The organism is Mucilaginibacter rigui (genome assembly GCF_014773275.1).
In the GTDB taxonomy this organism is placed as follows: domain Bacteria; phylum Bacteroidota; class Bacteroidia; order Sphingobacteriales; family Sphingobacteriaceae; genus Mucilaginibacter; species Mucilaginibacter rigui_A.
This window is the reverse complement of the sequence record NZ_JACWMW010000001.1, coordinates 461,373-518,436: the sequence shown is the minus strand read 5'-3', so window position 1 is coordinate 518,436 and position 57,064 is coordinate 461,373. Positions and strand designations below refer to the sequence as shown.

General features: G+C 43.2%; 62 protein-coding genes (2 of these 62 only partly in view). 38 read left to right on the top strand and 24 right to left on the bottom strand.

All coding sequences use genetic code 11. The features are described 5' to 3' along the window. Positions 1-1,970: the 5' portion of a PAS domain-containing protein gene (locus IDJ75_RS02420; protein WP_191174019.1), read on the bottom strand. Its footprint begins 664 nt before the window's first position; the window shows 1,970 of its 2,634 coding nt (coding positions 1-1,970); the start codon lies at positions 1,968-1,970; the stop codon falls past the left edge of the window. A gap of 380 nt (positions 1,971-2,350) precedes the next feature. On the opposite strand from IDJ75_RS02420, the gene kaiC reads away from it, so the two are divergent. The 5 genes from kaiC to IDJ75_RS02395 all read left to right on the top strand — a co-directional run bounded on the left by kaiC (position 2,351) and on the right by IDJ75_RS02395 (position 7,222). Beyond that, positions 2,351-4,114 carry a circadian clock protein KaiC gene (gene kaiC / locus IDJ75_RS02415; protein ID WP_191174018.1) on the top strand — a complete coding sequence of 588 codons (1,764 nt, stop codon included), beginning with the start codon at positions 2,351-2,353 and terminating at the stop codon, positions 4,112-4,114. Then, complete coding sequence (locus tag IDJ75_RS02410) at positions 4,092-4,385, top strand: circadian clock KaiB family protein (protein WP_224746454.1); 294 nt, start codon at positions 4,092-4,094, stop codon at positions 4,383-4,385. Before kaiC ends, IDJ75_RS02410 begins: the two co-directional genes overlap by 23 nt. Positions 4,386-4,402: 17 nt before the next feature. Next, positions 4,403-4,729: a circadian clock KaiB family protein gene (locus tag IDJ75_RS02405; RefSeq protein ID WP_191174017.1), complete on the top strand. Its 327-nt coding sequence runs from the start codon at positions 4,403-4,405 to the stop codon at positions 4,727-4,729. Between the two features lie 3 nt (positions 4,730-4,732). Further along, the gene (locus IDJ75_RS02400) at positions 4,733-6,385 is read left to right on the top strand and encodes a PAS domain-containing sensor histidine kinase (protein ID WP_191174016.1); all 1,653 of its coding nucleotides are present in this window, start codon (positions 4,733-4,735) and stop codon (positions 6,383-6,385) included. Positions 6,386-6,448: 63 nt separating this feature from the next. Continuing rightward, positions 6,449-7,222 (top strand): enoyl-CoA hydratase/isomerase family protein, encoded by a 774-nt coding sequence (locus IDJ75_RS02395; protein ID WP_191174015.1) that lies wholly within the window; start codon positions 6,449-6,451, stop codon positions 7,220-7,222. A gap of 140 nt (positions 7,223-7,362) precedes the next feature. Here IDJ75_RS02395 and IDJ75_RS02390 read toward each other — a convergent pair whose 3' ends face one another. The 3 genes from IDJ75_RS02390 to IDJ75_RS02380 form a co-directional block, all read right to left on the bottom strand. Beyond that, positions 7,363-7,671 carry a hypothetical protein gene (locus IDJ75_RS02390; protein ID WP_191174014.1) on the bottom strand — a complete coding sequence of 103 codons (309 nt, stop codon included), beginning with the start codon at positions 7,669-7,671 and terminating at the stop codon, positions 7,363-7,365. Positions 7,672-7,765: 94 nt separating this feature from the next. Beyond that, positions 7,766-8,059, bottom strand: a complete 294-nt coding sequence (locus tag IDJ75_RS02385) for a chaperone modulator CbpM (protein ID WP_191174013.1) — start codon at positions 8,057-8,059, stop codon at positions 7,766-7,768. A gap of 7 nt (positions 8,060-8,066) precedes the next feature. Continuing rightward, positions 8,067-8,987 carry a DnaJ C-terminal domain-containing protein gene (locus IDJ75_RS02380; protein ID WP_191174012.1) on the bottom strand — a complete coding sequence of 307 codons (921 nt, stop codon included), beginning with the start codon at positions 8,985-8,987 and terminating at the stop codon, positions 8,067-8,069. Between the two features lie 107 nt (positions 8,988-9,094). Here IDJ75_RS02380 and IDJ75_RS02375 point away from each other — a divergent pair, with 107 nt between their 5' ends. From IDJ75_RS02375 to IDJ75_RS02360, 4 genes are all read left to right on the top strand, one after another. Next, positions 9,095-10,183 carry an acyltransferase gene (locus tag IDJ75_RS02375; RefSeq protein WP_191174011.1) on the top strand — a complete coding sequence of 363 codons (1,089 nt, stop codon included), beginning with the start codon at positions 9,095-9,097 and terminating at the stop codon, positions 10,181-10,183. A gap of 91 nt (positions 10,184-10,274) precedes the next feature. Further along, positions 10,275-10,610, top strand: coding sequence for a cupin domain-containing protein (locus IDJ75_RS02370; protein ID WP_191174010.1), 336 nt, complete (start codon positions 10,275-10,277; stop codon positions 10,608-10,610). 118 nt (positions 10,611-10,728) lie between these two features. Beyond that, entirely contained in the window at positions 10,729-11,238 is a 510-nt protein-coding gene (locus IDJ75_RS02365) for a GNAT family N-acetyltransferase (RefSeq protein WP_191174009.1), read from the top strand. A gap of 165 nt (positions 11,239-11,403) precedes the next feature. Further along, positions 11,404-11,763 carry a DUF1493 family protein gene (locus IDJ75_RS02360; protein ID WP_191174008.1) on the top strand — a complete coding sequence of 120 codons (360 nt, stop codon included), beginning with the start codon at positions 11,404-11,406 and terminating at the stop codon, positions 11,761-11,763. Between the two features lie 159 nt (positions 11,764-11,922). On the opposite strand, the gene IDJ75_RS02355 is transcribed toward IDJ75_RS02360, so the two are convergent. Both IDJ75_RS02355 and IDJ75_RS02350 read right to left on the bottom strand, forming a co-directional pair. After that, entirely contained in the window at positions 11,923-12,477 is a 555-nt protein-coding gene (locus IDJ75_RS02355) for a YdeI/OmpD-associated family protein (protein WP_191174007.1), read from the bottom strand. A gap of 21 nt (positions 12,478-12,498) precedes the next feature. Next, complete coding sequence (locus IDJ75_RS02350) at positions 12,499-12,711, bottom strand: hypothetical protein (protein ID WP_191174006.1); 213 nt, start codon at positions 12,709-12,711, stop codon at positions 12,499-12,501. Between the two features lie 201 nt (positions 12,712-12,912). Between IDJ75_RS02350 and IDJ75_RS02345 the strand changes: the two genes are divergently transcribed. Beyond that, positions 12,913-13,926, top strand: a complete 1,014-nt coding sequence (locus tag IDJ75_RS02345; RefSeq protein ID WP_191174005.1) for an ABC transporter ATP-binding protein — start codon at positions 12,913-12,915, stop codon at positions 13,924-13,926. A gap of 68 nt (positions 13,927-13,994) precedes the next feature. Here the strand turns inward: IDJ75_RS02345 and IDJ75_RS02340 are convergent, their stop codons facing one another. Then, on the bottom strand, positions 13,995-15,224 hold the full coding sequence (locus IDJ75_RS02340; protein ID WP_224746453.1) for a metallophosphoesterase: 1,230 nt from the start codon (positions 15,222-15,224) through the stop codon (positions 13,995-13,997). Positions 15,225-15,369: 145 nt separating this feature from the next. Between IDJ75_RS02340 and IDJ75_RS02335 the strand changes: the two genes are divergently transcribed. Beyond that, a complete protein-coding gene (locus IDJ75_RS02335; protein ID WP_191174003.1) occupies positions 15,370-16,197 on the top strand; it encodes a glycoside hydrolase family 16 protein in 828 nt (275 codons plus the stop codon). A 49-nt stretch (positions 16,198-16,246) separates the two neighbouring features. Here IDJ75_RS02335 and IDJ75_RS02330 read toward each other — a convergent pair whose 3' ends face one another. Then, the gene (locus IDJ75_RS02330; protein WP_191174002.1) at positions 16,247-16,504 is read right to left on the bottom strand and encodes a hypothetical protein; all 258 of its coding nucleotides are present in this window, start codon (positions 16,502-16,504) and stop codon (positions 16,247-16,249) included. A 36-nt stretch (positions 16,505-16,540) separates the two neighbouring features. Further along, the gene (locus tag IDJ75_RS02325) at positions 16,541-16,714 is read right to left on the bottom strand and encodes a hypothetical protein (RefSeq protein WP_191174001.1); all 174 of its coding nucleotides are present in this window, start codon (positions 16,712-16,714) and stop codon (positions 16,541-16,543) included. A gap of 297 nt (positions 16,715-17,011) precedes the next feature. Here IDJ75_RS02325 and IDJ75_RS02320 point away from each other — a divergent pair, with 297 nt between their 5' ends. The 6 genes from IDJ75_RS02320 to IDJ75_RS02295 all read left to right on the top strand — a co-directional run bounded on the left by IDJ75_RS02320 (position 17,012) and on the right by IDJ75_RS02295 (position 20,628). After that, positions 17,012-17,494, top strand: coding sequence for a VOC family protein (locus tag IDJ75_RS02320; RefSeq protein WP_191174000.1), 483 nt, complete (start codon positions 17,012-17,014; stop codon positions 17,492-17,494). 76 nt (positions 17,495-17,570) lie between these two features. Next, positions 17,571-17,774 carry a hypothetical protein gene (locus tag IDJ75_RS02315; RefSeq protein WP_191173999.1) on the top strand — a complete coding sequence of 68 codons (204 nt, stop codon included), beginning with the start codon at positions 17,571-17,573 and terminating at the stop codon, positions 17,772-17,774. Positions 17,775-18,080: 306 nt separating this feature from the next. Further along, on the top strand, positions 18,081-18,233 hold the full coding sequence (locus IDJ75_RS02310; RefSeq protein WP_191173998.1) for a hypothetical protein: 153 nt from the start codon (positions 18,081-18,083) through the stop codon (positions 18,231-18,233). 136 nt (positions 18,234-18,369) lie between these two features. Continuing rightward, positions 18,370-19,014, top strand: a complete 645-nt coding sequence (locus IDJ75_RS02305) for an HAD family hydrolase (protein WP_191173997.1) — start codon at positions 18,370-18,372, stop codon at positions 19,012-19,014. Between the two features lie 51 nt (positions 19,015-19,065). Further along, positions 19,066-19,725, top strand: coding sequence for an MBL fold metallo-hydrolase (locus tag IDJ75_RS02300; RefSeq protein WP_191173996.1), 660 nt, complete (start codon positions 19,066-19,068; stop codon positions 19,723-19,725). A gap of 105 nt (positions 19,726-19,830) precedes the next feature. Continuing rightward, positions 19,831-20,628, top strand: a complete 798-nt coding sequence (locus IDJ75_RS02295; protein ID WP_191173995.1) for an alpha/beta hydrolase — start codon at positions 19,831-19,833, stop codon at positions 20,626-20,628. Positions 20,629-20,802: 174 nt separating this feature from the next. Here the strand turns inward: IDJ75_RS02295 and IDJ75_RS02290 are convergent, their stop codons facing one another. The 4 genes from IDJ75_RS02290 to IDJ75_RS02275 form a co-directional block, all read right to left on the bottom strand. Then, positions 20,803-22,005: an ROK family protein gene (locus IDJ75_RS02290; protein WP_191173994.1), complete on the bottom strand. Its 1,203-nt coding sequence runs from the start codon at positions 22,003-22,005 to the stop codon at positions 20,803-20,805. A 206-nt stretch (positions 22,006-22,211) separates the two neighbouring features. Then, on the bottom strand, positions 22,212-22,718 hold the full coding sequence (locus IDJ75_RS02285) for a GNAT family N-acetyltransferase (RefSeq protein WP_224746452.1): 507 nt from the start codon (positions 22,716-22,718) through the stop codon (positions 22,212-22,214). Positions 22,719-22,777: 59 nt separating this feature from the next. Further along, positions 22,778-25,174, bottom strand: coding sequence for a glycoside hydrolase family 3 C-terminal domain-containing protein (locus IDJ75_RS02280; protein WP_191173993.1), 2,397 nt, complete (start codon positions 25,172-25,174; stop codon positions 22,778-22,780). Positions 25,175-25,276: 102 nt separating this feature from the next. Beyond that, positions 25,277-25,996, bottom strand: coding sequence for a hypothetical protein (locus IDJ75_RS02275; RefSeq protein WP_191173992.1), 720 nt, complete (start codon positions 25,994-25,996; stop codon positions 25,277-25,279). 137 nt (positions 25,997-26,133) lie between these two features. Here IDJ75_RS02275 and IDJ75_RS02270 point away from each other — a divergent pair, with 137 nt between their 5' ends. Together IDJ75_RS02270 and IDJ75_RS02265 are read left to right on the top strand one after the other, a co-directional pair. Beyond that, positions 26,134-26,601, top strand: coding sequence for a DUF2147 domain-containing protein (locus IDJ75_RS02270; protein ID WP_191173991.1), 468 nt, complete (start codon positions 26,134-26,136; stop codon positions 26,599-26,601). A gap of 81 nt (positions 26,602-26,682) precedes the next feature. Beyond that, positions 26,683-27,144: a DUF2147 domain-containing protein gene (locus tag IDJ75_RS02265; protein ID WP_191173990.1), complete on the top strand. Its 462-nt coding sequence runs from the start codon at positions 26,683-26,685 to the stop codon at positions 27,142-27,144. 60 nt (positions 27,145-27,204) lie between these two features. Here the strand turns inward: IDJ75_RS02265 and IDJ75_RS02260 are convergent, their stop codons facing one another. Together IDJ75_RS02260 and IDJ75_RS02255 are read right to left on the bottom strand one after the other, a co-directional pair. Further along, a complete protein-coding gene (locus IDJ75_RS02260) occupies positions 27,205-27,780 on the bottom strand; it encodes a YceI family protein (protein ID WP_191173989.1) in 576 nt (191 codons plus the stop codon). Positions 27,781-28,079: 299 nt separating this feature from the next. Further along, on the bottom strand, positions 28,080-28,868 hold the full coding sequence (locus tag IDJ75_RS02255; protein ID WP_191173988.1) for an alpha/beta fold hydrolase: 789 nt from the start codon (positions 28,866-28,868) through the stop codon (positions 28,080-28,082). A gap of 18 nt (positions 28,869-28,886) precedes the next feature. Between IDJ75_RS02255 and IDJ75_RS21275 the strand changes: the two genes are divergently transcribed. Beyond that, entirely contained in the window at positions 28,887-29,018 is a 132-nt protein-coding gene (locus IDJ75_RS21275) for a hypothetical protein (RefSeq protein ID WP_262892085.1), read from the top strand. Between the two features lie 530 nt (positions 29,019-29,548). On the opposite strand, the gene IDJ75_RS02250 is transcribed toward IDJ75_RS21275, so the two are convergent. Beyond that, entirely contained in the window at positions 29,549-30,652 is a 1,104-nt protein-coding gene (locus IDJ75_RS02250; protein ID WP_191173987.1) for a Gfo/Idh/MocA family oxidoreductase, read from the bottom strand. A gap of 79 nt (positions 30,653-30,731) precedes the next feature. Further along, positions 30,732-31,526: an N-acetylmuramoyl-L-alanine amidase family protein gene (locus IDJ75_RS02245; protein ID WP_191173986.1), complete on the bottom strand. Its 795-nt coding sequence runs from the start codon at positions 31,524-31,526 to the stop codon at positions 30,732-30,734. 220 nt (positions 31,527-31,746) lie between these two features. On the opposite strand from IDJ75_RS02245, the gene IDJ75_RS02240 reads away from it, so the two are divergent. From IDJ75_RS02240 to IDJ75_RS02210, 7 genes are all read left to right on the top strand, one after another. Then, positions 31,747-32,079, top strand: a complete 333-nt coding sequence (locus IDJ75_RS02240) for a hypothetical protein (protein ID WP_191173985.1) — start codon at positions 31,747-31,749, stop codon at positions 32,077-32,079. 275 nt (positions 32,080-32,354) lie between these two features. Continuing rightward, a complete protein-coding gene (mnmD, locus tag IDJ75_RS02235; protein WP_191173984.1) occupies positions 32,355-33,056 on the top strand; it encodes a tRNA (5-methylaminomethyl-2-thiouridine)(34)-methyltransferase MnmD in 702 nt (233 codons plus the stop codon). A gap of 96 nt (positions 33,057-33,152) precedes the next feature. Further along, positions 33,153-33,956, top strand: coding sequence for a nucleoside triphosphate pyrophosphohydrolase (mazG, locus tag IDJ75_RS02230; protein ID WP_191173983.1), 804 nt, complete (start codon positions 33,153-33,155; stop codon positions 33,954-33,956). A 62-nt stretch (positions 33,957-34,018) separates the two neighbouring features. Next, positions 34,019-34,444, top strand: coding sequence for a hypothetical protein (locus IDJ75_RS02225; protein WP_191173982.1), 426 nt, complete (start codon positions 34,019-34,021; stop codon positions 34,442-34,444). A gap of 149 nt (positions 34,445-34,593) precedes the next feature. Continuing rightward, complete coding sequence (locus IDJ75_RS02220; RefSeq protein WP_191173981.1) at positions 34,594-35,148, top strand: RNA polymerase sigma factor; 555 nt, start codon at positions 34,594-34,596, stop codon at positions 35,146-35,148. Then, complete coding sequence (locus IDJ75_RS02215) at positions 35,141-36,544, top strand: hypothetical protein (protein ID WP_191173980.1); 1,404 nt, start codon at positions 35,141-35,143, stop codon at positions 36,542-36,544. The genes IDJ75_RS02220 and IDJ75_RS02215 overlap by 8 nt, the downstream gene beginning before the upstream one ends. 477 nt (positions 36,545-37,021) lie before the next feature. Continuing rightward, on the top strand, positions 37,022-38,182 hold the full coding sequence (locus tag IDJ75_RS02210) for a TlpA family protein disulfide reductase (protein WP_191173979.1): 1,161 nt from the start codon (positions 37,022-37,024) through the stop codon (positions 38,180-38,182). A gap of 168 nt (positions 38,183-38,350) precedes the next feature. On the opposite strand, the gene IDJ75_RS02205 is transcribed toward IDJ75_RS02210, so the two are convergent. Next, the gene (locus IDJ75_RS02205) at positions 38,351-39,622 is read right to left on the bottom strand and encodes an ABC transporter permease (RefSeq protein ID WP_224746451.1); all 1,272 of its coding nucleotides are present in this window, start codon (positions 39,620-39,622) and stop codon (positions 38,351-38,353) included. Between the two features lie 36 nt (positions 39,623-39,658). Here IDJ75_RS02205 and IDJ75_RS02200 point away from each other — a divergent pair, with 36 nt between their 5' ends. Genes IDJ75_RS02200 through tnpA form a run of 4 tightly spaced genes read left to right on the top strand, consistent with a single transcriptional unit; the run spans position 39,659 to position 43,099 of the window. Continuing rightward, positions 39,659-40,903: an exo-beta-N-acetylmuramidase NamZ family protein gene (locus IDJ75_RS02200; protein ID WP_191173978.1), complete on the top strand. Its 1,245-nt coding sequence runs from the start codon at positions 39,659-39,661 to the stop codon at positions 40,901-40,903. Positions 40,904-40,920: 17 nt separating this feature from the next. Beyond that, on the top strand, positions 40,921-41,838 hold the full coding sequence (gene fmt / locus IDJ75_RS02195) for a methionyl-tRNA formyltransferase (protein ID WP_224746450.1): 918 nt from the start codon (positions 40,921-40,923) through the stop codon (positions 41,836-41,838). 2 nt (positions 41,839-41,840) lie between these two features. Further along, positions 41,841-42,632 (top strand): DUF3050 domain-containing protein, encoded by a 792-nt coding sequence (locus tag IDJ75_RS02190; RefSeq protein ID WP_191173977.1) that lies wholly within the window; start codon positions 41,841-41,843, stop codon positions 42,630-42,632. Beyond that, complete coding sequence (gene tnpA / locus IDJ75_RS02185) at positions 42,584-43,099, top strand: IS200/IS605 family transposase (protein ID WP_317173727.1); 516 nt, start codon at positions 42,584-42,586, stop codon at positions 43,097-43,099. The genes IDJ75_RS02190 and tnpA overlap by 49 nt, the downstream gene beginning before the upstream one ends. 801 nt (positions 43,100-43,900) lie before the next feature. Here the strand turns inward: tnpA and IDJ75_RS02180 are convergent. Together IDJ75_RS02180 and IDJ75_RS02175 are read right to left on the bottom strand one after the other, a co-directional pair. Continuing rightward, a complete protein-coding gene (locus tag IDJ75_RS02180; protein ID WP_191173976.1) occupies positions 43,901-44,737 on the bottom strand; it encodes an aminotransferase class IV in 837 nt (278 codons plus the stop codon). A gap of 98 nt (positions 44,738-44,835) precedes the next feature. Then, positions 44,836-45,894 (bottom strand): RluA family pseudouridine synthase, encoded by a 1,059-nt coding sequence (locus IDJ75_RS02175; protein ID WP_191173975.1) that lies wholly within the window; start codon positions 45,892-45,894, stop codon positions 44,836-44,838. Positions 45,895-45,972: 78 nt separating this feature from the next. Between IDJ75_RS02175 and IDJ75_RS02170 the strand changes: the two genes are divergently transcribed. The 3 genes from IDJ75_RS02170 (at position 45,973) to IDJ75_RS02160 (ending at position 49,109) form a co-directional block, all read left to right on the top strand. After that, complete coding sequence (locus IDJ75_RS02170; protein ID WP_317173726.1) at positions 45,973-46,860, top strand: 1-aminocyclopropane-1-carboxylate deaminase/D-cysteine desulfhydrase; 888 nt, start codon at positions 45,973-45,975, stop codon at positions 46,858-46,860. A gap of 289 nt (positions 46,861-47,149) precedes the next feature. Beyond that, on the top strand, positions 47,150-48,481 hold the full coding sequence (gene lat / locus IDJ75_RS02165) for an L-lysine 6-transaminase (protein WP_191173974.1): 1,332 nt from the start codon (positions 47,150-47,152) through the stop codon (positions 48,479-48,481). A 190-nt stretch (positions 48,482-48,671) separates the two neighbouring features. Then, positions 48,672-49,109 (top strand): hypothetical protein, encoded by a 438-nt coding sequence (locus tag IDJ75_RS02160; RefSeq protein ID WP_191173973.1) that lies wholly within the window; start codon positions 48,672-48,674, stop codon positions 49,107-49,109. A 225-nt stretch (positions 49,110-49,334) separates the two neighbouring features. Here IDJ75_RS02160 and bshB1 read toward each other — a convergent pair whose 3' ends face one another. The 3 genes from bshB1 to IDJ75_RS02145 are packed head-to-tail and all read right to left on the bottom strand — an operon-like array spanning position 49,335 to position 51,196. After that, entirely contained in the window at positions 49,335-50,060 is a 726-nt protein-coding gene (gene bshB1, locus IDJ75_RS02155; protein ID WP_191173972.1) for a bacillithiol biosynthesis deacetylase BshB1, read from the bottom strand. Between the two features lie 14 nt (positions 50,061-50,074). Continuing rightward, positions 50,075-50,578 carry a glutathione peroxidase gene (locus tag IDJ75_RS02150; protein ID WP_191173971.1) on the bottom strand — a complete coding sequence of 168 codons (504 nt, stop codon included), beginning with the start codon at positions 50,576-50,578 and terminating at the stop codon, positions 50,075-50,077. Then, entirely contained in the window at positions 50,579-51,196 is a 618-nt protein-coding gene (locus IDJ75_RS02145) for a DUF4294 domain-containing protein (RefSeq protein ID WP_191173970.1), read from the bottom strand. Positions 51,197-51,304: 108 nt separating this feature from the next. Here IDJ75_RS02145 and IDJ75_RS02140 point away from each other — a divergent pair, with 108 nt between their 5' ends. The 4 genes from IDJ75_RS02140 to IDJ75_RS02125 all read left to right on the top strand — a co-directional run bounded on the left by IDJ75_RS02140 (position 51,305) and on the right by IDJ75_RS02125 (position 56,823). Beyond that, positions 51,305-53,527 carry a RelA/SpoT family protein gene (locus IDJ75_RS02140; protein ID WP_191173969.1) on the top strand — a complete coding sequence of 741 codons (2,223 nt, stop codon included), beginning with the start codon at positions 51,305-51,307 and terminating at the stop codon, positions 53,525-53,527. A 143-nt stretch (positions 53,528-53,670) separates the two neighbouring features. Further along, positions 53,671-54,141, top strand: a complete 471-nt coding sequence (locus IDJ75_RS02135) for a Fur family transcriptional regulator (protein WP_191173968.1) — start codon at positions 53,671-53,673, stop codon at positions 54,139-54,141. Between the two features lie 46 nt (positions 54,142-54,187). Then, complete coding sequence (locus IDJ75_RS02130; RefSeq protein ID WP_191173967.1) at positions 54,188-55,465, top strand: adenylosuccinate synthase; 1,278 nt, start codon at positions 54,188-54,190, stop codon at positions 55,463-55,465. A gap of 74 nt (positions 55,466-55,539) precedes the next feature. Next, on the top strand, positions 55,540-56,823 hold the full coding sequence (locus tag IDJ75_RS02125) for an anthranilate synthase component I family protein (protein WP_317173725.1): 1,284 nt from the start codon (positions 55,540-55,542) through the stop codon (positions 56,821-56,823). Here the strand turns inward: IDJ75_RS02125 and IDJ75_RS02120 are convergent. Then, positions 56,777-57,064 carry the 3' portion of a YqjF family protein gene (locus IDJ75_RS02120; protein ID WP_191173966.1) on the bottom strand. Its footprint extends 465 nt past the window's final position, so the window shows 288 of its 753 coding nt (coding positions 466-753); its start codon lies off the right edge, out of view; it ends in the stop codon at positions 56,777-56,779. The two genes, IDJ75_RS02125 and IDJ75_RS02120, sit on opposite strands and share 47 nt — an antisense overlap.

The following is a 57,064-nucleotide window of genomic DNA, read 5'->3' as shown; positions in this document are numbered from 1 at the left end:
TGACTGGCAATACCTAAAAAATCATCTTTTTGGCGCTGCATTTGTTTTTGCTCGTCAATATCGGTATTGGTACCAAACCACCTCACAATCTCACCATCGTTTATAAACGGCAGGGCGCGGGAAAGATGCCACTTATATTCACCGTTTTTGTCGCGCAGCCTAAACTCGTACTGGTACAAGCTATGGCTTTGTAAAGCCTCTGCCCACGCGGCTATGCAGCCCGGCCGGTCTTCGGGGTGCACATTATCTATCCATTTTTCGCCAATAATGGCTTCCATAGGCAGGCCAAAAAAATTAATGGTTTGCTTATTCACATAATCAAGCTCACCGCTCGTTTTGGCCGTCCAGAGCTGCACGGGCATAAAATCTGTCACAAATTCAAACTGTCTTATCTGGTCGTTAAGCTCGCCGTTTTTTAATTGTAGCTCAATATCGGTGATGGTTTTTTCGGTAACATCCGTACAGGCGCCAATATAGCCCATAAATTTACCCTCGTGATTGTATTGCGGATGGCCGGTGGCTATACACCAGCGGATCTCACCACTTTTCCGGCGGATCCTGAAATCAACCTCATAAGGTTTTTGCGCCTTAAGGTCTATCAAAAACTTTTCGGCTGCCCGGGCCCTGTCTTCAGGCAAAATACAATGCAGCCATCCGGTGCCTAATAAATCTTCAATGGGTTGTCCTGTCCAGTCTGTCCAGGTTTTATTGGCGTAGGTTATCATGCCGTTATCATCGGCCATCCAAAGTGCAGTTGGCGATGCACTGGTTATATTTTGCAGCAGGTGTTCGCTATCTATCAGTGCCTTTTTGCTTGCTATCTCGGCGCGCAGATCGCGGGCTATGGTGGCCCTGCCCTGTGGTTTACCTGCAGGGTCATATATCAGCATAGTAGTGCCAATAACCGGGATAGGCTCGCCCGTTTTAAAGTTACGGTACATCACCTCGCCGCTCCATTTCCCTAAAGTTTGCAGTGCCTTATTTATTTCATTTTTAAGTTTATCCTTCTCACCGGGCATAATAAATTCCGAATTATGCTGCAATTCGGCTTCATAGTCTATCCCCATCATTTTACGGCCGGCAGCGTTTACGTAAGTCACGTTACCGTCAAGGTCGCTCAGGCTTATAAAATCAGATGTATTATCAACCAGGGTTATCAGTTTTCGTTGTTCTTCTTTATCCCTTATCTCGGCAGTTATATCCTGTGTGGTGCCGGCAAAGCGTATACACCTGCCCTGCTCATTAAAATATGCCTTACCTTTGCTGCGCAGCCATCGTACTTTGGTACTGTTTGGGCATACAATACGAAATGTTTCATCATAATAACCATCGCCCCCGGGGTTAAGGGCAGCCTTTACATTTTGCGCTACATTTCCCCGGTCATCCGGGTGGATATGTTTTAAAATGTCGCTATAAACGGTTACCTCACCAGGCAAAAAACCGTGCAACCGGTTACAACGATCATCCCACGTAACGCGTCCGTTTTCGGGGTTCATGTCCCAGGCGCCCAATTCTGCCGAATCGAGCGCAAAACGTGAGCGCTCTTCTGCTTCGGCTAACTTTTTACGGGTAAGCACCAGCTCAGTAACATCGTCGGCTGTATTTAGTATTCCCCATACCTCGCCTTTTTCGTTTTTAAGCGGCTTGTATATAAAATTGAAGTAAAACGTTTGCATTTGCCCGCCTATCAGCAGGTCTACTTTCTCGGCATAGGCTTCGTATGCTATGCCTGTTGTAAAAACGGTATCAAGCAGTTCAAAAAAGGGCTGGCCTTCCAGCTCAGGCAGTGCCTGCCTGAATGTTTTACCTATAACACTTACATCCTTATCCCAAACTTTTAAAATGGCATCATTGGTAAGTGTTATCACCATATCGCGCCCCACATAAAGGCCAACCGGCGACGGCGACTGCTCTATAATGGTTTTAAATACGTTTTCGCTTTGGGCGTCCGGATAAATGTTGCTTTCCATTATTCAGGTAGAAAAACATTAATATATATTGCAAATAAGTATCGGCTAAATATATTCTGTTGGATAGATTGTAGTACAATATTAAATCATCTAATTGATTATAGCTAATACATGTTAAATAAAATTATGCAACTATAAACCACCTAATTGCTTCTTGCTTTTAAATGAATGTTAAAGATTTTATTTATGGGTTATTTTTTGCAAATGAAATGTAAATAATGTGCTAAAATCCAAACAATTAAAATTCTACGTAGTTAAGGTGGAATAATTTTAGAAGATACTTTACAACATAATCGAATAAATATAACCCATTACAAGCAATACTATTGCGTAATAGGGTACATTTTATACTTTTATGAAATTATTGAAAACGAATACCTATGAGTAAAACTCAAAAAAAGAGCTCTCCGATACTGTACGGTACTTTACCAAAAGTATTAACCGGTATAGTGGGCCTTGATGAAATTACAGAAGGCGGTTTACCCCAGGGCAGGCCAACATTAATATGCGGTGAAGCCGGTTGTGGTAAAACCCTGATGTCATTAGAATTTATTGTACGTGGTGCTGTACAATACAATGAACCCGGCGTTTTTGTGGCTTTTGAAGAAAAAAGCGACGAACTGGCCATGAATGTTGCCTCACTGGGTTTCGACCTGAAGAAACTACAGGATCAAAAGAAATTAAAAATAGACCATGTACATATAGACCGCAGTGAAATAGAAGAAACCGGCGAGTACGACCTTGAAGGTTTGTTTATCCGCTTAGGTTACGCTATTGATAGCATTGGCGCCAAACGTGTGGTACTTGATACGCTGGAGAACCTTTTCTCGGGCTTAAATAACCAGGCCGTTTTACGTATGGAGTTACGCCGCCTTTTTGGCTGGCTAAAAGAAAAAGGCGTAACCGCCATTATTACCGGCGAGCGTGGCGAAGGTAATTCATTAACACGCCAGGGGCTTGAAGAGTATGTATCTGATTGTGTGATATTGCTTGACAACCGGGTGGTAAACCAGATAACAACCCGCAGGCTGCGCGTTATAAAATACCGCGGCACCGTACACGGCACTAATGAATATCCTTTCCTGATTGATGAGGACGGGATTTCGGTACTGCCGGTTACCTCGCTTAAAATGGCCAACAAGGTATCAACAGAGCGTATCTCTACCGGTGTTAAGGGCCTTGACGATATGCTTGGCGGCAAAGGCTTATACCGCGGCGGTAGTGTACTGGTATCGGGCACGGCAGGTACCGGTAAAACCAGCCTGGCTGCATCATTTGCAAACGAAACCTGTAACCGTAAAGAGAAATGCGTGTATTTTGCGATGGAAGAGTCGCCAAGCCAGATCATCCGCAACATGCGCTCGATAGGGATAGACCTGCAAAAGCATATAGATAAAGAGCTGCTTATTTTTAACGCATCAAGGCCAAATTTATACGGCCTTGAAATGCACCTGGTGGCTATGCATAAGTGCATACGTAAATATAAACCAAGCGTAGTAATTATTGACCCGATAACCAACTTCATCAATATTGGCTCGGTAAGCGATGTTAAAAATATGCTGGTACGCATGATAGACTTTTTGCAGGAAGAAGGTATCTCGGTAATGTTTACAGCGTTATCATTAAATACAATTGTGAACGAACAAACCGACGAGGGTGTATCATCATTGGTGGACGCCTGGATACTGGTACGCGATATTGAATTTAACGGCGAACGCAACCGTGGCCTGTACGTCATGAAATCGCGTGGAATGAAACACTCTAACCAGGTGCGCGAGTTTGTGATAACCAACACCGGCTTAACCCTTGTAGATGTTTATTTGGGGCCCGATGGCATCCTTACCGGATCGGCCCGCGAACAGCAAATGCTGGTGGAGAAAACAGGCGAAGCCATCCATAGCAGCGCAGTAAACCGTAAGGACAGGGAAATATTACGCAAACGTAAAGTGCTCGAGGCCAAAATAGCCAGCCTGCACAGTGAATTTGAATCTGTTGAAGAAGAATTGAATAAGGTTTACCTGGAAGAAGAATTAAAGAAACAAATTTTGGATAGAAACCGTGAGGAGGTGACAAGGCTTAGAAGGGGCGAAACGGCAGAAACAACAAAAAAACACCCCAAAAATGATGGCAAAGCAAATAGATAAAAAGTGGGAATTAAGGTTATACGTAGCTGGGAAAACACCAAAATCTGTTACTGCGCTAACTAATCTTAAAAAATATTGTGAAGAGCATTTAAAAGGCGAGTACCGGATTGAGGTAATTGACCTTTTAGAAAAACCGCAACTTGCTGAGGGCGACCAGATACTGGCCATCCCTACGCTTGTACGCAAAGTACCTGAGCCTATACGCAAAATAATAGGCGACCTATCAAACGAAGAAAAGGTACTTGTTGGGTTAAACATTCGCCCGGCTTAATTGTATAATTGATAGTTATGGCCGATCAGGACGGAGTTTTAGACAGATATGATAATAATACCGCGGGCGAGCCTTATGTGTTACGCCTATTTATAACAGGGGCGTCGCCTAACTCTATCCGTGCGGTAGAAAACATAAAATCTATTTGCGACGAATATCTTAAAGACAGGTACCAGCTTGAAATTATAGATATACACCAGCAACCGCAACTTGCCGAAGGTGAGGACGTTATAGCAGTGCCTTTGATGATCAAAAAATCGCCCTACCCCGAACGCAGGATGATAGGCGACATGAGCGACACCCAAAGGGTTTTAAAGGGCCTGGGCCTTGCCACTAACAGTTAAATTATGGAGCAGAATTCAAAAGATCTTTTAAACGAGATAAAGGAATTGCGCTACCAGTTAGAGGAAGCGCATGATACGATAAACGCTATACGTACCGGCCAGGTTGATGCCCTTATTGTAAAGGACGATACCGGCCACCAACTGTACACCCTAAAAACGGCAGATCAAACCTATCGCGTTTTTATTGAAAAGATGAGCGAAGGCGCCGTTACTATAAACCGCGATGGTATTATTTTATACTGCAACACGCGCTTTTCGCTAATGGCCGATACCCCATTAGAGAAAACCATTGGTATGCCGCTGGCTTCTTTTGTGCCGGAAAGTTCGCAAAACAAACTTCGCGAATTAATACACAATAGCTGGGAGGAAGATAACCGGCAGGAAATTATTTTGAAGGATGGCGGCGGCAAGGATATGCATTGCATGTTCTCGTGCAATACCATTGAACTGGATAACGGCATTGCTTTAAGTATTATTATTACCGACCTAAGCGTTTTAAAAGAAACCGAAAGACAATTACAGCAACGTAACGAGCAGTTAGAGGAATCGCGTGCGAATACCGAAAAACTAAACAACACATTGGAAGCAACGGTAAGGGAGCGCACCGGCGATCTATTGATCAGTCGTGAGCATTTTAAGCTGCTTACCAACAATATACTGCAAATGACCTGGACTAACCTGCCAACAGGTGTAGTTAACTCATTTAACCAGCGCTGGTATGATTATACAGGCCTTAGTAAAGATGATACCGCCAATTTTGAATGGAGCCAGGTTGTGCATCCCGATGACCTGAAGGAAACACTCATCAGGTATGAAACATCACTAAAAACAGGCGAAATTTTTGAAATAGAGAACCGCTACCGCAGGCACGATGGCGTTTACCATTGGCACCTTAACCGCTCAAACCCATTAAAGAATGACAATGGCGACATTATATTTTGGGTGGGTACCGCTACCAATATTGAAGACCAAAAGCGAGAGATGGACCGCAAAGATGAGTTTATTGGGATAGCCAGCCATGAACTTAAAACGCCGTTAACCAGCTTAAAGGGTTATTTACAACTTATAGCAAGCTATAAAAAGGAAGAGCTGCCACCGGTAATTAAACAATACATTGGCAAAGCAGGTGTATCAATCAACAAACTGCAAAGCCTGATAAACGACCTGCTTGACGTAAGCAAAATAAAAGCAGGAAGGCTTGAATATGCCATTGCAGAATTAAACATAACCCAATTGGTGAGCCAATGTATAGAAAATGCGGAGCATGTTTACCCTGCCTATATTTTTGAGTATGAACCAGGACAGCCTTATATGGTAAAAGGCAATGCCGAAAGATTAGAACAGGTATTGATGAACCTGGTAAACAATGCCGTTAAATACTCACAAAATAACAAAATAGTTACCATTACTACACAAAAACATGGTAATAACGTAAGGGTATCTGTTCATGACAATGGCATTGGTTTATCAAAAGACCAGCAAAGCAAAATATTTGAACGCTTTTACCGCGTTGAAGATAAAAAGAACATGACGAGCGGCCTAGGCATGGGGCTATATATATCTAACGAGATCATCAGCAACCATAAAGGCACCATCGGTGTGGAAAGCGAACCCGGCCAGGGATCAACTTTTTATTTTGAATTGCCGTTGGTTTGATCCTTCCTATTTGCAGGTACGTTAAATAGTACGGATATTGCCGCGCATTTATACCAACCAATAATGACCGATACCCAAAACGGAAATGTAGTGCTTAATACCAGCGCAGATGGCGTTGCTACCGTAGGTTTTTACCACCCCGCACAAAACTCACTTCCGGCACACCTGCTGAAGGCGTTAACCGATAAAATAAACGAGGCCGGCAATAACCCGCAAACAAAAGTTATTGTACTGCAAAGCGCCGGCGAGCGCACTTTTTGCGCCGGGGCGAGCTTTGATGAATTATTGCAGATAAAAGATAAAGAAACAGGCGCCGTATTTTTTTCGGGATTTGCCAACGTGATCAACGCCTGCCGCAAATCATCAAAAATTATCATAGCCCGTGTGCATGGTAAAGCTGTTGGTGGTGGTGTGGGCCTTGCTGCCGGTGCCGATTATGTACTGGCTACCGAAGCAGCCTCTATCAAACTAAGTGAACTGGCCATAGGCATTGGCCCCTTTGTAATATCGCCCGCGGTGATCCGTAAAATAGGTTTGCCTGCATTTTCGCAGCTCACCATCCGCGCGGCCGATTTTCAATCTGCTAAATGGGCAATGGAAAAAGGCCTGTATAACGAAATATATACAGATATCCCCGCGCTTGATGAGGGTTTATCAACCCTCACGCATAAACTTGCCTCATACCACCCCGAAGCGCTTAAAGGCCTTAAACAGATACTTTGGGAAGGCACCGAAAACTGGGACCAGCTACTAAATGAGCGTGCCGCCATTAGCGGCGAACTGGTATTGTCAGAATTTACCCAGCATGCCTTGAATAGTTTTTTAAAGAAAGAATAGTTTATTTTAACCGTAAAGTACAATAAGTAGAAAAATACGATAACAAATAAGCTACTCTACAGCTGTTAAAACAACCGTGCCAATCCTAACAAAAGAGCCCTTCATTACTGAAGGGCTCTCATAATATATTTCACAAAAAATTACCATCTTCCGTGGCCTCTGCCATGACCGCCACCATGGCCGCGATAACCATGTTCGCGGTAAACTACCTGGCGATAAACAGGGCGTTCGTAGTAACGGGTGCGGTAATAAACCGGGCGGCCATAATATCTGCGTACCGGGCGGTCATAATAAACTACGCGGTCATAATCATCATAATAATAAGGTCTTTCAACATATCTTACCGGTGTACCAAGGTTAATACCTATGCCTACCCTTACCTGGGCTTTGGCCAACTGCATACTGCAGGTTAATACTAAGGCTATTATTGAAATTTTAATTAGTTTCATGGTAGTAGATTTTAGTTACAATTATCGTTTCATTTGTATCTATGACCCTATAATTGTACCAGGGTTTAATAAAAACCTACTCCTTTTTGGAATATCAGTCTTCGTAAAGTTTTAATTTACTCCTTAAAACACTCATTTCCTGTTCCATATCATCTAATTTTTGCAGCAAATTATTAATGGTTGCAAGGCCCGGTTCGTTTATCTCCAGTTCGTTGTGCAGGCGTACCAGGCGTTCCAGTTTCTGTATTTCGTCCAGCGGTATGCAACTGGTTTTGTTAACGGTAGTAACCTTAACCAGCCCGGCATCTGCCAGGTAATCAATAAAGGTGTATTCCACGTTGTGGTACACACAAAAATCGTTCACGGTTATCAAATTTTCTGTTCTCATATAGGTTTTATGATTTAGCCAGTTCTTCAAATAACTCTTTTTGTTTTTCGGTAAGGCTGGTAGGCAGTTGTACATTATAGGTAAGGTACAAGTCGCCAAACTGCCCCTCTTTTTTGTATACCGGTATGCCTTTGCCCTTTAACTTTACCTTAGTGCCAATCTGCGTACCGGGTGCTACTTTAAGCTTAACCTTACCGGTAAGGGTATCTGCCGTAATTTCGCCGCCTAAAACGGCTGTGTAGAGGTCAAGGTTAATATTTTTGTACAAGTCGCTGCCCACACGTTTAAACTCGGCATCATCGGGTATGGCAAATTTTATATACAGATCGCCCGCCGGTGCGCCGTTACTGCCCGGGCCGCCATGGCCTGCAATTTTTATAGTTTGCCCGTTCTCTATCCCCGCAGGGATGGTAAGCCGGATATTTTTACCGTTAACGGTAATGGTTTGTTTTTTAGATTCCAGTATGTCGCGCAGGTTTAGCTGCAGGCTGGCGTTCATATCCTGCCCGCGGTACCGCTGCTGTGCCCTGCCGCCGCCGCTGCCCGCAGGCCCGCCGCCAAACATCGAGTTAAAAAAGTCGGAGAAGTCTCCACCATTGCTGCTGCCGCCAAAATCAAACCCTCCAAAATCCTGCTGCCCCCCGCCGCCGTAACTGCGCTGCTGGCTTTGCTGCTGTCGCTGTTGTTGTTCATAAGCCTCGCCATGCTGCCAGTTTTCTCCATACTTGTCGTATTTTTTTCGTTTTTCGGGGTCGCTTAAAACCTCGTTAGCCTCGTTAACTTGTTTAAATTGCTTTTCGGCCTCGGCGTTGTTGGGGTTAAGGTCGGGGTGGTGCTTGCGTGCCATTTTACGGTAAGCACTTTTTATCTCCTTTTCTGATGCGCCTTTGTTTACGCCCAGTATTTTATAATAATCAATAAATGCCATAGCTTAAATGATGTATTGTTTAAACCTGCAAAGCAGTGCTAAGTTTTAGTTAGCTGTCCAATTTACGTTGGTTTTACATAAATTACGCAACCAATTAACTAAAAAATATGCCCGCAATTGCAACGCCTAATGTACCTTTTAAAAGCAACCCAACCGCTTATTTAAATGTATTAAGAATTTTTGCTTGTTTAATGGTGCTCACGGTACACTCGGGCGAGTTTTTTTACATCGGCGACCGGGGCCAGATCATCCGCGAAAACCACGTTTGGGTAAATAATTACGGGAGCTTTATGCGGGCATGCGTACCACTTTTTGTGATGATATCGGGCTATTTGCTGCTCCCCATTAAAGAAACAGCAAGCATATTTTACAAACGCCGCTTTACCCGCCTGCTTATTCCGTTTTTATTTTGGAGCATTATGTATGCCCTGGTACCTTACCTGCTGGGCACAAGCAGCACCAGCCAAATGTGGCACGATCTGTACATCATTCCTATCAATTTTGCACCAGGTGCCGGCCACCTTTGGTTTGTGTATATGTTTATTGGTGTGTACCTGTTTATCCCTGTTTTTTCGCCATGGGTACAAACGGCATCAAAACGGTTCAAGCAATTCTTTTTATTGATATGGGTTATCACCCTTTGCTTTCCTTATATCAAAACCATTATACCCGAAGTTTGGGGCGAGTGCTTCTGGAACAAGTACCACAGCGGGTATTATTTTTCGGGCTATATAGGCTACCTGCTGCTGGGTAATTACATCAAAGAGCATGTTACCCTATCTAAATCTGCAGGGGTTTTATGGGGTATAGTTATGGTTATTATGGGTTATACTATTACCAACCTGGTTTTTGCACACCAGTTACCATTCGCTAAAGACCTGCCCGAGCTGGAGCTTTCCTGGGCGTTCCCAACTATTAATGTGGCTATGATGGCGACAGGATTATTCCTGATATTCCGAACCATTAGCTTTAATAGCGCTGCTGCCGAAAATTTTTTCGCTAAAATGTCCGGCTTAACCTATGGCATGTACCTGGCGCATATTTTAGTATTGGTACAGTTAGCGCCTATTATCACTAACTGGCTGCACGATGTGGTGTTGATAATACCTGTGCTGGCCATCAGTACTTTCCTGGTGACGTATATTGGCATAAAGCTGCTATCATATTTACCGGGGAGTAAATATATTGTTGGTTAAACATCTTATCGGAGACGCGAAGTATCGCGTCTCTACGGAATGCAAAATGTAGAGACACGATACTTCGCGTCTTTTTTGTAATTTCCCATCCATGAACACTACCGTCTTCCGCCAATTCGCTGATATCGATACCAAAGAGATCGCCCCGGGCTTTTTCTCTAAACTGATACACACCGCCAACAACACCATCAACTTTATTGATGTGGCAGCCGGCAATTCCGTGCCCGATCATTCGCACATCCACGAGCAGCTTTCTTTTGTGCTGGAGGGTAAATTTCAACTAACCGTTAATGGCGAGGTGCAGCTTTTGGATACCGGCATGTTTGCAGTTATACCCTCAAACGTACGCCATAGCGGCCTGGCGATTACCGATTGCAAATTGATAGATGTTTTTAGCCCGGTACGTGAGGATTACAGGGATCTGTAGATGATCTATCTTGTCAGTATGAGCCTGCCGAAGCCGTACACATGCGGTAAAATTGTTCGCACAAACTCACCCATAACAAATCATTATGCCATTTGCTGCTAATTAATAAATTTGCAACATGGCAATAACACCCGCTACCCTTACAGACGTACCTGAACTTGTTGCATTGATCAACTCCGCATACCGTGGCGAAAGCTCAAAAAAGGGCTGGACCACCGAGGCAAACCTGATAGGCGGGCAACGCATTGACAATGAAGGCCTCACGGAACAAATGAGCGACCCGGATGCTGTTATCCTAAAAAACACCAATGAAGAAGATAGTATCACCGGATGTGTATACCTCCAAAAACGTGGCGAAAAGCTTTACCTGGGTATGCTCACCGTATCGCCAACGCTACAGGCAAACGGACTGGGCCGCAGGCTATTAACAACAGCCGAGGATTACGCCCGAAATATTAATTACCACACCATCACCATGACGGTGATTACCACCCGCACCGAACTGTTAGACTGGTATGAGCGCCGCGGCTACACCAAAACCGGCGAAGTTATCCCCCTCAACATTACCAAACGCAACGGCATATTAAACCAGCCCGTTGAAATGTTTAAGTTAGAGAAAACGATATAATTATCCCACCCTCTTTCCGCTTGCAGAGAGAGGGTCGACAAGCGCAGCGATATCGGGGGTGAGTTAATAAAAGTTAAATTTTTTTAGATTAAAAACCCTTTTCTTAATTTTAAACTGCAACGCCGGGCAAAAAACGGTGTCCTTTATTCACTATTAAGGCATTGTATGGAGCAAATTCAACCGCAGTTAAAAGATTTTATAATTGATTACTGTAACCGGTACAAAGTGTACCGGGTTGACCCTGATACCCTGCATCCCCATACCAGTATAGACCTCGACCTGGATATATACGATATAGAAATAGACCTTTTCCTGGCCGAATTTGCCGAACATTTCAAGGTAGATAACTCTAAATTCAGCTGGTATAAATACGGTTATCCAAAAGGCTCGGCAAGGGTCAGGATGCTCAAGTTAATGTTTGGTTTCAAACGCCCCTGGGTAAAAAAACTGGCGGGGTATTGCTATAAACCCAAATTTAAAGTTGCGGTATTGCAGCATGCTTTAGAGAACGGTAAGCTGGTGTAATGCATCTCCCAAAATGTCGGCCGGAACGTGGTACGGGGAGAACCTACTGTGGGAGCTCATCTCAGATAAATCCTCTAAAAGCAGTATCTATACGATGCAAAGCATATTAGATTTCTCATCGCCCTATGCCCACCCGAAATGTTTTATTAATAAAACGCGTTAATTTCTCTCCCCTTTTTCACTCGCTTTAATCAACGCCTCTAAACGGCTTATTTGCGTTTTCTCCTGCTTGGCTGTCATAATGCGGTGTACGGAAGTTCTTTTGTACCACGGTGCTTGTTTCTGAAAAAATTCCCAGGCTATTTTATTGGCTTTAAAAAGCTTTTCATACTCAGGCTTTAACGCCATTTCATCAACCTCAAAGCTATAAATGGCCGATCGTTCTTCCTTACGTTTGGCATAAGCGGCAAGGCCTGCGGGTTGCATCAGGCCTTTTTCGGTTAACTCGGCAACTTTTTGAATATTAATGCCACTCCAGATACTGGTTGGCTTACGGGGTGTAAAGCGGATAGTGTAACTTTCGGGGCCTAATGATCTGCGCACCCCGTCTATCCAGCCAAAGCAAAGGGCTTCATCAACCGACTGCGGCCAGGTAATACTTGGCTTGCCGCTTCCGGTTTTATAAAAACCCACAAGCAACTCGGTTTTTTGATCAGCGTTAGCCTGTAGCCAATTACGAAAATCGGCCGGTGTTTCAAAAAAGGTTGGCTCCATAGCTGCTAATATACAGCAGTACTACGATTTTTTTGCCGTGGCTACAATAACAATGCCCCCAACCAGCAATATCCCACCCAGATATGGCGGCCAATTAACGCTTTTTTGCCTGTCGGCAGATATTTGTATAGGGCCTGCATCTACAATTTTTTCCTTTTTTGTATAGGTAAAGCCTGTCCATATCAGCATTGCTGCGCCAATAATAATAAGTACAATCCCGATCGTTTTATTCATGATGATGGTTTATTAGATTGATTTATTAGAGAAATACGCATTGGCGCAAAATTGTTTGCCATATCAAAAAAACCTCTGTGTTATGCTTGCCCATACACATGCCTGTTTGCCAAAAAAATATTTCATCCCATCAGGCAAATTGATGCTGTATCAGTTTAGTATAAAATGTATTTTAGGGCGCTTATAATACTGATCACAAAAATGAACAACGACCTGATACTGGAAACCATATCAGTTACCAAAAACTTCTTTGGCGATAAATCTTCCGGCGTTAATAACATCACTGTTTTTATACCAAAAGGTAAAATTACCGCCATTGTTGGCGAAAGCGGCAGCGGCAAAACCACCCTGCTCAAACTGCTCTCGGGCACTATGAAACCCGACTCGGGCGATGTGTTCTTTCACGGCCAGCCCCTGCCTACGCGAACTGCACACCTTACCGCAGCCAATACCGTTATTACCATGGTTAGCCAGGATAACAGCGACATGGATATGGGCGCCAACGTTTGGGACAATGTAGGCCGCGGCCTGCCCACCGAAGATGCTAACTATAAGATCCAAAAAACCACCCAGGCCCTGCACCTGCTGGGTATATATGAACTGCGCGACCTCCCCTTCGGCAAACTAAGCGGCGGCGAAAAACAACGCGTTACCATTGCCAGGGCCCTGATAAACCGGCCTGAAGTACTGATGCTGGATGAGCCCTTTAACCAGGTTGATGCCAACTATCGCGAAAGTTTGCAGCACGATATCCGCCAGATTGTGAAGGAATGGGGCGTTACGGTGATCCTGGTATCGCATGATCCTGCCGAACTGCTTTCTATGGCCGATGAACTTATCGTGATAAAAGAAGGCGAGATAGTGGAATATGGCACTCCCGATGAGCTTTACCACAACCCAAAGCTGCTTTATACCTCAAAAATACTGGTAAGTTGCAGCGAGCTTACCGCCGAGCAAGCCAGGGTGTGCGGTATTAAATCAAAACGCGGCACAGTGGTTATTTACGCCGAACATGTTAGCATTTCTCCCTTACCTATAGGTGCCAGGTGGATTGTTAAGCAAGTGCTTTTTAAAGGCTTTTTTGAAGAACTCATTATCGAACGTGAAGAAGTAACCCTGCGTGTTATCAATTTCGCCCGCTACAAATATCCCGTTGGTAGTAAAGTGGGCATAAGCATTAAAAAGTTTTACGAGTTTGGGAAGTGGCTGAGTTGAACCCGGATCAAGCAGATTTTTAGAGTCCACATGATTTCTCCAGCTCGTTATTTAAATAACGAATTTCACTATGCGGCCCGTTTCTTCTTCAACGTTATCACCGTAATTTCCGGCCAGATGCCCAAACGCCCCGAGAACGCCAGGAAGCCAAAACCGCGGTTTACATACAGGTAACGGTTCTTTTCGTTAACCAGGCCCGCCCAATCCAGGTAGCGGTATTTAACCGGGCTCCATTTTAAACCGGCTGCTTCAATCCCAAACTGTGCGCCATGCGTATGGCCCGATAAGGTTAAATGTATATCAACAGGGTGGTAGCGCACCTTCTTTTCCCAGTGTGTAGGATCGTGCGAGAGCAGCACTTTAAAAGCGTTCAGGTCGGCACCTTTCAGGGCGCGGTCAAGGTCGCCTTTTTGTACAAAGCCTTCACCCCAGTTCTCTACGCCTACCAGTGCTATCTTTTGCCCGCCTTTTTCAATTACTACATTCTCATCAAGCAATAAACGGTAACCAAGTTCGGCATGGTGCTTTTTTAGCTTAGCCAGGTTATCGCGTTTTTCCTGCTCGCTATCCCATTGAATGTAATCGCCGTAATCATGATTGCCTAATATGGAGAACTGCCCGTATGGCGCTTTTATCTGCCCAAAACGATCGATGTATTGCTGTATCTCCCAGGCAGCGTTATTAACCAGATCGCCGGTAAACACAAACAGATCCGATTTTTGGGCCTTGGCCATATCAATACCCCGCTGCATCGCCTTTACATTATCAAAACTGCCGGAGTGGATATCAGAAAGCTGTGTAATGGTAAAACCATCGAAAGCCTCGGGTAACTCATCATAATAAAGGGTTTGGCGGTGCACTTTATAATCGTACTTACCACGAAACATGGCATACAAGAACGAAGTGAACGGGAAGGCGGCCACCAGGATAGCTAATTCACTTACAAATTTACGCCGACCGGGGAAATAGGCCTCGCCCGGTTTCTGCTCGTTTGATATGTGATGGGCAATACCAGAAATAAAACGCCCGAGGTCGCCTAATGAAAGTACGATAACAAAAAAAAGTTTGGTTACAAAAAAGGTAAAGAACAGGCTCAATATCCACTCGTGGAAAGGTGTCATACCCTTTGCGGTGCTAAAGCTGCCAAAGCCCAGTAAAAACACTACGGTTACCCCTACCGATATCACCAAAAAGCCCCAGGTAACTAAAAGCCGCATTGGCCTTGATTGCCAGTCGGCAGTTAGGGTGCGCAAACCGTTAAACACATACCAATCAAGCAATAGAGTAATTGCCGACATGACCAAAAAGAACTTCAAAATACCGCCTCTGTGCATTATGTTAAATGTTTGTACTGCAATATATAAAAGCAAAAGTAATTGCATTGTAAAACCGCAGGTTTAAAGGTTATTACCTACTTTAGCTTTTAAATATTACAGCTCTTTTATGCAATTACGCTTATTAACCCTGCCAGCCTTATTATTGTTTTTGGCACCTGCAGCCATTGCGCAGCAAACCAAAAAGGACACGGTGTTTTTTGACGATTTTAAAACCAAAACGCTCGACCGCAGTAAATGGAATGTAGAAGTAACCGGCCACACCGTAAATGATGAGCAGCAGGCCTATATAGATTCGGCAGCTACTATATATACTGAAGATGGCGTATTGATATTAAAAGCACTTTACAAACCCGGCCATACCAGTAAAGAACGCAAAAAGTACGATCTTGTAAGCGGGCGCGTAAATACCCGCAATAAGGTGATGTTTACCTACGGCAGCGCAGCGGCAAGGGTAAAGGTAACCGGGGGCGATGGTTTCTGGCCTGCATTTTGGGCATTGGGCCAAGGCAATTGGCCCGCCAGCGGCGAAATTGATATTATGGAAACCGTTGGCAACACCAGCTGGACCAGCAACGCCCTGCATGGGCCGGGCTATTTTGGCAATACCCCGCTTGTTTATCGTGCAAATTTCCCTAACGGAACTGATGCAAGCCAGTGGCATGTTTACAGTGTTGACTGGACAAAAAACCGCTTAATTTTTAAGGTAGATGGCAAAGTAACCTACACCGTAACCCGCGCCATGACCGAAAAATACGGTAAATGGGCATTTGATACGCCTAAATTCCTGATATTGAATTTTGCTTTAGGGGGCGGTTTCCCGCACTCGGTAAACAAAGTAAGTAAGCCCTATTATGGCTTATCGCAGGCATCTGTAGATAAAATAAAAGCCGGGAACGCAAAGTATTATATAGATTGGGTACTGGTTACCAGGTAGCAATAAAGCCCTCCACGCAAACCGGGAGGGCTTTTTATTTATATACTGCTTAGTAATGCCTAACCACTACCCGCCTGCGATGCTCGCGGTAGTAGCCCGGCCTGCTTACCACTACTGTACGCCGATAATGCGGGCGGTGATGGCGGTGCCTGTCTACCACAATTACGCGGTTAACCGGCCTCTCAACCACAACTGTGCGGGTTGGCGGTGGTGTACCTATATGTGCACTTACTACTACCTGTGCTTTTGCGCCTTCAAAGGCAAACATAGCAACTACAGCTACTGCTAATACTTTTATAATTTTCATGGGTTTTTGTATTTATAATTAAATTTTATAGGTTAATTAACGATTGTTATAGTAATGAGAATCATGGCCCCTGTCGGCATGCCGGTCGTAGTGATAGCGGTCATGGTTATATCTGCCTCCTCTGTGTCCCCTGTTTTCTATTGAGCACCCTGTTAATACTGCCGCGCCAAATACTAATAACGCTAACAGCCTCACTATTTCCTTTTTCATAACTTTATGTTTTTAATACTTAATTATTGTTTGTACAAGTTAAACTACAGCTATATTGCAAAGTTTAATCTCATAGGTCAGTATCACTAATTCGTTACAAAGGGGTGGGGAGATAATGCTAAACGGCATTAACGGCAGGTCGTTTTTTTATTCATATTACCAATAGAATTGGTTGCCGGATCACTGAAATGGTATTATGGCTAAAAGTATATTCGCATTTGTTAAATTAAATATGCTAAATAATTACTTTAATATTTAGCAACATGTATATTTAACATATCATTAACAACCCAAAAAATGTTAAACCTTCTAACAGTATCAAACATCACAAACCGGGCATTTAAAATAGTGGCTTTGCTGTTATTAGGCTTTCCACTGGTAAGCAATGCACAAACTGCTGATAAAGCTATTTTTAATCACGTAGCGCTTTGCTCAAAAAACCTTAAAAAAAGCAACGACTTTTATACTTCTGTTTTAAATTTAAAGATAATCCCCAATCCTTTTAAAGATACAGTGCATACCTGGTATAATATAGCCCCCAATATTGCTATGCACGTTATACAGGGCGACTGCTCGCCGGCCCAAAAGCTTATTGGCGATCATATTTGCTTTAGTGTACCTTCAATTACCAATTTTATTACCCTGCTTAACCAAAAAAAGATCCCTTACAGTAACTGGAAAGGGGTTACCGGCCAGGTAGAGCACCGTGTAGATGGCGTATCGCAGGTATATATACAGGACCCTGACGGTTACTGGATAGAAATAAACGACGCAAAGTAATTTTCTGAACTGCCTTAGGGCAAACTTTTTTTTAAAACCTACAACCAGCGGGAGTAAATCTGCGTATATATCAGGTATGAAGGGCTATGTAAATATACCCAAATCCATTTATTGTAAGCCCTGCAAGTACTGCGGTGCGCGCCCTATTATTGCCCTTATTAATGATGATGGCTATGTAGTAAAATGCCCCGCTAATGACAGCCATTACCAAACCAAACCCGGTTTAATTGATATTGAGGACTGGAACATCCACAATACGGTACTATATGAAAATGAGTAGTATTTATTGCCGTGAAAACTTGTCGAAGACTTATACTCACCACACCAGCGCTAACCTTGCAAACAAATAGTTTACTCATCCCGACTACGCTACGCTGGTCGCCCCTCTCTGCTTCGCAAAAAAGGTGAGAAAAAATCAAAGCCCTCTTTCCGCGCAGCGAAGACAAGGTGGTGGAGCGAAGCAATGACCGGGTGAGTAAATACCAGGCTAATCATCAGTAACATCTGTTTTACAATTACCTATTCATTAAACCTTTCAAATTCCGTATGGTCACATAGGCAATAAATCACAATTAATATGTTTACCATGAAAAACTTCATCAACACCATCATAACCGATATTAACCACGTAATTGTTAAAGGTGATTCTGACAAAGTGGAGCAGGCCCGCGTATTTATTTTAATCGCTATACCGGCATTAACCATCTTATTTTCTTTTGGCCGTTTTCCGGGCTATTAAGTATAATAGCCCTAAAATGGGCAAGAGGGTAAACTACTGAAGTATGAAGTGTATATTTCCCCTACTTTCAACCCCTTACTATTTCGGACTTTCCGACTTAAAATAAACTGCTACTTTTGCGGCACAAAACGCAGCAATGGATAGCTTAAAAGATAAATTCGACAGTATAATATTTGACCTTGACGGCACCCTTTGGGACAGTACCGAAACCATTGCCAAAGCCTGGCAAACCGCGCTTGATAAAGCGCCCTACATGAGCCATGAGGTAATGACCCGCGAACGCGTGCGCTCTATCACAGGGATGACCTACGACAAGATCTTCGAAAAACTGTTCCCATCTTTAAGCACCGAACAACGCGCCGAAGTACAGCAGTTATGCTCGGTTGCCGAACTGGATATACTGCACAAGCAAGGTGGTACCCTATACCCTAACCTTGCTGATACACTTACTTACCTGGGCAAAAACTACAGGCTTTACATAGTAAGCAACTGCCAAAGCGGCTATATCGAACTATTTTTAGACCTGCACAATATGCACCACCATTTTTTGGCACACCAATGTTACGGCACAAAAGGCAACCCAAAGGCCGATAACATCCGCGATATTGTGAACGACCATAACCTTCAAAACCCCGTTTACGTAGGCGACACCACCGGCGATTACGACTCGGCAACCAAAGCGGGCGTACCATTTATTTTTGCGGCATACGGTTTTGGGCAGGTAGAGAGCGGGCAGCTTGCCACCATCAACAACTTTGACGAATTAAAACAACTGCTTTAAGGAAAACTTTTTTTATAAACGGTAAGTTTACCAGGTACAAACTATCGCTTTATGAAAATCACTAAATACCTGCACTCGTGCCTTGTTTTTGAGCAAGACGGGTATAAGCTTTTGTTCGACCCCGGCAAATTCAGCTTTGCCGAAGGGCGGGTAACACCGCAAATGTTTGCAGATGTGGATAGCATTATTATTACCCATATCCACCCGGACCACCTGGACATCGAAAACTTAAAAAAGATAGTTGACCTGAGTAAAGCCACAGTTTACACCAACACCCAGGTTGGCGAAACTATTGCCAAAGAAGGTTTAACCTATAGCCTGATTGAGCAGGGCACCTATAACATAGGCCCGTTTAAACTGGATGCCTTCCCGGTACAACACGAGCCTTTGCTTGACAACCCCACCCCGCAAATGACCTGTTTTTTAATAAACGACAAGATACTGCATCCCGTTGATTCTATGGAAACCCGGCTTACCGAATACACTGGTATTGAATTGCTGATAATGGTAACCATGGCCCCTTTTGCCAATGAATTGCGTATTGCCGGTTTTGCCGACAGGGTTAGGCCAAAACGGATCCTTCCTGTACATGATGGCTACGCAAAAGACTTTTTTATAGAGCAACGCTACAAAAACTATAGCCGGCATTTTGAAAAGGCAGGTATAAAATTTCACGAAGTGTACAAGATTGGAGATAGCTTAACTATTTAATAATCAGCTCAATCAACCTGAAGGGGTATCAAATTATTTCTTTCTGGGTAAAAAATTAAACTTTTGGTATGTTTTTGGGTAGTTTAGCACAAACTAAGCTACTTTATGAAAACTATTATCTTTATTCACGGCATGTTCCAAAACCCCAAAAGCTGGGATAACTGGATAGCCTTTTTTACCGACAGGGGTTATAATTGCATTGCCCCGGCCTGGCCAAAACACGAAGGCGAACCGCAGGACCTGCGTGATTACCCCCCCGAAGGGCTCGGCGATTTGCACCTGAATGCTATTGTTGATAATATAGAAGCCCTGATACGTGTGCAGGATGCCCCGCCTATATTAATAGGCCATTCGGTTGGCGGTTTAATTGTGCAGCTGATGGTTGCCAAGGGCCTTGCCGACCTGGGGGTTGCTATTAATTCGGTAGCGCCAAATGCCATGCTGGCTTTCGACTGGGGTTTTATGAAAAACAGCGCGCTTATCTCTAACCCTTTTAAAGGAAACGAACCTTTTTATACCGATCCGGAGAGTTTTCATGAATCTTTTTGCAATACCATGAGCATGGAAGATAGTAAAGCAGCATTTGAAGAAACCGCTACACACGATAGCCGTAACGTACTACGCGATTGCATGGGCGACGACGGCAAAATTGATACCGAAATGCCACACTCGCCCTTATTGTTTATTGGCGGCGAAGAGGATGAGATAATACCTGCCGAACTTTGTAAAAGCAATGCCGGGGCTTATACCGACGATGTAAGCATATCCGACTATAAAGAATTTACCAACCGTGGCCACTGGATTTGCGGGCAGGAAGGCTGGCAGGAAGTTGCCGGTTATATAGCCGACTGGCTACAGGAACACGAGGTGGTAAAATACCACGTCAAACAGGAAAGCAATTAAGTTATTTTAAGCAGGGTGATGGAACTCCTATGTGCCGGTGTGTGGCGCATGGGAGTTTTTTTGTATTTACACCACTGTCATTCCGAACGAGGTACGAGGAGGAATCTCGTTCGATTTGCAAAGTTCGCTACCTGTGAATCTAACAAGATTACTTTATTTGCCCAGGGCTGGTTATTACTTCACCGCCCGTTCTTCCTTATCAAAGTTTTCCATCACCAATACAGCTGCGCCAATCAATTCGGCGTCAAAACCAAGTGATGAGATCAATAATTCGGTACCCGACGATAAACGCGGGATACAATATTTATGCAGCGCCTGTTGTATAGGGGCCATTAGTATTTTGCCAACTTTAGCCCCGCGGCCGCTCAATACAATGTTTGCCGGGTTCATAATGTGGATAAGGATGGCCAGCGCTTTACCAATTTTATACCCCGCATCGGTAAGCAGCTCAATGGCAAACTGGTCGCCCTGGTTTGCGGCTTCCATCAAATCCTCACCCATTAATTTTGATTGCCCGTTATGTGGTTTAAGGCTGGTTACCCTACCGTTCTTTATACCTTCTTCGGCCTTTTCGGCTACTACCAGCATTGATGCTTCGGCCTCTAAACAGCCGCGTTTGCCGCATACGCAAAGCGCCCCATTGTCTGACAATGGGATGTGGCTTAATTCGCCCGCGAAACCGTTGTACCCGCGGAATATCTTACCATCTATGATCATGCCGAGGCCTATACCCCAGCCCAGGTTTATTACCATTACCTCCTGCGCAGCACGCGCAATACCAAACTTTTGTTCGGCAAGGGCTATCAGGCTGGAGTCGTTATCTATATAGGTGGTAATACCCGTTTCCTTAGCAATATACTTGCTCAGGCTTTCGCCGCCGGCATCAAGGTAGGTGTAGTTAATACCTTCAACCGCGTTGATAAAACCCGGCATACCAATGCCAATACCGGCAATTTTCTTTTTAGCGATACCGCTTTCTTCCACGTAGTTGTTCAAATGGCCTATCAATTGCGGAAGCGCATGTTCATTATTATGAAGCTTTAACTCAACAGTGGCCATTTCGGCGACAGGGTTATTGTTCAAATCAATCAGTTGGATGCGGGCCGAGAGCTGATCCATAGCAACTGCCAGGATAAACATGGCGTTGGTATTAATGGCATACATCAATGGCCTGCGGCCACCGCTTGATGGGGCGTACCCCTGCTCAATCACAAAACCTTCTTTTATCAGTTCGTTTATAGCTTTTGCTATTGATGGGATGCTCTTATCAAAAAGCTGGCTTAACCCCGCGCACGACATGGCTTTATCAAAATATAACCGTTTAACGATCATATTTTTTAGCCAGCCGCTTTTTACACCATTGCTTTTTATTTCCATTAGGTTGATATCTGCTTTAAATAGTTTCGGCCAAAATTACTGCATAAATTTAATAATTTAAGCCAGCACAACAATAAGTTTACAAACTTTTTAAAATAAAAGCATACACTTACCTTACTTTTAGTATCAATTATGCTGCAAATAAAGCAAATACAACAATTAAAGCTTTTTAAAGTCCGCTATTATTTTGAAAGGATAAGGTAAGATTATACCCCTTTGCGCATAGCGATCATATGGCTTATAAAGCCTACCTTTTCGTAAGCTTTAACAGCAGGCGCGTTTTGGTAATAAACCTCCAGGCGCAGCTCGTTCATACCCTGGCTAACGGCCCATTCCTGCAGGGCGGCTATCACCGCTTTATTTACGCCTTTACCCCTATATTGCGGCAATACATACATAAAGCCCAGGTAGGCATATTGCGGGTGTTTCAGGTAAATTTTTGAGGTTTCGATACGTGCATAACCACTGCCAATGAGTTCGCCTGCCAGTTCGGCAACCACCAAATGGCAATGCGCGGCGGTGATCAGCTCGGGCAGGTTGTAGTAATTGATGTGTTCATCCTTAAGGGTGGGATCGAACGGCCGTTCGGCGGCGATAACACCCTGCTCAAACTGCAGCAGGGTATCCATATCGGCTAAAGTAGCCGGTCGGATGGTGATGGTATCCATATTATCTGAATAAGCGGCGGGTGTCCAGTCGAAGCGTTTTGGCATAATGACAAATATACAATACCGCTGCTTCAAGTGTGTATACTTGAAACAGCGGTAATTTATTACTCTACCACAAACCCCTTCTTCAATTTTATATCCTGCGATGATGCCCCTATCCAAACCTGGAAGGTACCGGGCTCAACGGTCCAGTTCATATTTTTATCAAGCAGGGCCAGGTCATCCGGGTGCAGGGTAAAGGTGATGGTTTTCTTTTCGCCGGGGCTGAGACTTACGCGTTCAAAGCCACGCAGATCATATTCATAGGTGGTTACACTGCTTACATCATCTTTCAGGTAAAGCTGCACCACGTCGTCGCCTTTGCGCTGGCCGGTATTGGTCACATCAACCGTAACGGTCACATCGCCCTGCGATTGTCCTTTCTCCGGCGATACCTGCAGGTTACTGTATTCAAACTTAGAATAGCTTAAACCATAGCCAAACGGATACAGCGCACCGTTTACACTGGTATGCCCCCAGCTATTCTGACCACCCTGCCCCGCCTGCGAATTTGGCTTAAACGGAAAGTTAAACTCAATCTGCCCTGTTGTTTTCGGGAACGTGATGGGTAATTTACCGCCGGGGTTGTTATCGCCAAAAAGGGTTTCGGCAATTACCCGCCCGCTTTGTGTGCTCGGGAACCAGGCCTCCAGTATGGCTGGCACGTACTTGTTCTCCCAGTTAATGGTAAGCGGCTGTCCGTTTATCATCACCATAACTACCGGCTTACCGGTTGCCTGCAAGGCCTGTATCAGCTTTAACTGGCGGCCAGGCAGGTTTAACCCGGTGCGCGAAAGGCTCTCGCCCACACGGTCGGCATCCTCGCCTACAACGGCTATAATTACATCCGATAATTTGGCCTGCGCCACTGCCGAATCTATACCGGCCTGTTCGGCCGTGGTAAGCGGTGTTTCAATAATTTCGCTTTCGGGCCAGGTGGCATCTACCATGTCACAGCCTTTTACATAGCTTACTTTACCGGCCGCGCCAACGTACTTTTTAATACCATCAAACACGGATGTGATAGGGTTATGCGACGGGCCGTACCTGCTTACGCTGTAATTGCTCTCTACAGCCAATGGGCCGGTTACCAATATGTTTTTGTATTTGCCTTTAGCAAGCGGCAGCAGGTTATTCTCATTTTTTAAAAGCACCATGGCCTCGCGGTTCATTTTAAGGCTCATTTGCTCATCAGCAGCAGTGTGTACCAGTTTATCGGCCGCTTTGGGGTCTTTCACGTACGGGCTATCAAACAAACCCAACCGGAATTTCACCCTCAACACATCTGCCACGCGCGAATCTATCACCTTCATCGAGATACGGTTCTCTTTGATCAGTTCGCGCAGGGGAAGTATAAAGGTTTGCGGCATGGTAAAATTTGTGCGCACGTTCAGCCCTGCCTCTACCGCCTGGCGTACGGCCTCTTTGTAATCCGCAGCTACTTTATGTTTGGAGTATAAAAACTCCACTGCTTCACTATCGCTCACCACATACCCCTGGAAACCAAACTTCTGGCGAAGCAACTCGGTGAGGAAATAATAACTGCCGGTAATGGGCACACCATCATAATCGTTATAGCTGCTCATTACGCCCATGGGGTGCGCTTCCTGTATCACTCTGCGAAACGGGTACAGGTAAACCTGGTGCATCTCGCGCGGTGCCACATGCGGATCGGTACGGGCGCTGCCATCGCGGCCACCTTTGGGCACGCTGTACACGGCAAAGTGTTTCAGCGTTGATGCCACGCCCTCTTCCTGGATTCCCAACACCATCTGCTTGCCCATTTCGGCAATATGGAAAGGGTTTTCGCCGTAACATTCAACTACACGGCCCCAGCGCTGGTCGCGGGCGGGGTCAAGTATCGGCGCGTAAACGTTGGTATAGCCCAGGGCTTTTGCTTCGCGGCCAACGGTTTGGCCTGCCTGGCGCACCAGTTGCTTGTCCCAGGTACTGCCAATGCCTATTGGGGCCAGCAGCGGGGTGGCACGATCATGGTTTAAGCCGTGGATACCCTCGTTGGTAAAATCAACAGGGATCCCCATGCGGGTTTCTTCAACAAACCACTTTTGGATGGTATTGATAGCCGACGCGTGTTTGCTGAAGGGGTATGAATATTGGGTAGGCGCATCATCGGTATGCGAGGTAAGGTTATTAAGCTCTTCATCAATATTGGCAATACCATCCTTCCAGATCTCGTTCTTCCAGTTGGGTACGGGCATTTCGTCTTTCAGCACACGTTTATAACCGTATAGGGTAGCCATCTGGCAGGTTTTTTCCTCAACGGTCATCTGGCTTAGCAGGTCGGCAATGCGTTTTTCAATGTTTTGAGAGGGGTCTTCAAAAACATCCATACGGCCGTTCTTGTTAAAATCGACCCAGCCCTTATGGTATATATTTTTTTGCTGCGCGGATGCAGATAAAGCAAGCCCAAGCAAAGGGAGCAGCAGTGGCAGTTTTTTCATACAGGTGAGATATGTATATTGGTTTACATCTCAAATATATAAAAGTACCGGGCAGATGCCACTTTTAGGACTAAGGAATTAACTATTACGTTTTCGTTGAGTTTATTTGATAGTGTATTCGTAAGTTATTATATATTCAATCCCGTCCCTGTTAGTGTAACTTGCTTTTGTTGGATAATTAGCTTTATTATAAATAAAGCTCCACAATCCGTAATCAAAAGTATTTAAGAGATTATTGGTAGTAATAGCAGGAAACGCACGAATCTCATTATTAAAATGACTATTCACGCCTACAATATTTTTAAAAGGATTATTTTTATCATCATAAACTAACCCGTGATCCTCCCCTGGTTGATACAGACTGCTCGAACCGTAAAATAATATATGCCCTTGTGCATCATATTTTACAAGGTAATCTGTTCCTATTCCTGTTATTTGACCTTTATCATTTACAGCAACAAACCCTATTTTCGGCGCTTCGGCTGATGTATATTGATAATTAACTGTATTAATCAATTTGTCATTTCCGTCATAATACTCTCTCTTTATCATTCTGTTAGCATTATCGTAGGTATATTCATATCTATCCCAAACCAGCCTGCGGAGGTCCTCTTTATATTTACATTCTATAAGCCTGTTTTTATTGTCATAAGATAAAGCATACACTTCAGTATACCCATATTTAGAAAGTGTAATTTGATTTACGAGGTAAATAGCATTGGGATCTGGATTGTCATTGGTCTTAGAAGGAGCATCTTTTTTACAAGATTGAAAACATAAAGCAGAAAGTACAATTAACAGCAGTGTAGAAAATTTATTCATAATAAGGTTTAAGCCCTAAAAATATAAAAAGAATTTCAGATAACCGCTTCAATAATTTTATACTTACCACAAACAATTACGTATTTATGCGTTAATGTTTTTAGCTGTGGCTAAAGCAGTGTTATCCATTCCCCGGTATGCGTTATTTATATACTTTTTTACTGATCGTACTTTGTTTTTTTACTACCGCTAAAGCTGGCCCGCCCGATGATGACGCCGGCGCTAAAGCCAACCGCATTTGCGGCAAATGGGCATCTACCGAGAAAAACCTGGTGGTAGAAGTGTATCCTTACAAAAACACATTTAAAGCAAAAATAATATGGTTTACCGGCGGTGTCACCAAAGCCAAACCCATGGAAACCATTACTGACGTTAAAAACCCCGACCCTGCCCTGCGTAACCGCAAAGTACTCGGGCTTGATGTGGTGGAAAACCTGGTGTACAGCCCAAAAGCAGACACGTGGGAGGGTGGCAAGATCTATGAAGTGCAAAGCGGAAAATACTGGAGCGCAGCAGCTTACCTGGATAAAAGCGGCCTGCTTAAAGTAAAAGGCTATTGGAAAATGAAGCTATTTGGTAAAACCATGACTTTTAAGCGGGTTTAATACGCCACAACCTCGCACCTTATATAAAATATAAATAGTTGGCATTGGTATTGCGTATATTGCTATACCCATGGCAATTATATGACAAAGCATTTTTTATGTAGCTTTTTGATGATTATGCTGTATGGTAGTCCCAACTATCATACAACAACTTTGGGCGCTGCCGATAAGGTTTGTGGTAAATGGGAATGTGATGAAAAAAACCTGGTGATACAGGTTTATCGTGAAGAGGGTGAGTTTAAAGCAAAAATTGTTTGGTTTGATGCCAGGGACGACAGCAAACCGCTTGATTACTGGACAGATGATAAGAACCCCAATCCGGCGCTGCGCAGCCGAAAAATATTAGGCATGAACGTGCTTGAAAAACTTAGCTACAACCCTGCTACCAATACCTGGGAGGATGGTATGATATACGATGCCAAACATGGCCGACTATGGAACTCATCGGCTTATATAGATAAGGATGGCCTGTTGAAAGTAAAAGGCTACTGGCACTTTAAGTTTATTGGCCGTACCCTTACGTTTAAACGGATTAGCCTGTAAGTAAAAAAAGCGGCCCCTATTACAAGGGCCGCCTTCTCTGCATTTATATTTGAAAAACTATTATTGTTTCAAAAATTCGCCGCTGGCATTAAGTTCAACTTCGTCGCTTAACATTGGCGCGCCATATTTGCTGCCAAAGCCAAAATCAGAACGTTTGATGGTACCGGTAATTTTGAAACCGGCATCAGGGCCTTTGGTCATTGGGTTGGTAATAGTACCACGGTAAACAACATCTAATGTAACCGGTTTGGTAACACCATGTAAAGTTAAGTTACCTGTTACTTTATATTTGTTTGTACCTGCTGCTTTAACGCTTGTGCTTTCAAAAGTTAAGGTTGGGAATTTAGCAACATCAAAAAAGTCGGCCGACTTTAAGTGGCCATCGCGGTTATCATTATCAGTATTAACCGATGCAGTGTTAGCAGTAAACGTGTATTTAGCGTCGCTAAAATCAGGCTTTGCAGCTACTATTGATGCATCAAAATCTTTAAAAGTTCCATCAACGTCAGACACGGCTAAGTGAGTGATGGTAAATTTTACATGTGAGTGTGCTTTATCAGCTTTCCAGGTGCTTTGTGCAAATACAGCCGTTTGCATAAATAATGCTGCTGCAGCTAAGGTTAAGATTTTTTTCATTTTTACTTATTCAGTTTAATATTTTTGTATGCCCAAAGGTAAATAAAGGTTTGATATGTAGTAAATAAAAAAGATGTTTAAACATCTTTTGAAAAAACCATGACAAATAGCTTCTTCTATTCAAATGTTATAACCTCGGGAAGGAAAGGAATTCAACTACACAGCATGGGCAGTGCGATTCCCTCCCAACGGGAGGGTGTAGGGAGGGGTTTATGCAACGCGCATCGTGTATAACGCCTCTCTGCCAATACACGCCCCTTTCCAAAGAGGGAATTGAACTGCCTAATAACCCAGATGGACTACTTACCTTCAAAGAAAGCATCTACCCTCTTGTTGAACTCTGCAGCCTTTTCTATCAGCGTACCATGGCCCGATCCTTTTACTATCCACAGCTTACTGCCGGGGATATTTGCCTGTATAAGGCGGGTATGTTTATCGGCAATAACATCATGCTCGCCGGCTATGATATATGCCGGGCATTTAATTTTATGCAACTCGGTTAGTTTAATATTAGGCTGCTCCCAATCAAGCATAAACATTTTCCAGGCGTTTTTCTCGGCCGCGGTGCGCCATTTTTTGTTCTTGTTTTGCTCGTAGTATTTTTTCGAGTTTGCCCAGCCTGCCGGGTCTGCAAAACTGGATGCATCGGGTGTTATATTGGCCCCTGTTGATGCAAACTTGAGTACCTTACCGGGATGGCGGATAGCCATTAATATAGCGTTGATACCGCCGTCGCTCCAGCCCAGCACATAAGCCCTGGGTATATGCATAGCATCCAAAAGGGCTGCAAAATCATCAGCCATCTGCTCGAAGGTAATGGCGGGGTTAGTATCAACTGATTTCCCCTGCGAACGGCTATCAACCAGTATTACCCGGTACTTTTTTGAAAAGTATGGTACGTTTTCGCTAAAGGCACTCATATCACCGCCGTTACCGTGTATCATCAGTAACGGTTCGCCGTGGCCGTATTCTTCTACATAAAGTTTTATACCGCGTATATCGTAATACTTACCCACAGCCTGGTTTTTGCCATAAGGTATTTTTTGCGCAAAGCTAAACACTGATAATAGTTGGGGTATCAGGGCCATTAATAAAATTCGTTTTAGGTGCATGTACTGGATGGTATTGATGTGGTAAATATAACCGGGATGGAGCGTTTTTTTATGATGGGGAAGGATTTTTCTTTCTACTTTTTCCCGCGCGTGTTTGCAAGGTACGAAGCAATATCCTTAGCATAGGTAATAAACTATACAATTATCCTGTACGCTGGCCAACGGATCAGCATCTCTCATGCTAAGTAAACCACTATCATCATTCGCCGCTCATTGCCGCGGAGGCTACTTCTTTCTCTTGATAGAAAGAAGCAAAGATCAAGGCAGAAAAAAGCTTCCCCGCACAGGCCTTTACCTTTTGGCCCGCTTTTCTGCCAGGCCTTTACCCGCGTTCGGCACCATGCATATCTAATTAACCTTGGCTTTAGCCAACTGATTGCAGTACCAGCCCAACGGTACCGCCATATGCGGCATAGCGTAACGCACGCCAGCACCGCACCTGCTAAAGCACTCCCTCACCAGTGCGTTACCAAGCCGCGACTTTTCTTTGGTTATTTTCTTTTGAGAGAAAAGAAAGTAACATCCACAGGCTCGCCGTACACTCACAACCCATTCCTAACGCAGTACTAACTACTGGGAGATTGCTTCGTACCTCGCAATTACGCGGGAGGAAACTTCGCGATGACGCGGTAAAATAAATAACGTATTGAGTAAAATTAAATATTCTCCCACTTACCACTATCCAAACTCCTGTAAATGGCATCAACCACTTTCATATCCTTCAACCCTTCCTCGCCGGGTACACGGCTCTGTTTTTTAAGGGTAACACAAGTGGCAAAATCATCCATTTGCGCAGCCTGTTGTATAATGTTGGGGATCTGCATTGGCTTTCCGTTTATTTTACCATCCAACCCGTCATAACCATAAGCAGGCTGCAATTCAAAAGTGCCTTTTTCGGCCCGGGCGCGCAGGTAGCTCCAATCGTGGTTGTAACTGCTTTTACCGGTAACCTTTTGCCCGCCCGGGAACTTCAGCTCCCAAAAAACGGTTTCGTCCACATCTTTAAACAGTTGTGGCCGGGTTTTCTCCTGCCGGGCTTTAACAGCTATTGGTTCTTGCCCCAACGTGTATCGGCTGCCCTGTATGGCGTAAATACCCATATCCATTAAACCTCCGCCACCAGCCATGGCTTTTTTTAAGCGCCATGCGTTGGGGTCGCCGTTGTAGGTAAAACCGTTAGCGGTATCAATTTCAGTTACTTTGCCAAAAACCTGTTTCTGCCCAAGGCGCATAACCTCGCGGGTATGCGGCTCAAAGTGCAGGCGGTAACCTATGGATAGCAGTCTGTTAGCCTTTTTACAGGCGGCTATCATGTCGCGGCACTCAGCAGCGTTTAGCGCCATTGGCTTTTCGCAAATAACGTGCTTGCCGGCCTGCGCGGCACGGATAGTATACTCTTTATGCATCGATACCGGCAGCACCACGTACACAATATCTATATCGGGGTTATTCGCTATCTCGTCAAAATTTTGGTAGTTGTATATGTTTTTTGAGGCGATGTTATACTTTTTAGCCCAGGTGGCAGCCTTAGCGGGTGTGCCGGTAACGATGCCTGCCAGATAACAGTTTTTGGTATGCTGCAATGCAGGCGCCAGTTGCCCGCCGGCATAGCTGCCCAAGCCAACCAATGCAACCCCAAGGCGCTTGCCCGGTTTGGCCAAAGCCAATTGCGACAAGGCAGGGCCAAGCATCAGCGCACCTGCGGCTATTGAACCTGTGCGTATAAAATTTCTGCGGGATATTTTAACAATAGGTTTCATGGCGGTATATTTAGGTGTATTTAAATATACGCGCAAATTTTGTACCCGTAATTATATCAGCCGTAAAACAGCAGCTAATTTATTCAAGCCCTCCCTTATATTTTTTTATGGCTATGATGATAGAGCGTACAATATCATTTTGCCCTTCTGATGAGTTAAGGTATTTCTCGTCGGCCGGGTTATTGATAAAGCCCGTTTCTATGAGCAGGCCCGGCATACCGCTTTGCTGCAGCACCAGTACGCCCTGCTCGCGCACACCCAGGCTTTTGCGGCCATCTTTTTCTTTAAACTGCTCATTCAACAGGTTGCCAAAATGGATGCTTTGTTTACGGTACCGCTGTTGAAAAGCAGCCAGCACAATTTCGTTTACGGCGGCGTCTTCGCCATAGCCGTTGTATTTTTTCTTATAATCCTTCTCAATAAAAATAGAGGCATTCTCGCGCAGGGCTTCCAGTTGCTCGCCTTTGCGGTGGAAACCGTATACCAAAAGCAGCACTCCCCTGCCCTTTCCAACGCGGCCCGGCGATGAGTTGCAGTGGATGGATATAAACAGGTTAGCCTTATTATCGTTGGCAATGGCAGCACGTTTATGCAACTCAATAAACTTATCGGTGCTGCGTGTCATGATCACATCAACACCGCTTATCTCGTTGTTTATAGCTTCTTTCAGCTTTTTGCCAATGCTCAGGGCTATGGTTTTCTCGTTAGAGTAGGCCCCATGTGCGCCGGGGTCTTTACCACCATGGCCCGGATCAATAACGATGGTTTTAAACTTAAAGGATTGCGCTGTTTGTGATAGTGCCGGTAAAGCGGCCAGCATCAGTAGTAAAAAAACAGCGTAGTATAAGGTAGTTTTATAGTGCCCGGATAACATGGCACAAAGGTAGGCGGATTGTTATGGAAAACATAACCTGCTGATAATGTTTATACCTCATTTTTATGCACATCAATAATTTTTTTTAAAAATCTTACCCCTTGGGTTATACTCTTTAGTATCGAATTTAAAAAAAGCGCAACCCGGGCGGCGGTATCTGCGTAATAATTAAACCGGGCAACTTGTCACTATAAATTGAATAAAGAGGGGGATAATTTATATGAACGAAATTTTCACAACATCAACAATCAACTTTTTCTACTTTATGGTAGCGGGTTCAGCTATTGTGTACCTGATACTGAAATTTGACAAGGCAAACAGGAAAAAACTTAACAAGGTGATGATAGAGGCAAAAGATGTAGAACCTATGTTGATGCGAAAATCGGCCCGGCAGAAGATCCACACTTTAAAAATGGCCTGCAGCGATGAAAAGATAGACCGCACCCTGGTTGAAAAACAACTGGACCAACTGGTTGCTGATTATGATAAAGGCCATATTAGCCTGCCCGATTATTGCAACAAACTTAACCGTTTGCTGGCCATGACGGCATAATTAAAAGGTTGGTTTTGGAGGCCGGAGATTCGGTTAATTGCTCTGGCTTCCTAACCTTTTTCTTCTAAAATTCTAAAATCTAAATTCTAAACTCTAAAATCTAAAATCTAAATTCTAAACTCTAAAATCTAAAATCTAAATCCTAAACTCTAAATCCTAAACTCTAAATCCTAAACTCTAAATCCTGATGATTTCTTCCACAGTAAAGGCTTGAAGTATATTTTAGAATTTAGAACTTAGATTTTAGAATTTTAACCTGTAGGTTTGTTTGACATATGGATACAGATCAATCCGCCCCGCACTTGCAAATTGTTACCACATCCGATGGTTCAAACACCATATATAACGCGCTGGTTGGCGAAAATTACCACTCGCGCCATGGGGCGCTGCAAGAGAGCCGGCATGTATTTGTACAATCGGGGCTTGGGTATTTTTTGGAGCATAGTGGTACCGTTAATAGCGCAGTGTCTATACTGGAGGTAGGTTTCGGTACCGGCCTAAACTTCCTCTTAACGGCCGATGTTTGCACCCAACAGGGAATCAACCTTATTTACACAGGCATTGAGGCATACCCGTTAACAGATGCAATGCTTGCCCAAACCGGATATGACCAATATGTGGCTGATCCGCTATGGCAAAGCTTGCTTCAAAACTACCGGGAAGCATTATTATCACCCGCACAGCTCAACAGCCGGGTACAGTTGCATGTTGCCGTTACACCACTTGAAGATTTTGCCTCTGCCATAAAATATGATGTGATATACTTTGATGCTTTTGCCGCCATACATCAGCCCGAAATGTGGAGCGAAGAGGCCATTACCCACACCCTTAAATTTTTGAAGCCCGGTGGGGTATTTGTAACCTATGCCATAACCGGCAACCTAAAACGGACAATAAAGGCATTGGGTTTAAAAGTTGAGAAGGCACCGGGCGCACCGGGCAAACGCGAGATGTTGAGGGCCGTTAGTAACCTATAGGGGGCGTTTGGAGGGCGTTTTTTGGCGATTGGCGGGCGGTTTAAAGTCGTAAAACGTCGCCGAAAACCTTACATTTGTTATACATAATTACATAGCATGCCAATAACTGCCCCCATTACCGCGAATACCCCATCCGGCGCTTTTGAACGCCTGCTTACCATCATGGACGACCTGCGGATAAACTGCCCCTGGGATAAAAAGCAAACGCTGGAAAGCCTGAGGCACCTTACCATTGAAGAAACCTACGAACTGTCTGACGCCATATTAAGCGGCGATATGGACGAAATAAAAAAGGAGCTGGGCGATATTATGCTTCACCTGGTGTTTTATTCGCGCATAGCATCCGAGACTGATAGCTTTAACATTACCGGGGTACTAAACGGCATATGCGATAAGCTGATAAACCGCCACCCCCATATTTACAGTGATACCCTGGTAAATAACGAGGATGATGTAAAACGCAATTGGGAACAAATAAAGTTAAAAGAGGGTAATAAATCTGTTTTGGGGGGTGTACCCGCCTCGTTACCGGCATTGGTAAAAGCATCCCGCATACAGGAGAAAGCCCGTGGTGTTGGGTTCGACTGGGATAACAAGGAACAAGTTTGGGCTAAGGTTGAAGAAGAATTACAAGAGTTTAAAGATGAGTATAACGTTGCAAATGAGAGCGACATAGACCATGATAAGGCCGAGGGCGAGTTTGGCGACCTGCTGTTCTCATTAATTAACTATGCGCGTTTTATTGGCATTAACCCTGAAGATGCCCTGGAAAAAACTAATCGAAAATTTATTAAACGTTTCCAATACCTGGAGAGCAAAGCCCAGGAACACGGCAAGCAATTGCATGATATGAACCTTGCCGAAATGGATGTATTTTGGGAGGAAGCGAAAAAAGTTTAAAATTATTGCTTAATTGTAGCGTTTTCAAATTATCTGCGTAGTGTATTGTAACCTCAAATGATATGAAAAGATTAATTTATGCATTGCCGCTTTTATTAATGCTTGCAGCCGGTTGCTTTAACGACCAGGGAAGTATGCCGGCGCCAGATCCGTCAGGAACTTTTTCGGGTGAATTCAGAAGGATCCACAGGAATACAGACCAAACCATTGATACTGTAAAAGCCAATATAAAAGTAATTATTGAACCGGGCAAAGGGTATCATGTACTGGGCGATACAACAACCGTACATGCCGGCAGTAAAGGCCATTATGGTATTAACGGCAACGGGATACTGTTTGTAGACAGCACATTAGCCAAAACCGGCACCCCTATAAAAACCCACCTTAACGGCGAATACTTGTTTATTTACAACGGCAGCATTTTCCAGATGGTGAGGACATCGGGTGATACCTTAAGCTTGCAATACGACCTTAAAAAGACCAATTAATTATTGTTTTAATACCTACAATACCCGTAGTTTGGCATAGCTAAAGCTATGGGTATTTGTATTTTACAAAAATAGTTGGTTAGAGCTGTAGCGTTTAACTCTTTAATGCGTAATATATAAATCGACTGGAGCAGTACTAACAATATTTAATGCATTTACTTCACCGCGTTACTGAAGAAGAGATAGTCAGTAAGTGTAAATCGGGCAGCATAAAACACCAGGAATTACTATACAAACAGTTTTATGGCTATGCTATGGGCGTAAGTATGCGTTACAGCCTAAACGAAGATGATGCATTAGAGGTTGTTAATGACGCTTTTATAAAAGTTTTTAATAATATAAGCACCTACAATACCGATAAACCCTTCAGGGCATGGCTGCGCACCATTATTGTAAACACCGCTATTGACAGGCGCCGTAAAGAAATAAAGCACCAAACCAACACCGATATTGAAGATGCCTATGGGGTTGGCAATAATGCAACAGCAATAGATAGTTTGAATGCACAGGATATTTTAAAGCTGATGAAGCAATTACCGCACATACAGCTTACAATTTTTAACATGTACGAAATAGATGGCTATAACCACGATGAGATTGGCAAAATATTGAATTTGCCGGCAAGTTCATCAAGGGTTTATCTGAGCAGGGCGAAGGATAAATTAAGGCACCTGTTAACAAACGAAACACGAAACCATGGATGAACAGTTTGATAATAAACTAACTAACCACATCAGGGAGGTGTTTGATAATTACGAACACCCGGGTGTTGAGCACGGTTGGGAACAATTAAGGAAGAAATTCCCGGCTGAAAAGAAGCGCAATAAAGTTAGCTGGCTTTGGTGGAGCAGTGCCGCAGCTATGATAATTGTGTTGTTAGGGGTCGGTATATGGTATAATAATCAGCCTACAACCATAAACAATGTTGCAGTAAAACCTGCTGTGAAAAAACAACAGCCTGTAATTAAAGGGCCAAAACCGGCAGATAATACACCAAACACCGTAGCATCGGCAATAACAGATCAGCCTGCAGTTGCAAAGAACAATGCGCCTGTGTTTATCAGTCCGGGTATACCTCCAATACATTACAACGCGCCTGCTGTAAACCCTGCTAATACATTAGCAGCCAATGCCGATGTAAATACAGCCACACAAGCACAACAGGTAATTGCAAATTCGGCCGCGCCAAATATTGCACAAAACGGGAAACCCGTACAGGTTGCAACTTTATCGCCTAGCATAGACAGCCAAAAGTTTGTTAACAATGCAGCTAACCAGCCACAGTTAGCAGCCACCACGCAAAACGGACAGGCCCAATCAAATAATAATATTGCTGCAAATAACACAACTAAAAAACCGGCCAGGACAATGGCCGATATGTTTGCAGAAGACAAGCTAAACCAACCGGCCAAAAAGAGCAATCCTGATAAGCAAAACAGCAAAAAGGTAAATTTCAGCATTTATGCGGCAACCTATTTTAACTATGCCGAAGGCAGCGCAAACCAGATAAATGCAGGTGCTGGTTTCACATCCGATTTTAGGCTGAGCAAAAACTTAAAGTTATCTACAGGGGTTGCACTTGCGCAAAACAGCTTAAGCTATAACTCATCGCCGCCGCAATCACCATCAGCAAGCGGGTTTGTTGCCTCGGCCCCAGCGGCAAAACTGCAGGATGCTTTATTTGCAACTTCGGCCGTTTTACCGGTATTTAAAAATTACAATGCCAGCCTTGTAGGCCTTGATATACCTATCAATATAAAATATGAGTTTAACCCCGAAAAAAGCGATGCTTATATATCTGCAGGGTTAAGTTCGGGTACATTTATTGACGAGAGTTACACCTACCGTTATGCATATGGTAATGGCACAGCATCATCTGCAAACACAAACGAAGAACAAACAACCCATAACAGCTTTAACAACTTTTACTTTGGCAAAACGCTTAATTTTTCATTCGGCGTAGGTTACCCGGTAGGTGGCAACAGGCTTATTGTTGAGCCATTTGTAAAATACCCGCTTGGTGGCCTTGGTGCTCAAGATATACGTTTTGGTGCCGGTGGTATCAACCTTAAGTTCAGCTTTAAAACGCATAAGAAGTGATTTTTTTACAATTGGGTTAATAATTATAAATGTAAAAAAACACACTTGGTTTCTACAATATTGTAAACCACTTATAATCCTTTATATTTGGATAAACTCAGCACTTTTGAAATGAAAAATGTAAAGGGAGGATTATTGCCAGGTGGCGGTAACGGTAGCGGCCACTTGTGCAAGTGGCCAACATCTCTACCATTGTGCAGTAATTCTATCCGGTACTCCAAGTAACCCTGGCAATGTAGTTAATGGGGTAACTCGCGGCACAAGTGTAGGGGCTGCCGAAAATCGAAATATAAACTATTGGGCACAACAGGGTCTTCTTCCTATCATTTCCTGCAGTTACTAATCAACTATTTGTGTAGCTAACTATTATTGGTTTAGTTAGCCAATAATAGTTAAATCATGAAACCTACATGATATTTTATCATACACAGGGCATTTAAATGAAAATTCATTTTCAAATTAGTAAATTATGTACGGATGAAAAAGATTCTATTAATTATTCTTGCGTTATTAGCCTTTATTAATGTTTTTGGTCAGCTTAAAACTACGGCTAACATAAATCTGGACATACAAAGCTCAATACCACAAAATTTAGATGTTTATATCTTTAAAGAAGGAAATAAAATATTATTGAAAACCTTGCAGCTTGGAGCAAAGCTGCACGAAAACGTCAATATTGTTGTCCCAATAGAAAGTAATGAGCAGTCTATTTCGCTCTCCTTCTCTAAGCAAGGCCCCTTTGGTAAATTGATTTTGATGCCGGGAGAGCAACTAACAATAAGTACCGATTTGTCAGACCCTTATAAAATCTTCGAAAATACTACATATAAAGGGTCAAAACGTACACAAGAGTTTTTTATTTTCTTTACGGAAAGCCTAAAGCTTGGTAAAGCATATACCCAGGCAAAAGATAATTATACGGATGTGGTTATGACAGGCAAGCCTGATACCGTTATATTAAAACATATCAGGGATTCGCTTAATAATCTTAATATTAATCATCAAGTAGATAAAGGACTTACTACAAATAGCCCTACCATATTACAATTTATATTATCCGGCATTGAAGTATACGGTTATAATTTCACAGTATCTCAATATCAGAGCTTAAAAGATAAATTCAAAGATGACCCTTATACCTTAAACCTTATCAATACGTGTGAGAACAGTACTGTAGCGGGCAATGGTATTAACTACGAGGTTAATGCGGTAAAATTGGGTAGCTATATTACTAATTTTACACTACCAAACCGCAATGGTAAAATGGTAAGCTTATCTCAGTTTAAAGGTAAATACGTTTTGGTTGACATGTGGGCAAGTTGGTGCGCTCCTTGTCGTGAAGAAATGCCTTATTTAAAGGAAGCTTTGCAACGTTTTAATAAAAATAATTTCATGATACTTAGTGTTTCTATTGATGAAAAACATAATAGCTGGTTAAAGGCAATTGAAAAAGATGGAACAATAGCGTTTATTCACGTTATTGATGATAAAGGGTGGAATAGCGAAATAATTAAAAGGTACCAAATAAGGGCTATACCCAGTAATTTTTTAATTGACCCATCTGGTAAAGTTATAGCAAAGGGTCTAAGAAGCAAGGATCTAATTCTGAAGTTATTAGAATTGTATAAAAAAAAGTGATTTAGATACCCGGATAAAATTTGGCTTGCCCGCCCATTATGGGGTTTAGGCATTCCTTTTAAATACTCATATGGCTTAAGTAATTACTTAAGTGGTGGCATTGCAACTGGCGTAAACACTAAAATAGCGCGACACATAACGAGATAATATCATTCGGGTACACTGCTTTTATTTAAACCGGATAGCCTTAACCGGCGAAATGCGTGTAACCAGCGTTGATGGTATAATAAGTACAAGTAAACAGGTTACCAGTGTGCCTATGTTAAGCAATATTACATCTGTCCATACAATTTTTATAGGCACAAAGGTCATGTAATAAGATGCCTGATCGAGCTTAAAGAAGTGCGTTTGCTGCTGAAAATACCCCAGGCCAAGGCCAAGCGCGTTACCCAGCAATAAGCCTACCCCTATCAGGAAAGCCGCGTTATATAAAAATATCTTTTGGATGGCCCAGTTGCCCGCTCCCATTGCCTTAAAAATGCCTATCATAGCGGTACGCTCCAGTATCATAATAAGCAGTGCCGATATCATATTGATAACCGCTACGGCTATCATCAACACCAGCATCACTATTGTGTTCACATCCAGCATATTCAGCCACTCAAAAATGGTTGGGTAGTTATCTAAAATGGTATATGATTTTAGCTTGATGGGCAGCTTATTATCAATAGCATCGGCGGCAAGGTTCAGTTTATCAAAATCGCTTATCCTCACTTCGTAACCACCAATTTCTCCTTTTGTCCAATCGTTAAGGCGTTTTATAAGTGCGAGGTCGCCAATTACAAAGGTTTTATCAACCTCATCAACCCCTATATTAAATATACCTACAATTTTAAGCTTGCGTTTGCGCGGCGGGTTTTGTACAAAATACATGATCACGTCATCGCCGGTTTTAAGTTTTAGTCGGTCTGCAATTGTTTGCGATACCATGATCTGTAGTTGCACATCGGTAGTATCGGTAAAATTGATAACCGAGCCTGATATCAGCGTTTTTTTAATGTAGTCCCAATTGTAGGTTTTATCTACGCCTTTTAACACTACCCCTTCTATCTCGTTATTGGCTTTAATAATGCCTGGTTTGGTGGCATAGGGGTAAAGGGCATCAACCAAGTTAACCGACTTAATATCTTTAACAAGAGCGGCACTATCTGCAAACCCCGATTTTTCGTACGATACGTTATTATCGGTCTTAACAATTTGAATATCGCTGCCAAAACCCCTAACCTTTTCGCGTATTTCTTGTTTAAACCCTTTTATAACGGCCAGCGAAAGTATCATTACGCCAAGGCCCAGCATAATACCAATAATGGCTATGCGCACAATTAACTTTGAAAAAGTACGCTTGCTTTTAAATGTAATACGACTTGATATAAACCCGGCGAAATTCAATGCAGAATGATTTTTAGTACCTTCGCAAAGATGCGTTTTTACAGTAAACATACCGCTTTAAAATTTGCTTTAATATTTAAAAAACTTATGATCGGCATTAAAATTTACACCCCGCTTTTGGCTTTAAGCCTCCTGGCATTTAAGTGCGACAACTTTGCGCAGGCGCCAAAGGCCACTAATAAAGCGAATAAAGCCGTAGCGGTAAAAAAGATCGTCGCCCCAATACTTCCCGCTGCCGACAGGACAAGTGAGTACCTTGATTATTTAAAAGGCCGCAAAATTGGCATGCTGATCAACCAAACATCTATCATTGGCAGTAAAAAAATGCCTTTGGTTGATAGCTTATTGAAATTAGGGGTAGGTATAAAAAAGATTTACGGCCCCGAACATGGCTTTAGAGGTAATGCCAGCGATGGCGCTACTATTAATAACACTGTTGATGCCGTTACCGGCCTGCCTGCAATATCCCTTTACGGCAAGCATTTTAAACCAACGCCAGATGATCTGAAAGGAATAGACCTGATGATTTTTGATGTGCAGGATGTTGGTACACGTTTTTACACCTATATATCTACCCTGCATTACGTAATGGAGGCCTGTGCCGAAAACAATATAGAGCTGATGGTGCTTGACAGGCCAAACCCTAATGGTGTTTATATTGATGGGCCTATATTAGATACCGCAGGCTATCGCTCTTTTGTAGGCATGCACCCAATACCCATTTTACATGGGATGACCATAGCCGAATACGCCCAAATGATAAATGGCGAGGGCTGGTTAAAAAAAAAGGTAAAATGCAAGCTTAAGATTATTAAAGTGGCCAACTACGCCCACAATATGGATTATACCCTCCCGGTAAACCCCTCGCCAAATTTAAATACCGCGCAGTCGATATTACTGTACCCGCATATCTGCTTTTTTGAGGGAACTAAACTGAGTTTAGGCCGCGGCACCTTGTTCCCTTTCCAGGTTATCGGCAGCCCTTTATTAAAAAGCAAATACGAGTTTTCGTTTAAACCGGTAAGCATACCCGGCATGAGCGATAACCCGCCGTTAAAAGATACGGTTTGTTATGGGCTCGATCTTAAAAATTACAATATGCAAACCATCCGCAACAGCGGAAAACTTAATTTGGCCTGGTTAATTGATATGTACAAGATATACCCGGATAAGGCGCATTTTTTTATCCCGTATTTTAAAAGGCTGGCAGGTAATGATGTGTTGCGCCAGCAGATTATTGCAGGTAAAACCGAAGCAGAGATACGCCAGACCTGGGAACCCGGTTTAACTAAATTTAAAGCTACACGCAGCAAATATTTGCTGTATAACTAACATAACATTCGCCCCCAATGAGAATAATATTTATGGGTACCCCGCAATTTGCTGTAGCATCGCTTGATGCATTGTTAAAGGCTGGTTGTGATATAGTTGCCGTTATAACTGCCCCTGATAAACCGGCCGGTCGTGGTCAAAAAATAAATCAATCAGCAGTAAAACAATATGCTGATGCCAACGGAATAAAAACATTGCAGCCTGAAAAGCTGAAAGACCCTGATTTTTTACAGGAACTGGAGGCCCTTAAAGCCGACCTGCAGGTGGTGGTAGCCTTCAGGATGCTGCCCGAGGTTGTTTGGAACATGCCGCCAAAGGGCACCATAAATCTGCATGCATCTTTACTGCCGCAATATCGCGGTGCTGCACCTATCAACTGGGCCATCATTAACGGCGAAAAAGAGAGTGGTGTTACCACCTTCTTTTTAAAGCACGATATTGATACCGGCGATATTTTATTTACCGAAAAAGTAACACTTACCGGTAAAGAAACTGCCGGCGACCTGCACGACAGATTAATGAACAAGGGCGCAGGCCTGCTGGTGAAAACCGTTAAAGGAATAGAAAGCGGCCGCTATCACGAACACCCGCAGGAAGAACTGGCCGAAGGCATGGAACTAAAACATGCCCCCAAATTATTCAAAACAGATTGCCTGGTAGATTTTAACAAGCCGGCCGAGCAGGTATATAATTTGATAAGAGGGTTAAGCCCGGTGCCTACTGCATACACCGTTTTGAACGATAAGGTATTAAAAATATACAATGCCGATTACGAACCAGGCGAACCAGGCATTGCAGCCGGTGGTTTTGTAACCGATAATAAAACCAAATTGAAATTTGCCACTAAAGATGGGTTCATCAGCGTAACAGATGTACAGTTGGAAGGCAAGAAACGTATGGCTATTGAAGAATTTTTGAGAGGGAATAAATTATAATAATGAACAGTACTGATAGGATAACGCAGCTAAAAACAGAAATTGAGCCGCTACGCGAAAAACTAATAGCCCACCCGCTATACCAAAACATTAATAGCATTGATAGCCTGCATACTTTTATGCAGCACCACATATTTGCCGTTTGGGATTTTATGTCGTTACTGAAAGCCCTGCAGCAAAACCTAACCTGCACCACCCTGCCGTGGATGCCGGTTGGCAATGCCAACACCCGTTACCTGATCAACGAAATAGTTACCGGCGAAGAAAGTGATGTGGACCACACCGGCGAACGTACCAGTCATTTTGAACTGTACCTGAAAGCTATGCAGCAGGCTGGCTGCGATACATCAGCCATTGTATCGTTATTTAAACAACTAAGCACGCAAAAAGATGTAAACATTGCTTTGGCAAACGCCGATATGCCCGTAGCCGCGCGTACCTTTGTGAAGCATACTTTTGAAGTGATAGCTACCGATAAAAGCTTTTTACAGGCAGCCGTTTTTACCTTTGGCCGCGAAGATCTGATCCCCGGGATGTTCATAGAAATGGTAAAAAAACTAAACGGACAACTGCCCGGTAAAGTTGAGATACTACTTTACTACCTGGAGCGCCACATTGAAGTTGATGGCGACCACCACTCCCAGTTAGCCTACCAAATGACCGCCGAACTTTGCGGCGATGATGACAACAAATGGACGGCAGCCACAATTGCTGTTAAACAAGCATTACAGGCAAGGGTTGCATTGTGGGATGGAATACTGGCGGAGATAAAGGCGGAGCAAGTAGTAAATTAACAACAATGCCCAATACTTATACTCAATTATATGTACACATCGTATTCGCAGTTAAAAACCGTGCTGCTTTGTTAAGCATCAATTGGGATGAGCGTTTGAGATTATACATTACTGCAACAGTTCAAAACAATGGTCATAAAATGCTTTGTATAAATAACATGCCCGATCATGCACATATGTTTATCGGCCTAAATCCCTCACAATCCCTTTCTAATTTAATGAGATTTGTAAAAGGCGATTCTTCTGAATGGATAAATAAAGAAAAGTTAACTCCTTTCAAGTTTCAATGGCAGGAAGGTTATGGCGCTTTCACCTATAGCAAATCGCAAATTGATAAAGTTGTTAATTACATAAATAATCAGCAAGAGCATCATAAGAAAATAACGTTTTTAGATGAGTACCGGCAATTACTTACCAGCTTTGATATAGTATTTGATGAGCGATATATATTTAAAGAGCCTCAATAACTCTTGTGTGGCGGAGGGTAGCTCCTACGGAGCACAATCAGTTAATTACCTGCTTTCTACAAAGCGGTAGCCCCGATGGGGCATTCAACCAAAAAGATTCATTTGTGTTCTGCAAGTGATGGGCATTTCTCACTAAATACGGTCATTTGGCTATATGTTCCTACAAGCGGCAGCCCAAATGTAACATGCATATTAAGACTTTATTGGGTTATGCAAGTGGTGGGTATTCCTACTAAATACGTTCATTTGGCTGTATCTTCCTACAAGCGGCAACCCACATTGAACATTCATATTAAGACTTTATTTGGGTTATGAATTGATTGGTATTTCATACTGAATACGATCATTCGGCTGTATCTTCCTACAAGTCCACCTGGAACATACATATTAAGACGTTATTTGGGTTATGCTAGTGGTGGCTATTTCCCAATGAATACGGTTATTTGGCTATATCTTTCTACAAGCGGCAACCCAAATGGAACATTCATATTAAGACTTTATTTGGGTTATGAATTGATGGGTATTTCCTACTGAATACTATCTTCGGTATGTCTTTCTCAAGAGACAATCCCGATGGAGCATTCATGTAAAGGCTTTGTTTGTGGTCATGCAAGTGATGGGTATTTCAACTGAATACGGTCATTTGGCTATATCTTCCTACAAGCGGCAGCCCAAATGGAACATGCATATTAAGACTTTATTTGTGGTTATGCAAGTATGTTCCGTAGGAACAACCGCTTTGTAGAAAAGCTGCAATAAGAGATTTTGTGCTCCATAGGAGCTACCCTTAACCAACAATCCCTACAACTTATTCAACTCATCCATCAGCGCTTTACTGATGCGGTTAAAATAGCGCTTTACGCCATAACCCATCACCCATTGGATGCCTTTGGTGGCATTGGTTAAAAACACTTCGTCGGCTGCGTTTAATATCTCGGGGTTTATTTGGGCTTCGGTAACCGGGATATTATTATCCAGGGCAAGCTGTATCACTACCCGGCGCATTACCCCCTCTACACAACCCTCGCTTAAGGCCGGGGTGTATAAATGGTTTTGGTACCACACAAATATGTTTGAGCTGTTAGCCTCGCACAAAAACCTGTTTTGGTTTATCAGGAATACATCATCCAGCTTATTTTGCTGTTTGTAGATCCCCGCCATTACATAAATAAGCGAATTACAGGTTTTGATGTTCGATAACCAATTTAACGGCTTGGGCAGTTCGGTATAAACATCCATGATCAGGCCGCGCTCGTTTAAAAAATAACGTGGCTCGTCTATCGGCTGTATCTCCAGGCAGTAAGCCATTTTGTTTTGGGTAGGCGTGTACAAGCCTTCGGCATCCCTAAAAACGGTAAGGCGCAAACGGCCATGCTTTATTTTATTACGGCGGGCAAGTTCTTCAACCTTTTCTTTTAAAAACCAGCTATCGGCCTGCGAGTAACCATCTATCTTTAAAGCCTTCATCCCTTTTTGCAGGCGTTCGGCATGCAGTTCGGGAAATTTCAGCTTACCTTTCATTACCCGCATGCTCTCAAACAAACCATCACCATACCTAAATGCCCGGTTGGCAATAGTAAGCAATATGCTATCTGCAGGTAATATCTCTCCGTTAAAATTTATATAAACAGGCGGCATTTAAATGAACTGATTTTTGGTCTGCAAATTTGCAGATTTCTACTGGTTAATATCAGTGCTATTAACGTCATTTTCTCAAATTAGATTGTAAAAAATAATTAATTGTTTTCCGGCTGTATCTCGTCTGGTGTGTTGGCACTGGTATATTTTCGCCATTTCTCTAAAACGCCCTTAAAATCCTCGGGGAGCGGGGCTTCAAAATAAATATCCTTTTTTAGCGATGGGTGCAAAAACCCAAGTGATTGCGCATGCAGCGCCTGGCGGGGCATTATCTCAAAACAATTCTCAACAAACTGGCGGTATTTACTAAATACAGTACCCTTTAAAATTTTATCACCACCGTACATAGCATCACTAAATAACGGGTGACCAATGTGCCTCATGTGCGCGCGGATCTGGTGGGTACGGCCGGTTTCCAATTTACACTCTATCAGGGTAACGTAACCCATGCGTTCTAATACCTTATAATGTGTAACAGCCCATTTGCCTTTCTCCGGGTCATCGTATATGGACATTACCCTGCGATCATTCACACTGCGGCCAATATAACCGCTCACGTTACCGTCTTCAGCAATATCGCCCCAGGCCAGTGCTATATACTTACGGTTGATGGTATGATCGTAAAACTGCTTGGCCAGGTAGTTCATGCTGCGCTCGTTTTTACTAATGAGCAGCAAACCTGACGTATCTTTATCAATACGATGCACTAAACCCGGCCGGCCATCATTACCGGGCAAGGTTGGTAACTGGTTAAAATGGTACACCAGCGCGTTTACCAGGGTACCTGTGTAATTATTATAGCCAGGGTGCACCACCATACCGGCAGCTTTGTTTACAATAAGCACGTCGTTATCTTCGTAAACAATCTCTATCGGTAAGTTCTCCGGGTAAACTTCGGTATCACGCGGAGGGTGCGGTAATACTACCGAGATCACATCCTGTGGCTTCACCCGGTAGCTGGCCTTTATAACCTTATCGTTCACCAGCACATTGCCGGCATCAATAGCATTCTGGATACGGTTACGAGATGCATTTTCGACACGGTGCATCAAAAATTTATCAATTCGCAACAACGACTGACCTTTATCAACAACCACGCGCAGGTGTTCAAACAAATCCTGTTCGTCGCTATCAATTAGAGTAGTCTCGTCTATCATTTGGCAAAAGTAATGTTATTAGGCTTAAGCCCAAAGGCGCTGTAATAATATATCAGCTTTACTTTATAAGTTTGCAATGTGGATATCAGCCTTGAAATATACAGCCCCGTTCAGCAAATAAAAAATGAACTATTTGCCGGCAAAAGTATCCAAGTATTCATTAAACGCGATGACCTCATCCACCCTACTATATCAGGCAATAAATGGCGCAAGCTTAAATATGTGTTGCTGCAAGCGCAGGTGCAAAACAAAACCCATCTGGTAACATTTGGCGGTACATACTCCAATCATCTGCTGGCAACGGCCGCGGCGGCAGCCAAATTTGGTTTTAAAGCCACGGGTATAGTGCGTGGCGAAGAAGTGGAAAACGACACCCTCTTCCTTTGCAAACTGCATGGCATGCAGCTTATTTTTACCGACAGGGATAGCTATCGCGATAAACCAGCATTATTCGCTAAGTTTTTTGCTGATGATGAGCAAGCCTTTTTTATAGACGAAGGCGGCGCATCTGCCGGGGGAGCAAAAGGCGTTAGCGAACTGGTTGACGAACTCACCGACACCTACGACCATATTTTCTGTGCTTGTGGTACCGGTACTACAGCGGCAGGCATTATTAACGGATTAACCAAACATAACCACCCCACCCATTTTAACGCGGTACCAGTATTAAAGAACGGCGGTTTTATGAAGCATGAGATAGATAAGTTTTTAGCTCCCCCTGCTAACTATTCCCTGCACCTTAATTATCACTTTGGCGGCTACGGTAAAACTACGCCGGAACTTATTCAATTCATCAAACAATTTGTAGCCGATACCGGCATCCTGATAGAGCCCATTTACACCGGTAAAATGCTTTATGCCATGTATGATCTGGCCGCTAAAGATCATTTTAAGCCCGGCAGCAAGATCCTCGCCATCCACAGCGGCGGTATTTGGGGATTGCTTGGAATGAAGGATAAATTTTAACCGGGATTTAGCGGATATTTACAATTACCCGGAATTAAGAAGCTATTTCAAACTGAGGCTCTCGCAAAGGCGCAGACTCATTGTATAAAAATTCAACCCCCTTTTGCGCGTCTTCACACCTAAAATCCGCACATATGTACATCTGTTATCGGTATACCAATAATAGATGTAGTCCAAAAAATAGGTTTAGTTCATTTAAAGTTACTTTTTAGCCAATTGGTTCAAAAACCTTTAAATTATTGTTATTTAGGGCTTTTTGTTAGATTTGTATTAACCAATATAATACTATATGTACCAACTGCAAGTAACCCCTCAAAATGTTCAGGCTGCATTAAGCAAGCATATTTTGGCCGATGGTTTCGACCTTACCTTTGATATGGAAAAAAGCCAGGGCGTTCATATTTACGATGCTAAAAACAACCGCACGCTGTTAGACTTTTTCACCTGTTTTGCTTCTGTTCCCTTAGGTTATAACCACCCTAAAATGCTGAACGACGAAGGATTTAAGAAAAGCCTGATGCTGGCCGCATTAACCAACCCGTCAAACTCTGATATTTATACCGAGCAGTATGCGCAGTTTGTAGAAACATTTGGCCGTGTGGGTATACCTGATTATCTGCCACACGCCTTTTTCATTTCAGGTGGCTCATTAGCCATTGAGAATGCCCTTAAAGTAGCTATGGACTGGAAAGTGCAAAAGAACTTTGCCAAAGGCCATACTACCGAAAAAGGTTTTAAGGTGATCCACTTCGAAAACGCATTTCACGGTCGCTCGGGTTATACCTTAAGTTTAACAAACACACAACCGGTTAAAACCAAATGGTTCGCCAAGTTCGATTGGCCAAGGGTATCCCTTCCCGAGATCCATTTCCCGCTGACAGATGCTAATATTGAAGACCTTAAAAATCGCGAAGCAAAATCTATCGCCCAGATAAAAAAGGCATTTGCCGATAACCCTGATGATATATGCGCCATTATTATTGAGCCAGTATTATCCGAAGGTGGTGACAAACACGTTCGCCAGGAATTTTTGGAGCAACTACGGGTACTGGCCGATGAGAACGAAGTGATGCTGATATATGATGAAGTGCAAACCGGCGTAGGCCTAAGCGGTAAGTTTTGGCTGCACCAGCATTTTGGCGAAAAAGCCCGTCCGGATATTTTAGCTTTTGGTAAAAAAATGCAGGTATGCGGTATACTGGCAGGCAAAAAAGTTGATGAGATAGAGAACAACGTTTTTAATGTATCATCGCGAATCAACTCAACCTGGGGCGGTAGTTTGGTAGATATGGTACGCTCTTCCAAGATCATGGAAATTATTGAGGAAGACGGCCTTTGCGATAAAGCAGCCCAAACCGGCGAGTACCTGCAAACCAGCCTTAAAAACATCGCGGCTAAAAATAATATCATCACCAATGTACGTGGTAAGGGCTTGTTAACCGCCTTTGATTTCCCTGATGCCGATACCCGTAACGCCTTTATTAATCACGGATTAGAATATAATATTATGTACCTGGGTTGCGGCGATCGCAGCATCCGTTTCAGGCCCGCACTTATCATAGATAAACAACATATTGATGAAGGTATGGATGTGCTCGAAAAAATATTGCTTCAACTATAATAAAAGTGTAATAATATTGCTACAAGCGCCTGTTTTAAAACCAACAGGCGCTTTTTTTATTCATCAAATACTATAATTGCGGTATGGCGTTATTATAATAATATTAATAATTCATCAGCAGGTGTTATTAATTGATTTATGGTTGCGTATATATTAAAATACATTACATAATACTAAGGGTTACAATAGGATGAACAGACAAATTGAAAAATTAAAAAAACAACTTACAGAAATAGCTGAGGTTGTTAATTCTTTCCAGTCTGAAGCTGTGCAAGTGAGAGTGGTTGACAGACTTTTAGACGAGATAATGGATACAGAGAAGGGAGATACGGAAGGATCTGATATTTTCAATAAAAGAGGCCGCAGGTCATCCCGCGAAAATGAGGTAAATGAGGCACATGGCCGTAAAAAGCCGGGCGCTACCAAAGTATTAAACCAATTGCTAAGCAGCGATTATTTTAAAACCCCTCACTCTATCTCATCAATTGCAGATTACTGCAAAGAAAAATTCGACTCGGATTTTAAAACATCAGAACTATCGGGCATTTTGCTAAAGCTTGCCAAAGAGAACAAACTTAAGCGCGAAAGAAGCAACGACAACAACCGCTTTGAATACGTTGGGGTTTAATTAAAAAACAAAAGGCCGTTCAAATTGAGCGGCCTTTTGTTTTTGGGTATTTTTTATTGCCGTTGACTTCAGTCAACGGATTAGCAAACAGGGATTATTGGCTTCAGCCAAATCGGTAAATTTCGGCTAAAGCCGAATTGTCTATTTGATTATCCGTCCCATAAATGGGACGGCACTGATAATAAACCTATTTACCCAATCTATTATCTCCAACCTCTGATCTATCTACCTCAAATCAAGCAAATTATCTACCCCTAATATTTTCCTTGAGGTAAAACCTTCGCCGTATTTGGCGTTGATGCTTTTGCCGTACTCGCGGCCGCGGCCATTTATCTGTTCAATAAAATCGGGCGATGAGATATAGGTTTGCGGCTCATCCTCGTTATAATCTGGGTTATGGAATTGTGAGCCGTAAGCATAAATGCTTTCTATCTTTTTATCCCAAAACTCGGTAACATCAACAATAATATCCGGTTTTATATATCTGTCTTGTATAAAATGCAATACCTGTCCTGGTCGCCATGGCTCCTGTAATTTGCCATCCTCAAAAGTTTCTATCCGGCGCAAGCCAGATAAAAACGAAGATGCCTCTACCAGTTCATTGGCGCGGCCATGATCGGGGTGGCGGTCGTGGTAGGCATTGGTTATTACAATTTCGGGTTGGTACTTACGTATGGCGGCAATTACCTTAAGTTGATACTCTTGCGTGTTTGTAAAAAAGCCATCGGGTATAGCCAGATTGTCGCGAACGGTTAACCCCAAAATCTCTGCGGCTTTGGCGGCTTCCTTATCACGGATCTCGGCAGTGCCACGGGTACCTAATTCGCCGCGGGTTAGGTCAACAACACCAACCTTGTGGCCAAGTTTTATGTGTTTTAATATAGTGCCTGCGCAACCAAGTTCAGCGTCGTCTGGGTGTACAGGTAAAACTAAAATATCTAATTTAAGCATAAACGTAACAATAGTTATTTAGGCTCAGCAGCCAGCAGGCGCTGTATCCTCTTTTTTATTTTTGATGATGTGGGTTTGGTAAACGGGTAAAAAAAGTCAACTACGTTACCATTCCTGTCTATAAGGTATTTATGGAAATTCCAGCGGGGTTTCGAGTTGATATTGCCATTCTCCTTTTTATCTGCCAAAAATTTATAAAGCGGATCGGCGTAAGGCCCCCTAACCCTTATTTTCTCGAAGATGGTGAAATTATTGCCGTAATTGCTGCAAAAAGCACCTATAGCGTCGCCATCAAGTGGTTCCTGCCCGCCAAAATCATTTGATGGGAAAGCAAGTATCTCAAAATCCTGACCGGCAAACTCTTTTTTAAGATCGCTCAGATCTTGCAATTGCGGTGTAAAACCACATTGCGAAGCTGTATTTACAATGAGCAGTACTTTGTTGCTGTAATCGGCAAGGCCTATATGGTCGCCGTTCAGTTTTTCAACCGTAAACTGATAAATGCTGTTGTTGTCCATTTAGTTAGAGCTTGAAACATACCCGGCTTCAAGCAAAATGGTTTCAATGTCGCGTTGCTCAGATGCGTCGTACGTTTCTTTGAGGTTATGCCCAAATAAGCGGGCTACCGATTGGAAAAGAAAGGCGTTAAAGCCTCCCTTTAATTCTTTGGCCAAAGCAAAGCTGGTTGCACCGGTTTCGCGGCTAACCAATTTAATTAATACTTCACCCTGACTTATTGTCAGATTCTTAATGTCTTTATTAAATAAGTTTTTTACGTCGGCTTCGCAGGCCTTCATCAGCTCCTTCTGTTTTTTCTTATCACCGGTAAGGGCCAGGTCGCGCTGTAGCTTTCTGTAACGTTCGCCTGCAAAACGGGCGTAAGGCAACACTTTCATTACATTATAACGTAAACGGCGATAATTAAGCCTGTCTTGCTCGCTTGCAAATATGCGCGTATCAACTATCCGTACCTCCGGGGTTACAATCCAGGGTACAAGTTCACCGTCAAGTTTGGTTAAATATACTTTGGTGGTATCATTTTTGCCAAGTACCATAGGTGGCGCAGGTTTATCATCCTGGGCTTTTAACCCAAGCGCTGCGCAACAAAACAATAAAAGCGAAACAATAAATTTCATATTTTTACTTGATACAAAATTAACGCATTTTATTTTGTTATTTTATAATTAACTGCAATAATAAATATTGTTTGCTGGTTTATTTATAGTGTAATATAACGTTTATACATGAAAGATTTAGTGATTGACCTGGAAGCCGAGAAGAAAGAGATACTGAAAAGATACCGGGCATTGCTGCGCGCAAGTAAATCAACCCTCCAAAAAGGCGATAAACGCATGATACGCAAGGCCTTTGAAATGGCTTTGGAGAGCCATAAAGACATGCGCCGTAAAAGCGGCGAGCCTTATATATACCACCCTATTGCAGTTGCACAAATAGCAGCCGAAGAGATAGGTTTGGGTACCACATCAATAGTGTGCGCACTGCTGCATGATGTTGTAGAAGATACCGATGTTACCCTTGAAGATATTGAACTGGAGTTTGGTAAAAAAGTAGCCAAAATAATTGATGGCTTAACCAAAATTTCGGGCGTGTTTGATACCAATAGCTCGTTACAGGCCGAAAACTTTCGCAAAATGCTGCTTACCCTTGCCGATGATGTGAGGGTGATATTGATAAAACTGGCCGACAGGCTGCACAATATGCGCACCATGGAGTTTATGCCGCGCGATAAGCAGCTTAAACTATCGTCAGAAACCGTATACCTGTATGCGCCGCTTGCCCACCGTTTGGGTTTGTACGCTATAAAATCAGAACTGGAAGACCTTTCCATGAAATACATGGAGCGTGAAACCTATCAGTTCATTAAAAATAAACTGAACGAGAAAAAAACTGAACGAGAAAAATTTATTCGTGATTTTATTGAGCCGGTGCAAAAAGTGCTTGAAGGGCAGGACCTGCACGGCGAATTATTCGGCCGCCCAAAATCCATCCACTCCATCTGGAACAAGATGAAGAAAAAGGCCATCCCTTTTGAGGAAGTGTATGATCTTTTCGCCATCAGGATAATTTTGGATAGCACGCCCGAAAATGAAAAAGCTGACTGCTGGAAAGCGTATTCTATCGTAACAGACCTTTATAGGCCAAACCCCGACAGACTGCGCGACTGGATCTCGTCGCCCAAGGCAAATGGTTACGAATCATTGCACACCACCGTTATGGGCCCGCGAGGGCAATGGGTTGAGGTGCAAATCCGTACCAAACGCATGAACGAGATTGCCGAAAAAGGCTTCGCGGCGCATTGGAAATATAAAGAATCATCAACCGATAGCGGCCTGGACCAATGGGTGCAAAAGGTTAGGGATATGCTGAAAAACCCTGACTCGAACGCGCTCGACTTCCTGGATGATTTTAAGATGAACCTGTTCAGCGACGAGATCTTCATCTTTACCCCTAAAGGTGCGCTGATACAATTACCATTAAACGCAACCGCTTTAGATTTTGCATTCGAGATACACACAGATGTAGGCGCAAGCTGTATTGGCGCCAAAGTGAACCATAAACTTGTACCGTTAAGCTATAAATTGCAAAACGGCGACCAGGTAGAGATCATTACCTCGGGTAAGCAAACCCCTAAAGAGGACTGGTTAAACTTTGTGGTTACCGCCAAGGCAAAGGCCAAAATAAAATCGGCACTGAAAGAAGAGCGCCGCAAAATTGCCGATGACGGTAAAGAGATACTGGAGCGTAAGATGAAATCGATAAAGCTTACTTATAACTCCGAAAACCTGCATAAACTGAGCTATTATTTTAAACTTACCTCTACGCAGGACCTTTTTTACAATGTGGCCAAAGGCCTTATTGATATAAAGGACCTGAAAGAGTACCAGGCATCAGAAAAAGTAATTGAAAATAAACCGCAGGATAAAATAGAAGCCGAGCAGCTACAGAACATCGTTCGTAATATAAAAACCAAGGACAGCGATGTACTCCTTTTTGGCGAGGACCTGCAAAAGATTGATTATAAACTGGCCAATTGTTGTAACCCTATCCCGGGTGATGATGTTTTTGGCTTTGTTACAGTAAGTGATGGCATCAAAATTCACCGTACAAATTGCCCTAACGCTGCTAAACTAATGGCTAACTACGGTTACCGTATTGTTAAAGCAAAATGGACCAAACAGCTTGAACTGGCCTTTTTAACCGGCCTGCGTATTACCGGTATTGATGATGTTGGCTTGATAAACAAACTAACTACAGTTATATCAAACGATTTTAAGGTGAACATCCGCTCTATTACAGTTGATAGCGATAATGGCATTTTTGAAGGCTCGATAATGGTTTATGTGAACGATACCGAGCATCTGGATAACCTGATCAAAAAACTAAACCAGGTTAAGGGGATTACCTCCGTTATCCGGTTTGATTCGGTTGTGGATAAAGCATCATGATAGAGATACAAGACTTTTAGAGTCAAGAGCCAAGACAGAACAGCATTATCACAAGATCGCACTCATTTCTTGGCTCTTGACTTCTTGATTCCTGACTCTATTCTCCAAAATATTTAATACCTTTGCATTGTTAATTTAACATTATGCCTGTACAGGAAACCATTGCGTTGGTGAAAAAGATTTTTGAGGCCTACCTTGAAAATAAAAGCCTCAGGAAAACCCCTGAGCGTTTTGCCATACTTGAAGAGATCTATTCAAGAAGCGATCATTTTGATGTAGAATCGTTATACATCCACATGAAGAACAAGAAGTACCGCGTTAGCCGCGCTACTGTTTATAACACCCTCGAACTTCTGGTATCATGCGATCTGGTAACCAAACACCAGTTTGGTAAGAACATGGCCCAATTCGAAAAATCATACGGATATAAGCAGCACGACCATATTATCTGCATTGATTGCGGTAAAGTGGTTGAGTTTTGTGATCCGCGTATCCAGCAGATCCAGAGTATGATGGGCGATATTTTAAAATTCGATATTAAGCACCACTCTTTAAACCTGTACGGTAACTGCACCAAGCTTCGCGATGGATTCTGCGACAGAAAGGTATCATAGTTACCCTTAATTCATTTAAATTCATTTCAAGAAAAGATATCATTTAATGGCTGTTGACGTATTATTAGGCCTCCAGTGGGGCGACGAAGGTAAAGGTAAAATTGTTGATGTACTAAGTGCAGGTTATGACCTGATAGCCCGTTTCCAGGGCGGTCCAAATGCAGGCCACACTTTAGAGTTTGAAGGCAAAAAGTTTGTTTTAAACACCATCCCTTCGGGAATTTTCTTTGATAACACCATGAACCTGATAGGAAACGGTGTTGTGATAGACCCTATCACCCTGAAAAAAGAGCTTGATAAACTGAAAGATGCAGGCCACGACCTTTTAGCTAAAAAGAACCTGCAGATAGCAAAAAAGGCGCACCTGATATTACCAACCCACCAGTTGCTTGATGCCGCTTCTGAAAAGAAAATGGGCGATGGTAAAATTGGTTCAACCTTAAAAGGGATCGGCCCAACTTACATGGATAAAACCGGCCGTAACGGTTTACGCATAGGTGATATCACCCTGCCCGATTTTAAAGAGCGTTACCAGAAACTGGTTGATAAACATACCTCTATGTTACAAGCCATGTATGGCGAAGTTGCCGATTTCAGCGAGCGCGAAGCGGCTTTCTTTGAGGCTGTTAACTTTATCAAACAATTCCCGCTGGTTGATTCTGAACATTTGGTAAACCAATATATTAAAGACGGCAAGAAAGTATTGGCAGAAGGCGCACAGGGCACTATGCTTGATATTGATTTTGGCTCGTACCCGTTTGTAACATCATCAAACACTACCGCGGCCGGCGCTTGTACAGGTTTAGGTATTGCCCCAAGCCAGATAGGCGATGTAATAGGCATTTTTAAAGCTTATTGTACCCGTGTTGGCGGCGGACCCTTCCCTACCGAACTGAACGACGAAACAGGCGAAGAACTACGCCGTATAGGCCACGAGTTTGGCGCTACCACAGGCAGGCCACGTCGTACCGGCTGGATTGACCTGCCCGCACTTAAATACGCTATTATGCTTAATGGTGTTACCCAACTGGTAATGACCAAGGCTGATGTATTAAGTGGTTTTGATAAGATCTACGCATGCACCCACTACAATTACTTAGGCGAACAGATAGATTATATGCCATATGATATTTGCTCGGTTGATGCAGAACCGGTATTAAAAGAGATTGACGGCTGGAACGAAGACCTTACCGGTATTACAGAACTTAACGAGATCCCTGCGAAGCTGCAATCATATATCGAATACCTGGAAACCGAACTGCAGGTACCTGTAAAATGGTTATCTGTAGGCCCCGACAGGAAACAGACTTTGGTATTACACTAATATTAGTTTAGAATATATTTCAAAAGGCCCCGATAAATCGGGGCCTTTTCTATTTTCTTAGCTATTTTTACAGCGTGATAACCGAGGTAACAAACGTAGCTATATTTAAACAGAAAGCTCTTGCATGGGCCGCTAAATTCGGCACTCTGTGCTACCTCGATAGTAACAACTTTAACGACCCGTACAGCAAGTTTGATACCCTGATAGCCATTGGCGCCAAAGCACAATTAAAAGCCAATGCAGGTGATGCATTTGACCAGCTCGCTGTTTTTAGAACTAACAACCCGGGTTGGGTAACCGGCTTCATGGGGTACGACCTGAAAAACGAAACGGAAAACCTCAGATCTGCCAACAGCGATCATCTCGATTTCCCCGACCTGTACTTTTTTGTGCCGGAGATTTTGATCAGCATAAAAGGAAACAATGTTGAGATAATTGGCGAAAATGAAAAAGACATTTTAGAGGCATATACGAGTTCGAATCTCGTTCCGGGCACACAACAAGCCCCTATCAACCTGCATCCGCGTTTCAGCAAAGCCGAATATGTGCAAACGGTGGGGAAAATACAGCAACATATTACGCGCGGCGATATTTATGTAACTAACTTTTGCCAGGAGTTTTATGCGGATGACACAGAGATAAATCCGCTCTCCATCTTTCAAAACCTGAACACTTTGTCACCAACCCCATTCTCTACGTTTTTTAAATGGAAAGGTAACTACATCATGTGCGCCTCACCTGAGCGTTTTTTGGCAAAACGGGGCAGCAAACTTATCTCACAACCTATCAAGGGAACGGCACGCCGCGATGCTGACGAGGCTATAGACAAGTGGTTAATAGAAGAGCTACGCAACCACCCGAAAGAGCTACAGGAAAACGTGATGATAGTGGATCTGGTACGTAACGACCTTACCCACTCCGCCAAACCCGGTACCGTAAAAACCGAAGAACTTTACGGCATCCAAACCTTTAAGCAGGTACACCAAATGGTATCTACCGTGGTATGCGAATTACGGGACGATGTATCAACTGTTGATGCCGTAAAAAACACCTTCCCCATGGGCAGCATGACAGGCGCACCCAAAATTAGCGCCATGCAATTGATGGAACAATACGAGCGCAGCAAACGTGGCGTATACTCAGGCGCTATAGGTTATTTTAGCCCGGATGATGACTTTGATTTTAATGTGGTGATCCGTACACTGTTATATAACAGTATCAAAAAATACTTATCGTTTCATGTAGGCAGCGCTATTACCTACCACGCAAACGCCGAAAGCGAGTATGAAGAGTGTTTGTTAAAAGCAAAAGCTATACTGGAAGTATTGGGTCAAGCAACAACTTATCCGCAATCCTAACCGCAACCTCCGACCCATTGGCCCAAAAAGCCGACACCGGCTTCACACTTAAATAAGGCACAAAAGCCTCGCCGTATAATTCTTTAATATCCGCTTCAAAAACAAAATCTTTTACTTCGGCAATTTGCCAGGCAATATGCTCAACCTGGTACTGCATGGTTTTATAATCGGTTAAGCGGTTGTAGCCCCAGTAATGCTCAAATATAAACTCCTCGGGGCTGCCGGCCAGTATTGGCGTAAG

Coding starts and splice junctions, on each gene's coding strand:
- kaiC (WP_191174018.1), top strand. CDS start 2,351: ATGAGTAAAACTCAAAAAAAGAGCTCTCCGATACTGTACGGTACTTTA.
- IDJ75_RS02410 (WP_224746454.1), top strand. CDS start 4,092: ATGATGGCAAAGCAAATAGATAAAAAGTGGGAATTAAGGTTATACGTA.
- IDJ75_RS02405 (WP_191174017.1), top strand. CDS start 4,403: ATGGCCGATCAGGACGGAGTTTTAGACAGATATGATAATAATACCGCG.
- IDJ75_RS02400 (WP_191174016.1), top strand. CDS start 4,733: ATGGAGCAGAATTCAAAAGATCTTTTAAACGAGATAAAGGAATTGCGC.
- IDJ75_RS02395 (WP_191174015.1), top strand. CDS start 6,449: ATGACCGATACCCAAAACGGAAATGTAGTGCTTAATACCAGCGCAGAT.
- IDJ75_RS02390 (WP_191174014.1), bottom strand. CDS start 7,671: ATGAAACTAATTAAAATTTCAATAATAGCCTTAGTATTAACCTGCAGT.
- IDJ75_RS02385 (WP_191174013.1), bottom strand. CDS start 8,059: ATGAGAACAGAAAATTTGATAACCGTGAACGATTTTTGTGTGTACCAC.
- IDJ75_RS02380 (WP_191174012.1), bottom strand. CDS start 8,987: ATGGCATTTATTGATTATTATAAAATACTGGGCGTAAACAAAGGCGCA.
- IDJ75_RS02375 (WP_191174011.1), top strand. CDS start 9,095: ATGCCCGCAATTGCAACGCCTAATGTACCTTTTAAAAGCAACCCAACC.
- IDJ75_RS02370 (WP_191174010.1), top strand. CDS start 10,275: ATGAACACTACCGTCTTCCGCCAATTCGCTGATATCGATACCAAAGAG.
- IDJ75_RS02365 (WP_191174009.1), top strand. CDS start 10,729: ATGGCAATAACACCCGCTACCCTTACAGACGTACCTGAACTTGTTGCA.
- IDJ75_RS02360 (WP_191174008.1), top strand. CDS start 11,404: ATGGAGCAAATTCAACCGCAGTTAAAAGATTTTATAATTGATTACTGT.
- IDJ75_RS02355 (WP_191174007.1), bottom strand. CDS start 12,477: ATGGAGCCAACCTTTTTTGAAACACCGGCCGATTTTCGTAATTGGCTA.
- IDJ75_RS02350 (WP_191174006.1), bottom strand. CDS start 12,711: ATGAATAAAACGATCGGGATTGTACTTATTATTATTGGCGCAGCAATG.
- IDJ75_RS02345 (WP_191174005.1), top strand. CDS start 12,913: ATGAACAACGACCTGATACTGGAAACCATATCAGTTACCAAAAACTTC.
- IDJ75_RS02340 (WP_224746453.1), bottom strand. CDS start 15,224: ATGTCGGCAATTACTCTATTGCTTGATTGGTATGTGTTTAACGGTTTG.
- IDJ75_RS02335 (WP_191174003.1), top strand. CDS start 15,370: ATGCAATTACGCTTATTAACCCTGCCAGCCTTATTATTGTTTTTGGCA.
- IDJ75_RS02330 (WP_191174002.1), bottom strand. CDS start 16,504: ATGAAAATTATAAAAGTATTAGCAGTAGCTGTAGTTGCTATGTTTGCC.
- IDJ75_RS02325 (WP_191174001.1), bottom strand. CDS start 16,714: ATGAAAAAGGAAATAGTGAGGCTGTTAGCGTTATTAGTATTTGGCGCG.
- IDJ75_RS02320 (WP_191174000.1), top strand. CDS start 17,012: ATGTTAAACCTTCTAACAGTATCAAACATCACAAACCGGGCATTTAAA.
- IDJ75_RS02315 (WP_191173999.1), top strand. CDS start 17,571: ATGAAGGGCTATGTAAATATACCCAAATCCATTTATTGTAAGCCCTGC.
- IDJ75_RS02310 (WP_191173998.1), top strand. CDS start 18,081: ATGAAAAACTTCATCAACACCATCATAACCGATATTAACCACGTAATT.
- IDJ75_RS02305 (WP_191173997.1), top strand. CDS start 18,370: ATGGATAGCTTAAAAGATAAATTCGACAGTATAATATTTGACCTTGAC.
- IDJ75_RS02300 (WP_191173996.1), top strand. CDS start 19,066: ATGAAAATCACTAAATACCTGCACTCGTGCCTTGTTTTTGAGCAAGAC.
- IDJ75_RS02295 (WP_191173995.1), top strand. CDS start 19,831: ATGAAAACTATTATCTTTATTCACGGCATGTTCCAAAACCCCAAAAGC.
- IDJ75_RS02290 (WP_191173994.1), bottom strand. CDS start 22,005: ATGGAAATAAAAAGCAATGGTGTAAAAAGCGGCTGGCTAAAAAATATG.
- IDJ75_RS02285 (WP_224746452.1), bottom strand. CDS start 22,718: ATGCCAAAACGCTTCGACTGGACACCCGCCGCTTATTCAGATAATATG.
- IDJ75_RS02280 (WP_191173993.1), bottom strand. CDS start 25,174: ATGAAAAAACTGCCACTGCTGCTCCCTTTGCTTGGGCTTGCTTTATCT.
- IDJ75_RS02275 (WP_191173992.1), bottom strand. CDS start 25,996: ATGAATAAATTTTCTACACTGCTGTTAATTGTACTTTCTGCTTTATGT.
- IDJ75_RS02270 (WP_191173991.1), top strand. CDS start 26,134: ATGCGTTATTTATATACTTTTTTACTGATCGTACTTTGTTTTTTTACT.
- IDJ75_RS02265 (WP_191173990.1), top strand. CDS start 26,683: ATGACAAAGCATTTTTTATGTAGCTTTTTGATGATTATGCTGTATGGT.
- IDJ75_RS02260 (WP_191173989.1), bottom strand. CDS start 27,780: ATGAAAAAAATCTTAACCTTAGCTGCAGCAGCATTATTTATGCAAACG.
- IDJ75_RS02255 (WP_191173988.1), bottom strand. CDS start 28,868: ATGGCCCTGATACCCCAACTATTATCAGTGTTTAGCTTTGCGCAAAAA.
- IDJ75_RS02250 (WP_191173987.1), bottom strand. CDS start 30,652: ATGAAACCTATTGTTAAAATATCCCGCAGAAATTTTATACGCACAGGT.
- IDJ75_RS02245 (WP_191173986.1), bottom strand. CDS start 31,526: ATGTTATCCGGGCACTATAAAACTACCTTATACTACGCTGTTTTTTTA.
- IDJ75_RS02240 (WP_191173985.1), top strand. CDS start 31,747: ATGAACGAAATTTTCACAACATCAACAATCAACTTTTTCTACTTTATG.
- mnmD (WP_191173984.1), top strand. CDS start 32,355: ATGGATACAGATCAATCCGCCCCGCACTTGCAAATTGTTACCACATCC.
- mazG (WP_191173983.1), top strand. CDS start 33,153: ATGCCAATAACTGCCCCCATTACCGCGAATACCCCATCCGGCGCTTTT.
- IDJ75_RS02225 (WP_191173982.1), top strand. CDS start 34,019: ATGAAAAGATTAATTTATGCATTGCCGCTTTTATTAATGCTTGCAGCC.
- IDJ75_RS02220 (WP_191173981.1), top strand. CDS start 34,594: ATGCATTTACTTCACCGCGTTACTGAAGAAGAGATAGTCAGTAAGTGT.
- IDJ75_RS02215 (WP_191173980.1), top strand. CDS start 35,141: ATGGATGAACAGTTTGATAATAAACTAACTAACCACATCAGGGAGGTG.
- IDJ75_RS02210 (WP_191173979.1), top strand. CDS start 37,022: ATGAAAAAGATTCTATTAATTATTCTTGCGTTATTAGCCTTTATTAAT.
- IDJ75_RS02205 (WP_224746451.1), bottom strand. CDS start 39,622: ATGTTTACTGTAAAAACGCATCTTTGCGAAGGTACTAAAAATCATTCT.
- IDJ75_RS02200 (WP_191173978.1), top strand. CDS start 39,659: ATGATCGGCATTAAAATTTACACCCCGCTTTTGGCTTTAAGCCTCCTG.
- fmt (WP_224746450.1), top strand. CDS start 40,921: ATGAGAATAATATTTATGGGTACCCCGCAATTTGCTGTAGCATCGCTT.
- IDJ75_RS02190 (WP_191173977.1), top strand. CDS start 41,841: ATGAACAGTACTGATAGGATAACGCAGCTAAAAACAGAAATTGAGCCG.
- IDJ75_RS02180 (WP_191173976.1), bottom strand. CDS start 44,737: ATGCCGCCTGTTTATATAAATTTTAACGGAGAGATATTACCTGCAGAT.
- IDJ75_RS02175 (WP_191173975.1), bottom strand. CDS start 45,894: ATGATAGACGAGACTACTCTAATTGATAGCGACGAACAGGATTTGTTT.
- lat (WP_191173974.1), top strand. CDS start 47,150: ATGTACCAACTGCAAGTAACCCCTCAAAATGTTCAGGCTGCATTAAGC.
- IDJ75_RS02160 (WP_191173973.1), top strand. CDS start 48,672: ATGAACAGACAAATTGAAAAATTAAAAAAACAACTTACAGAAATAGCT.
- bshB1 (WP_191173972.1), bottom strand. CDS start 50,060: ATGCTTAAATTAGATATTTTAGTTTTACCTGTACACCCAGACGACGCT.
- IDJ75_RS02150 (WP_191173971.1), bottom strand. CDS start 50,578: ATGGACAACAACAGCATTTATCAGTTTACGGTTGAAAAACTGAACGGC.
- IDJ75_RS02145 (WP_191173970.1), bottom strand. CDS start 51,196: ATGAAATTTATTGTTTCGCTTTTATTGTTTTGTTGCGCAGCGCTTGGG.
- IDJ75_RS02140 (WP_191173969.1), top strand. CDS start 51,305: ATGAAAGATTTAGTGATTGACCTGGAAGCCGAGAAGAAAGAGATACTG.
- IDJ75_RS02135 (WP_191173968.1), top strand. CDS start 53,671: ATGCCTGTACAGGAAACCATTGCGTTGGTGAAAAAGATTTTTGAGGCC.
- IDJ75_RS02130 (WP_191173967.1), top strand. CDS start 54,188: ATGGCTGTTGACGTATTATTAGGCCTCCAGTGGGGCGACGAAGGTAAA.